The following is a 57,370-nucleotide window of genomic DNA, read 5'->3' on the forward strand; positions in this document are numbered from 1 at the left end:
TTGTCGCACCGGGCATGTGAAAGAGATTCCAGGGCGGCGGGTGCCAGGCCAGTTCCCGTGCAGGTGCCACCCGGTTGCGGTGAATCGGACACCGGAACGGGCTGATCCGCTTGCACCGGACAGCGGCGGCCGGTAGCCAGGGGAGATGAACTTGATCATCGACGGCCACAACGACCTGCCGATGCGCCTGCGTGAGTGGCACGGGTCGGCGGTGACCGGTCTGGAGAAGGAGCGGCCTCCGCTGCACACGGATCTGCCCCGGCTGCGGGCCGGCGGCGTGGGCGGCCAGTTCTGGTCGGTGTACGTGCCCTCCGACCTGCCGGAGCCGGCGGCGGTACAGAGCACGCTGGAGCAGATCGACCTGGTGCACCGGATGGTGGCCGCCTACCCGGACGATCTGGCGCCCGCGTACACGTCGGCGGACGTGGAGTGGGCGATGGCGAGCGGCCGGATCGCCTCGCTGATCGGCGTGGAGGGCGGCCACTGCCTGGGTGGTTCGCTCGGGGTGCTGCGCTCACTGGCGCGGCTCGGGGTGCGCTATGTGACGCTCACCCACAACCACCACACGTCGTGGGCGGACTCCGCGACGCAGGATCCGGTGCACGGCGGCCTGACGGCCGAGGGGCGGGCGATCGTACGGGAGATGCAGCGCCTGGGAGTGCTGGTGGACCTGTCGCACGTGTCCGCCGCGACCATGCACGCCGCTCTGGACGAGGCCGTCGCCCCGGTGATCTTCAGCCACTCCGGCGCCCGCGCGGTCACCGACCACTCCCGCAACGTTCCCGACGACGTGCTGTCCCGGCTGCCCGGCAACGGTGGCGTCCTGCAGTTGACGTTCGTGTCGTTCTTCGTGTCGTCGGCGGTCCGCGACTGGATGCGGGCCGCCGACGCCGAGTGGGAGCGGCTGGGCCTGCCCGCGTACGGCGAGGACTGGCCCCGCGCGCCGCTCCCCGGCGAGGAGCCGTCCCGCGTGCCGGTCGGCGAGGTCCACGACTTCGCCGCCGAGCCCGCCTTCCGTGCCTGGTTCGACGCCAATCCGAAGCCGTTCGCGACGGTGACCCAGGTCGCCGACCATGTCGACCATGCCCGCGAGGTGGCCGGAGTCGATCATCTGGGCATCGGTGGCGACTTCGACGGCACGCCGGAGGTTCCGGACGGTCTCGCCGACGTCTCCGCCTATCCGCGCCTGTTCGCCGAACTGCGTGACCGCGGCTGGTCGGATTCCGACCTGGAGAAGCTGGCGAACCGCAACATTCTGCGCGCCCTCCGTGACGCCGAGGAGCAGGCCGAGGAGCCTCTCTGGCCGCGCTGATGCTTTATTGCAAGAAAGTTAACTGTGAACATTGACAACGACATTGAGCGGCATGAGTCTGTGAGAGCGCTCTCAGTGAGCCGGTCCTGAGGGCGCTCGAGCAGAGGAGTCCGATGAAGGGCCTATGCACACTACGAAGGCGACTGCGCTCGGCAGTCCGCGCCCTGGCGGTCACCGTGGTGGCCGTCCCCGCCGCCCTGACGGTCACCCCGAACGCCGCCCAGGCCATCGGGCCTGACCTGCTGCCGGTGACCATCACCAACAACACGGGCCGCGGTGAGGCCGTCCACCTCTACATCCTCGGCCAGGACATCCGCCCCGGAGGACGGCTCGGCTACGTCAACGCGGCCGGGAAGTTCACGAACTGGCCGGCCGGTGGGCTGCCGCCGACCCCGGCTCCCGATGTCTCGATCGCCGGCCCAGCCAACGGCGGCAGCGTCACCGTCCGGTTCCCGCGGTTCCTCTCCGCACGCATCTACTTCTCGCTCGGCCGCAAGCTCGACTTCCGGCTGACCCCGGACGGACTGGTGCAGCCCGCTCCGTGGGCCGGTGGCGACCCCAACCGCGACATCCTGTTCGACTGGTCCGAGTTCACCTACAACGACGCGGGGCTGTGGCTCAACAGCTCCCAGGTCGACATGTTCGCTCTCCCGCACGCCGTGAGCGTCTCCGGCGCCGACGGCCGGACCAGCCGCACCGGTGACCCCGTCACGAACGGCCGGCAGAACGTCATCGACCAGATCCGCGGCATCGGAGACTTCAATCGGTCGATCATGACCCGGTCGGACGGCACCGTCCTGCGGGTGCTGGCGCCCGGCAAGGCGATGGACGCGGGCCTGATGAACCCCACCTACCTGGACGGCTACATCAACTCGGCCTGGAACGCCTACACCGGCCGCACCCTGACCGTCGTGCCGCGGGTCAACGAACCCAACCGGCGCTTCTTCGGGCGCACCTCCGGCAACACCATGGTCTTCACCGACTCGGCCGGCGCCCAGGTGGCCACCGTCGCCAAGCCGACCACCGGCAACGTCTGGGGCTGTGACGGGGTGTTCAACGCCCCGAACACCCCACCGTTCATCGAGCCGGAGATCAAGCGGACCCTGTGCGCCGGCCTGAACCGGGGCACTCTGGGCACCTCGTCGCAGGAGCCGGTCCTCGACGCCGGGCAGTTCTACCGCAACGGTTCGCCGAACCATTACTCGAGGCTGATCCACGCCAACATGGCGGACGGGCGGGCGTACGGCTTCGCGTACGACGATGTCGGTGGTTTCGAATCGCTCGTGCACAGCGGTGACCCGCGCTCGGCGGCGATCGTGCTGTCGCCGTTCACCGGCGGGAGCCCGCCGCCGACCGACCCGCCGCCCGCGACGGGCAACGCGATCGTCAGCAACTGGCACGGCAAGTGCGTCGACGTGCCCAACGGGAACTTCAACGACGGTCAGCGCCTCATCGTCTGGACCTGCACCGGAGGCGCCAACCAGCGCTGGGAGTTCGTCAACGGCACCCTGCGCACCCAGAACAACAAGTGCATGGACGTCGCCTGGGGCTCGACGGCCGACGGCGCGGCCGTGCAGATCGCGAACTGCAGCGGCAACCCCGCCCAGCAGTTCGTGCTCAACAGCGCGGGCGACCTGGTCAACCCGCAGGCCGGCAAGTGCGTGGACATCGCCGGCTGGAACCCCGACAACGACGCGGTCCTGCACCTGTGGACCTGCACCGGCGGCGCCAACCAGAAGTGGCGCCGGGCCTGACACCGCCGCCTGGTCCGCCGCAGTCCCGGCGGACCAGGCCATCCGCCCCAGTCCCACCAGGGTCAGGTGTGCGTCCGGGACGGACGAACTGGCTGTCAGCAGCGGCTCACCTACTGACCCCTCCGCATCCGTCCCGGCCGCTGTCATCAGTCAACCGTGCCGCGGCATCGACCCCCAGGTCGCCGATGCCGCACCAGTGACGCATCGACGTTGCATAGCACCCCGTCATCCGGATGATGGGGCATGACGGCCAAACGGCGCCGACTCGCTGAGCGGCGCAAGAATATGGGATTCACTCAGGAAGGTCTCGCCGAGGCCGTCGGCGTGGACCGCTCGACGGTCGTACGGTGGGAGCGTTCCGAATCCCACCCACAGCCCTGCCACCGGCCTCGTCTGGTTGCTTCGCTCGGTGTCTCCGCCGAGGAATTGGCAGTAATGCTGACTCCGGCCGACCGGTCGTCCGTCGTAGGATCTCTCGGAGTCACTGACGACCTCGAGACCGTACGAACCTTGCGCCGCAGTGATCGCGAGATCGGCGGGGCAAGCCTCTACGAGCCCGTCTCCAGCTATCTCCACCGCACGGTTGCGCCGCGGGTCTTCGGCTTCGCACCAGGACCCGAGGGCCGTACGACGTTGGCAGCCGCTGCCACCCTCACCGATATGGCCGGGTGGATGGCACACGAGAGCGGCCAGGACTCACTCGCCGTGCGGCACTTCACCATGGCCTCGGCGATGGCCCGGGGTTCGGATCGGGCGCTGGCGGCACACATCTTCGGCAGCCTTGCCCATCTCGCGCTCCGGCTGGGAACGCGGACCTGGCCGCCCGGCACCTCCAACGCGGCACGATGGCGGCAGCCCAGACGAACGCCCGCCTGCTGACGCTTCGGGCCTGTTGTTTCGCGACGAGGCCGGGCGGCTGTTGCTCGTCGATCCGGCGTACAAACCTGACTAGGATCTGCCCGGCGGAATGGCGGAGGCGAACGAGGCGCCCGCCGAGGCCGCCCGCCGGGAGGTGGCCGAGGAACTCGGCATCGGCTTCGGCGGCGGCCGGCTGCTCGTCGTGGATTGGGTCTCGCCGCACGGCCCGTGGGACGACCTGGTGGCCTTCGTTTTCGACGGTGGTGTGCCGGCCGGGGAGACGCGGGCCGGGATCCGGCTGCGGGACGGCGAGTTGCGGCAGCACCGTTTCGTCACGCCGGAGGTCGCGGCCAGCCTGCTGCGGGACTACGTGTGGCGGCGGGTCAGCGCCGCCCTGGAGTGCGCCGCCAACGGCACGACCGCCTACCTGCACAACGGCTCGCGGGTGTGATGCGCGGACCCGCCGGCGGCCCGGCGTCCTGGTGTGGAATCGGGACGTCCGGCGGATCAGCCGGCCGGGGCCGCGGGGCCTTATGGGCTGCGGCAGGGTACGGCCGGTCGCTGAGCGGTGATCACCGCCAACGTGAAGATCGTACGGTTTACCGGATCGGCCGCCCCCCAGGGGTCGTCGGAGGAGACGAGGAACCCCCGGCACGCGTGGGGCGCGCCGGGGGTTCCGCACGGATCGGCCGAGCAGTCCCGGGACGGTCGGGGTGCGCCGATCCCTCCGCGACCCCGGGGAGCTACCACGCGCCGCACCGTTTCGGCGCAGCTCCCCGGGATCGCGGCGAGAAGGATGGAAGGAGGCGAGAACGGTGGGTCAGCCGGCGATGTGCACGGCGGACGTGTGCCGGCGGCCAGCGTCCTGGCGGCTGAGGATCGCGTGGATCTCGCGAGTCTCCTCGGCGCTGTGGCGGCCCAGCATCAGATCGAGTTCGGAGCGCTCGGCAGCGGTGCGGAACGCGGCGAGCTCGTCGGCCAGACGGCGGTGGGCGCGGTGTTCGGCGATGCGGTGGGCGATGGCGGTACGGGCGTTGCGAATGAACTGCATGACGAACTCCTTGACGGATAGTGACGGAGAAAGCCTCGTCGCTTCCGGGTACAACCATCCTCCAGACATGCGACATCCCCAAATCCACCAGGTAAAACTCACGCGACGAAAGTGACCGCCGCCACCGGATTACCGTTATCCGGGTCACTCTGCGTTGTGTATGGGCTGGTCACGAAGGGTTGGTGATCTCCCCCACCGGCAGGGCCGAGAGCAGCTGGGTCCGGGAACGGACACCGAGCTTGCGGTAGACGCGGGTCAGCGTCGCCTCCACCGTCTTCACACTCAGATAGAGCCGGGTCGCGATCTCGCGGTTGCTGGCGCCGTCGCGGACCATGCCGGCGATCCGCAGTTCGGTCGAGGTCAGGCCCTGGTCGGGCGTGCCTTCGGTGCGGGCGAGCGCCCGCTTCGCCTCCAGTGCCCACGGGTGGGCCTCGGCCGTACGAAACAGCGACAGCGCCTCGGCGATCGCCTGCCGCGCGGCGGCGTAGCGGCGCCGGCGGCGTTCCGCGCCGGCTGCCACCAGCAGGGCGTGCGCCTGCTCGACCGGCTGCCCCAGCCGCTCGAAGTGCCGGGCCGCGGCGTTCGCCAGGTCGGCGGCGGCGTCGGCCTGGCCGGACTCGGAGTTGACGATGGCGGCGGCCCGGTCCAGATAGCCGCTGAGCGCCGGCGTGCTGCCCAGCTTCTCCGCCGCCGACCGGGCCAGCGCCAGCGTGTCGGCGGCCTCGCCGTGCTCGCCGAGAGCGGCCAGGGCGGCGGCCAGATCGGCCCGCCAGCGGACGATCATCGGGTCGGCGCTGCCGGCCTCGGCCTCCAGGTCGCGCAACTGGCGCAGCGTGGCGACGCCGGCGCGGGTGTCACCGGCGCGAACCTCGGCCTGGCCCAGGGCGTGCAGCAGGCGGCGCAGGTAGAGGCCGTCGCCCTCCTGGCGGGAGGAGCGGATGCCCCGGCGGGCGAATCCGGCCGCCGCTTCACAGGTGCCGCCGGCCAGTTCGGCCACCGCGGCGGTGTACCAGGTCGGGCCGGGACTGAGACCCGCCTGCTGCGCTGCCCGGACGGCGCGGTGGGCGTACCGCAGGGCCTCCTGGCACCGGCCCGCCCTCGTCGCCACCTCGGAGAGGGTGCGGAGCACCTCGACCCGGGCCTCGCCGATCCGGTCGTGCTCGGCGACCGCGAGCAGGGTGAGCAGTTCGGCGCGGGCCTCGTCGAGCCGGTCGTCGAAGAGCGCCATGCGCGCCGCCATGTAGTGCGGGCCGTAGTGCAGCCAGTCCGGGGCGGGCGCGGCGGGCAGCGCACGGGCCCGGTCCAGAGTCGCGCGCCAGCGTGCCTCGCCCCGGACCCGTTCGATCTGGGCGAGCATGGTCAGCGCCATCGCCTCGGTGGTCGGGTCACCGGCCCGCCGGGCCGCCTCCTCCGCGCGCCGGGCTTCGGCCGCGCCGGTGCCGAGGTCGCCGGTGAGGAACGCCGCCCAGGTCAGCCGCAACCGGACGGGGGCGGCGAGCGCCGGATCGTCGCCGGCCTCGGCGAGCGCGGCCGCGAACATCTCGCCCATCTCGGCCAGCGCCTGCCCGGCCAGGTCGATCAGGACCACCCGGGCGCGGACCCGGTGCCCGGCCGGCGCGTCGGCGGCGAGGACCGCCTCGGCGGCCCGGCCGGCCAGCGCCGGCGCTCCCCCGGTGAGGGCGGTACGGGCGGCGGTCACCAGCCAGTCGAGGCGGTCGGCGGAGCGCTCCGGCGGGCAGCGGTCGGCGGCCAGCAGGTACAGCTCGGCGGCGGTGCGGTCGGCGCCGAGCATCGCGCAGCGGCCGGCCTCGGCGGCCAGGGCTCCGGCGACGGCGTCGTCCGGGCGTGCGGTCCGCAGCGCCTGCTGGCGCAGGGCTTCGACCGGGTCGTACGCGGCCGCCGCGAGTTCCGCGTGCACCCGGCCACGGGTCGCGGCCGGCGCCTCGTCGCTGATCACCTGGGCGAGCAGCGGCGGCGTGAACCGGATCCGCTCACCGGACAGCTCGATCACCCCGGCCGCGGCGGCGACGCGCAGTTCGCGGGCCGCGTCGTCGCGCCCGGCCCGCAGCATCAGGGTGAGCGTGGGCTCGGTGGCGAGCGCCGCCACCAGCAGGGTGTCGCGTGCCTCGGCGGGCAGGGCGGCCAGCCGTTCGCGGGCCATCTCGCGGACCGGCTCGGGCAGCGGTGCGGGCCGCCAGGCGGGCCCGCGCGTGACGGCGCCGCCGAGGGCGAGGGCCAGGAACGGATTGCCTTCGCTGGCCTGGTGCAGCTGGCTGGCCGTGCGACAGGGCAGGCCACGGGCTTCGAGGAGAGCGGTGAGATCGTCCGGGGAGAGCGGCGGCACGGCCATCTCGACCGCCGGGGCGGGGCACAGCCGGACCGCGCGGGACCGGCCGGGGCGGCGCTCGGCGGCGAGCATCCGCACGCGCGGGCCGGGGCGCCGCCGCATCGCGAAGCCGATCAGTTCGGCCGACTCCGGGTCGAGCCACTGGGCGTCGTCGAGGACCAGCAACACCGGGGCGGCGCGGGCGCAGTGGGCGAGCAACTCGTGCAGGGCCAGGCGCCGGGCGAGGGCCGGCACGCCGGTGCGCGACGGCCCGCCCCGGCGCAGCGTGGCCAGCGAATGCCGTGGCGCGGGAGCCAGCGCGGCGACCGCCTGCGCCGGGACCTGACGGAGGAGGTCGGCGACCCCGGCGTAGGCGAGGACCTGCTCGCCGCGGGCCGGGCGTAGCCGGAGGACCAGTTCGCCCCGTGCCGTGGCCTGGTCGGCGACGGTGTCGAGCAGCGCGGTCCGGCCGATGCCGGGCGGACCGGACAGGGCCACCCCGCCGCCCGCCGCCAGCCGTGCGTCGATGGCCGTGAGCAGGGCCTCCCGGCCGTGCAGAGTAAGCACCTGGGCTCACCCCCTAGATCTGAGGGAGTCAGCCTAGAAACTCGGACACACCGTCATCAATAAGTTCGCGGGTATGTCACACCCCGGCCACTTCGTGGTGGTCACCCCGGTGCCTTGTTCCGCCGGCGCTTCGGCGCCGCGGGCCTTGGAGACCTGCGCCGTCCTCAAGCCCCCACTGCCCCGTAACCGCAACGCCGAGCCCCGGTCCCCGGGGCCACTGGGGCGCTAGTGATCTACTGAGCCGATGAGGGACCTACGAGATCTCATCGTTCGCTGGCAGCGCGGCTGGGGCGTGGCCCGCGCGTTGCCCGCCGCCGAAGACGTCGACGGCGGGTTGCGGTTACGGTGCATGCAGCCCGGTCGCGACGTCGAGTACATCGCGACCGATGCCGGTGCGGACCGGGCGTCGCTCACCAAGTTGGCCGAACTCGTCGCCGGCGAGGACAGCGTCACCTGGCTGACCGTGCCCACCACCGACCCGGCGGGGACGGCCTCGGCCCTGACGGCCGCCGGGCTGGTGCTGCTCAAACGCTCGGAACTGCTGATGACCGCCGATCTCGACGGCCACCCGCAGAGTACGCCGGCCGCGCCGTACCGGCTTCTGACCCAGATCGACGCGCATCGCGGCGGCCGCGTGGTCACGGCCACCGTCCGGCACGAGGACGGCGAGGTCAGCGCGCACGGGTCGATGGGACTGGCCGGCCCGGATGCGGTCGCCGACCGGATCGAAACCGTGTCAGCCCACCGCCGCAACGGTCTGGCCAGCGCTGTCATGTCGGCGCTGACCCGTTCCGCGAGGGACGAGGGCGCCGAACACGGCATCCTCATCGCCAGCGAGGAGGGGCAGCGCCTGTACACGACGCTCGGCTGGCAGCCGGTGGCCGACGTGCTGATCGCGACGACGCCGGGCAACAGATACCCGTCCTGAACGGCACGGCTCGCCGGGCGGGCAGTGTCTCAGGCCGGCGCCCGCACGGTGCCGATACCCAGGGTGCTGCTCCTCGGCAGCATCCCGGACGTGAACACCTCACCCAGCAGCGGCCGGGTGAGGTCGGCCAGCCGTTCGGCGTTCGCTTCGCCGAGGGCCCGCCACGGCCCGGCCGCGAGTTCGTCGGTGTGCCGCTCGACCCGCTCGCGCAGGGCGTGCCCGGCTTCGGTGGCGGTCCCGTCGGCGTAGACCAGGCCGCGGTCGGCGAGCCGCTGCTGCGCGGCCGCCCACTGCTCGCCGGTCCATCCGCGCCCGGCGAAGTTGGCGGCGGGCGCGGCGCCGATGGCGGCGAAGGAGACTAGAGCCTCGCAGGGGTCTAGCCCGGCGGCGTGCAGGGCGGTCAGGTGCCCGTCGCCGCGGTGTTCGCGCAGCACCGTGAACGCCTGCCACAGCGCCAGGTGCGGTTCGTCCGGCCACGGCAGGTCGAGGTTGGCCGCGGCGAGAGGCCGATGCGCCAGGTCGATGCTCTGCGCGGCCCGGATCGCGAGATCGGCCGCCTCCTCGAGCTGCGTCACGGACGGCAGCAGGGTGCGCAGCGTGCGGTCGACCGCCCGCAGGCGGGCGTCGAGCACCCGCGGCGGGGCGGTGACGGCCCAGATGCCGGGCACGTGCTCGGCGATCATCGCCGGGCTGAAGCTGTAGTAGGTGGCGGCCACCAGCGCCGGGCCGGCGGCGCCCAGCGGGGCCGTCCGCCAGGCGAAGTAGCTCGGCCAGCGTGACGTGATGTCGTAGCCGAGCGCCGCCGCCTCCTCCGAGGCCTCCGCGCTGAAGTACAGCGCCGCGTGGACCGGCTCGATCTGGTGCCACATGTGCCGTGCGAGTGACCCGGACATACCTCATCCTCCTCACTGTCTATGTAAGCTACGACAGTGACGATAGAACCCTGGCGCATCACTGGTCAATCTGAAGTAGACAGTTATGTCGGTCGAGGAGTCGAGCGAGCGGTCCTCCTGATCAACAGCTTGGCCGTCACAACCGCGCACGGCCGCCTCGTCTCCCCGCCCGACGCGGCCGAGCAACGGCTCGCCGCCGTCACCGCCCAGCTCGCCGCCCCGACGCGTCTCACCGCCACCGACGCCGACGCCCTGGCAACGGTCGCGGTCGAGATGCGTCCCGTGTTCGGCGCGGGTGATCACATCGCCGACGCCGCCGCCCGGCTCAACCACCTGCTGATCCGCCACCAGGCGGTGCCCAACCTGCACGGCCACCCCGGCCGCGCTCCGGTGCTGGCCTTTCACCGCCCCGACGCCAGCCTCGTCGACGCGTGGGCCGCGGACATGGGCACCGCCCTCGCCATGGTGATCGGCGTGGGCCAGGCGGCGCGGCTCGGCGCATGCCAGGCCGACCGGTGCTCCCTGGTGTTCTTCGACACGACACGCAACGCTTCCCGTCGCTTCTGTGACCTGTCGTGCCAGAACCGCGCCAAAGCCTCCGCCTACCGCGCCCGGCGCAGCGCCTCCTGAGCCGGGCGCAGCGGCATGGGATCGACCCGCCCGCGGGTCACGGACGCGGCAAGGCCGCCAAGGAGAACCTCCATGTCGTACGCCGTGGGCCGCCCCGCCGAACCACACCTCCCGCGGCCACCACGCGGCGAGGGCTCCCGCACCGCCCCAGCGCGCCTCTCGGGCGAAATCCGCCCTCACCGGCCGGCCCGCCGGAGTCCACACCCCAGCCCTCGGTGAGGGCCGCGCGAGTCCGGCCGATCGCCCAAGTCCCGGCCGATCGCACAAGTCCCGGCCGATCGCCCAAGTCGCGGGGCGATCGCGCGAGTCCCGGCCCCTCGCACGAGTCCCGGCCGATCGCACAGTCCCGGCCGGTCGTCCGTGCCGCCCGTGGCGCGTGGGCGGGACGGGCGGTCACCGTGGCGGCAGGGCTCCGGCGGCGGCCGGCCCGGTCGTGCCCCGCACCACCAGCCGTGGCGGGATGATCACGGCGCGGGGGCCGGTGGCCGTACCCTCGATGCGCTCGACCGCCCGCTCGACGGCGCGGGCCGCGAGAGCGTCGATGTCCTGCCCGACGGTGGTGAGATCGATGTGCGCGAGCCGGCTGAGGGTGGTGTCGTCGTAGCCGACGACGCTGAGGTCGCCGGGCACGCTCAGCCCGTTACGGCGCAGCACGTCGAGCAGCCCGGTCGCGCTCAGGTCGTTGAAGACCGTCACCGCGGTCGGCGGGTCGGCCAGCAGTCTCTCCGCCGCGGCGGCGCCATGCTCCTCCCCCGGGCCGCCGGCCACCACCCGGATGTGCCCGTCCAGGCCGTGCCGTCGCATCGCCTCGTGATAGCCGGCCCGGCGCTCGGCCGATCCGTGCAGGGCGCCGCCGTCGACGTGCGCGATCCGCTGGTGCCCGAGCGCGACCAGGTGGTCGACGGCCTGGTGCGACCCGAGCGCGTCATCGTTGTGGACCACGTCGATGTCGCGCCGCCGGGCGCTGCGCATCATCGCGATCACCGGCAGGCGGGCCGCGATCGATGCCAGTTCGGAGCCGCGCATCTGGCCCCCGAACAGCACGATCGCCTCGCACCGGTCCTGCAGGAGGTCGCCGACGGCCGTACGCTCGCCGCGCCGTGGTGTCACCGCGCTGAGGGTGAGCTGATAGCCGGCCTTGCCCGCCGCGTCGTAGAGCCCGGTGAGCAGGTCGTGGTGGAACGGGTGCCGCACGTCGAAGACGACGCCGATCAGGCGGCTGCGCCCGCTGCGCAGCAGCCGGGCCCGGCTGTCCGGCTGATAGCCGAGCCGTCGCGCCACCTCGAGGACCCGCTCGCGCGTCGCCGCCCCGGCGCCGGGCGCGCCGCGCATGACGATCGACACCAGCGCGACCGACACCCCGGCCTCGGACGCGACATCGGCGAGAGTGATCCGCCGCTCCCCTGACCGCATCCCGCGATGGTACGGGGTGTGACAACTAGAACGTTCTATCGGCGCGCGCTACTAGAACGTTCTAGAGTTTCGCCGGTGGACACCCTGACCGCAGGCCGCCGCTGGGCCGCCCTGCTCGCCCTCTCACTCGGCGGCTTCGGCCTCGGCCTGACCGAGTTCTCCGCCATGGGCCTGCTGCCCGAGATGGCCCGCGACCTGCTCCCCGCCGACTACGCCGGCTCCGCGCCCGACGCCGTGGCCAAGGCCGGCTGGATGATCACCAGCTACGCCCTGGGTGTCGTCGTCGGCGCGCCCACCATCGCCGCGCTAACCGCCCGGCTGCCCCGCAAGAACCTCGTCCTCGGCCTGCTCGGACTGTTCCTGATCGGCACACTGGCCTCGGTCGCCGCGCCCACCTTCGAACTGGTGCTGGCCGGCCGTTTCATCGGGGCGCTGGCACACGGCGCCTACTTCGGCGCCGCCGCCATCCTGGCCGGCCGCATCCTCGGCCCCGGCAATCTGGGCAAGGGTTTCGCGATCGTGCTCGGCGGGCTGACCGCGTCCAACCTTCTCGGCGTCCCGCTGATCACCGGGCTCGGCCAGTCCCACGGCTGGCGTGTGGCGTACCTCATCGTCGCCGCCGTCTTCGCCCTCAGCCTCCTCGCCGTGCTCGCCACCGTCCCCGCCGTGGCCGCCGCTCCCGGCGGCTCGCCCCGCGCCGAACTCCGCGCCTTCCGCTCGCCCCGGGTGTGGCTGGCCGCCGCGATCGTGGCCGTCGGCACCGCCGGGTTCTTCGCCGTCAACAGCTATATCGCCCCGCTGACCACGAACGTCGCCGGCCTCCCCGACAGTTCCGTCCCGTGGGTGATGGCCCTGATGGGGCTGGGGATGACACTGGGCATCGCGGCCGGAGGCGCCGCCGCCGACCGTGACATCCGGCGCACCGTCCTCTACGGCTTCACCGCGGTCGTCGCCGCCGTCGTGCTGTTCGGCCTGGCCGCCGGGCATCCGGTCGCCCTGTTCCCGGCCGCCTTCGGCGTCGGCGCGGCCAGTGCCTTCATCGGCCCGGCGCTGCAGGCCCACCTGATCGAAGCCGCTCCCGGCACCCAGCTGATGGGCGCCGCCGTCAACCAGTCCGCAGCCAACGTGGCCAACAGCCTGGGCGCGGCTCTCGGCGGCGCGGCCATCGCCGCCGGCTGGGGCTACCTGTCGTCCGTCTGGATCGGCGCCGCCCTCGCCGCCGCCGGGCTCGGCCTCGCCGTGCTCAGCTTCCGCACCGGCAGAACCTCACAGCCGGAGCGCGCCGCGCGCGAAGCCGTCGCCGCGTGACCACCCCGCTCCCGACGCCCGCATCCCGTCCGCCGGCACACCCGCTCCTCCACCCCCAGGCCGTCCCGACCCAGCCGTCCAGACCCAGCCGCCGCACAACACGCCCGCGCTACGGCCCCGCCGACGCCGCCGGCCCAGCCGTCGCCCACGCGCGTCACGGCCGCCCCCACAACACGCCCGGGCTACGGCCGGGTGGCGGTTCGGGCGCTGGGCTTCGGCGGTTCAGGCACTGCGGTTCGGGCGCTGCGGTTTCGGGGGCGCGGGTGTCGGTGGAATGGGGGCCCTCCGGCGTGGGCGGCGGGCTGTGATTGCTAGAACGTTCTATTTGTTGACGGACTAGAACGTTCTAAAGTCCGGAGCTGTGGACACGCTTAACGCCGGCCGCCGCTGGGCGGCCCTGCTCGCCCTCTCACTCGGCGGCTTCGGGCTGGGCCTGACCGAGTTCGTGGCCATGGGACTGCTCCCCGAGATCGCCCGGGACCTGGTCCCCGAGGCCCACGCGGCTTCCGTCCCCGACGCCCTCGCCAAGACCGGCTGGATGATCACGATCTACGCGCTGGGCGTGGTCACGGGCGCGCCCACCATCGCGGCGCTGACCGCCCGGACGCCGCGCCGCCGCCTGGTTCTCGGCCTGCTCACCGTCTTCGTGGTGGGCACCGCCGCCTCCGCGCTCGCGCCCACCTTCGAGCTGGTCCTGGCGGCCCGGTTCATCGCGGCGCTGGCACACGGCGCCTACTTCGGAGCGGCCGGCCAGCTCGCCGCGCACATCCTGGGCCCGGGCAACCAGGGCCGGGGCGTGTCGATCGTGATCGGCGGCCTGACCGCGGCGAACCTGCTCGGCGTTCCGCTGATCACGGTGCTCGGGCAGTCGCACGGCTGGCGGGCCGCTTACCTGGCCGTCGCCGCCGTCTTCGCGTTCAGCCTGTTGGCGGTGCTCACGACCGTACCCGAGATGTCGGCCGCGCCCGGCGGGTCACCGCGCGCCGAACTGCGGGCGTTCCGTTCGCCGCAGGTCTGGCTGGTCGCCCTCGCCGTCGGTGTCGGCACCAGCGGCTTCTTCGCCGTGAACAGCTATGTCGCGCCGATCACCACGCATGTGGCCGGCCTGTCCGAGAACACGGTCCCGTGGGTACTGGCCTCGATGGGCCTCGGCATGACCGGCGGCATCGCCCTGGGCGGCATCGCCGCGGACCGCGATCTGCGCCGCAGCGTGCTGTTCGGCTTCGCCGGGCTGATCACCACCGTGGCGTTCTTCGCGGTGGCGGCCGACGGGCCGGCGGGCCTCATCGTCGGCGCGTTCCTGGTCGGCGCGGCCAGTCTCTTCATCATTCCGGCCCTGCAGTCCCGCTTGATCGCGGTGGCTCCGGGCGCCCAGCTCATGGGGGCGGCGGTGAACCAGTCCTCCCTGAACGTCGCCAACAGCATCGGGGCCGCTCTCGGCGGCGCGGTCATCGCCGCGGGCTGGGGATACCTGGCCTCCGCGTGGCTCGGCGTGGCTCTCTCGATCGCCGGCCTGCTGCTGGCGTTGCTCAGTTTCCGCATCGACGCCCGCGCCGCGACCCTGGTCGACGCTTCACGGTTCGAGGCGCCCGCACCCGCTTGAACCGGCTCACAAAACGACGTCCCGCGGTACGAGGCGCCCGCACCCGCCTCAACCGGCTCACAAAACGACGCCCCACGGCATGAGGTGGCCGCACCCGCTCAATCGGCTCGCAAGACGACGGCGTCGGCGCTACACCGGTTCACCGGCCAGGATCCGGTCCATCAAGGGGCGCGGCAGTCCCGGGTTGGCGGCGGCGGATCCGGTGGTCGCCGGGTCGGCGAGCAACTCCAGGACGCGGGCCGTGGTGAGACGTGGGTCGTCGGCCATGCCGGCGCGTACCGACGGATGCTCGTCCCGGCTGAGCCGGTCGATCAGGCCGGCCGGCGCGGTGGGGTCGAACCGGACCAGGACCCGGGCCCGCCAGTCCGGGTCGGATGCGTGGCGCGCGAGGTCCGTACGCGGAAAGGCCGGATGCCGCGGCAGGTCGCCGGCGGTGACCGGCCCGGCCTCCCGATAGGTCCGGACCAGCAGGTCCACCGGGACGGCGGCCTGGTTCTCGCAGAGCAGCAGCCGGACCGCGGGGTCGGGGTCGGCGGCGAGCACGGCGATCAGGCGAGCGGGCAGGCCGGGGTGGCGGGCGGCGCTGCGGCGCAGGCCGGCGTGAGCGGACCGGGCGCAGGCCTCCAGTTCGGCCGGCCCGGCGGCGAGCACCCAGTCCAGCACGGGAACCTCGTCTTCGGGACCGATGTGGTAGTCGATGGCGGTCCGCTGACGTTCGGTGAGTTCGGGCCGCATCGAGACGGCCAGCCGCACCTGCGGTGACGGGTCGCGGGCGAGCGCCGCCACCTGTTCGGCGGGGAGTTCCGGATCGGCGGCGGCCTGGGCCCGGTTCCACGGGGAGAGAGCGGACGCGAAGTGGACGGCCTCGTCGCGCCCCATCGACGTGGGCTCGAACGGTTTGCGGTCGAGGAGGGCCTGGGCGGCCGAGGCGATGCCGCGGTGCGGGTCGCGGGCGAGGAGCGCCACCACCTCGCGGGGTACGCCGGGGACGAAGGTGAGCATGTCGCGGACGACGGGTTCCGGGTGTTCGGCGAGGCGGCGGTACGCCCACTCCGGCAGCGGATCGGCCCAGCGCGACGGCGGTCCCTCGACGACGGCGTGCAGCACCCGGATGCTCAGGTCACCGACGAGGCGGGCGCGTTGTCGGCCGGTGGCGCCGGCGCTCTGGGCCAGGGCCTCGCGGATCTCCGGGCCGGGGTGGGCGGCCAGCGCGTCGAACGTCTCGTCGGTCCACTCCGCACGCGCGGTGAGGTCCCATCGGTCGATCCGTTCGTCGCCGGCGAGCCGCAGCAGCGACTCGGCCGGAAGGGCGGGATTGCGGGCCAGACCGCGCAGCCGTGCCCGGGTGATGTCGGCGGACAGCGTTCCTCCTCGAAGGCCGACGTGACGGGCCGGCACGAGGTTGTGCCGGCGCGAGGATCGACCTTACGGAGCCGCACACCGCCGAGCCAAAAGACGACGCCCGGCCGGTGGGCGAGCAGCACACCGCCGAACCAAACGGCGACGCCCGGCCGGTGGGCGAGCAGCACACCGCCCAGCCGAACGACGACGCCGGGCCGGTGGGTGAGCACCGGCCCGGCCTCGGCCGGCGGCTGCTAGCCGATCGGGCAGGAGCTGCGGTAGTCCGAGATCGCGGTGCCGCTCGGGCCGGGGCAGATGAACGGGGTGTAGCGGGTGTCGTCGTCGACGAACCGCTTCAGCCAGGCCACCGCCTGCACCGCGGTCGGCGTGTTCGTCGACTGCGGGAAGAAGTGACTGGCGTTGTTGAGCTCCAGGTACGCCTTCTCCGCCGACGCCGGGATGCTGTTGTAGAACGGGATCGAGTGCGACGAGACGGACGCGATGCTGTCGCTCTCCCCACCGATGATCAGGGTCGGCACCCGCAGCTCGCTCCAGGTCTTGTCGGTGTTCCACGGGGCCAGCGGCACCGCGGCCTGCAGCGACGGCCGGGAGCTGGCCGCTTCCAGGCTGCCGCCGCCGCCCATCGAGTGCCCGGCGACCGCGAGGCGGCTGGGGTCGATGCGCGACCGCACGGAACTGCGCTGGGTCAGGTGATCGAGCGCGGCGAGGAGCTGGGCGCCACGGGAACCGGGCTGGTCGGAGGTGGTGTTGGTCTCGATGCCGATGACCACGAATCCGTGTGAGGCCAGCCGCGGTCCGAGCCAGGAGATGCTGGACCAGTAGGCGGTGAAGCCCGGCGAGATCGCGATCGCTCCGAAGGTGCCGTCGGCGGTCGTGGTCGGGTAGTAGATCTCGCCGCCGCCGAAGCCGGTGGCCGACAGCCGGGAGACGGAGGTCTGGCTGACGGCGTAGGGCCCGCGGGCGGCCTGCAGTGCGGAGAGCGTCGGGGCCGGGCCCCGCTCGTAGGGGTTGGCGGCCTGCGCGGCGACCGCGCCCGGTCCTGCGACGAGGGCCACCGCGGCGGCGGTGATCAGCAGGCGGCGGGCCCGGGACGGGACGGATGTCCGGTGCACGTCGATTCTCCTAACCTTGGGGGAATCGGATCGACGAGCGCCAGTTTCGACAGGGTCGTGAGGTGCGCGCATCGGTGAAATCACCTGCGTCATTTCATCTGCTCGCAACATCTTGGAAATTTCATTTACCGAAATGGTCTTCCGCCCGAGTCCGGGGCGGGGAACACTCGCCGCATGATTGATGCACCGGCAGTGCAGAAACTTGGGCTCGCCGGGCGTGACGCCGCCCTGGCCGAGATCGACCGCCTGACCTCGGCGGCCGCATCCGGTCGTGGCGGCGCCCTGGTCCTCTCGGCCGGTCCCGGCGAGGGCCGCACCGCCCTGCTGCGTGCCCTCACCGGACGAACCGGCTGGACGGTCCTGACCGCCTCCGGCTACGCCGACGAGCGCGATCTTCCGTACGCGGGCCTGCAAGCCCTGCTCGCACCTCTCGGCGACCGGCTCGCCGAGCTCGCGCCCGCGACACGCGAGGCGCTCTCACGGGCCGGCGACGGCGACCCCGGAGATCCGCTCGCGGCCGGTCTCGCCGCCCTGTCCCTTCTGCGTACGGCCACCCGCACCCGCCCGGTGCTGTGCCTGCTCGACGACGCCCACCTGCTCGACCCGGTCTCGTGGCGGGCGATCGTGTTCGCCGTCCGGCGCCTCGGCGGTGAACGGTTCGCGATCGTCGCCGCGTTCCCGGCCGGCGCCGAACCGCCCGGCCTGCCCGTCCACCGGCTCGCCCCGCTCGACCCGGCGGCCGCCCGGCTACTCCTCGCCGCCCACGCCCCGGACCTGGCCGAGGACGTCGCCGGCACGCTCGCCGAGATCGCCGCCGGGAACCCCGCCGCCCTGATCGACCTGGCCGCGGCGCTCACGCCGGAACAGCGCCGCGGTTACGCGCCCCCGCCGGAGTCGCTGCCGCCGGCCAGCCCTCTGCGCCGCCGCCTCGCCGCCGACCTGGAGGCTCTGCCCGCGCGAACCCGCGAAGTGCTGCTGCTCGCGGCCGCGGCCCCGGACACCGCCCCGGGCACACTGCTGGCCGCCGCCGAACACGGCGTGCCGGAACCATGGACGCCCGAAGCCTCCCGCGACACCGACGCCGGGGCCGGATCGTGGGGGCTCGATGACTTCGCGGCGGCCGAACGGACGGGACTGGTCACCGTCACACCGGCGGGCGTCCGGTTCCGGGGGCCGCTGATGCGCGCGGTCGCGTACACCGCCATGCCGGTCGCCCGCCGCCGGTCGGCGCACGCCGCGCTCGCCGCCGTCCTGGAGGCGCGCGGCGCACGCCTGCCCGCGCTGCTGCATCGCGCCGCCGCGACCGCCGGCCCGGACGCGGCGCTCGCCCGGGACCTGGCGCGGGCCGCGCGGACCGCCGATCCGGCGGTGGCGACACAGGCGCGACGGTACGCGGCCGGCCTCTGCCCCACCCCCGCCGAGCAGGCCGGACTGTTCCTGGACGCGGCCCGGTCGGCGTGGCTGGCCGGACGCCCGCACCAGGCCGGCATGCTGATCCGGAGGATCCCGGCGGCCGGGGGCACGGCCCGGGTCCGCGCCCGAGGCCTGACCGCCGAGATGAGCCTGTCCGAGGGCCGTCCCGGCGCCCGCGACATGCTGCTGGACGTGGCCGCCGAACTCGCCGAGAGCGACCCCGGCACCGCCCTGGAAGCCCTGGCTCTGGCCGGGGAGGCCGCCTGCCGGCCCGATGAGCAGGACCGGTACGCGGCCCTGGCCCGCCGGGTGGCCGCCGAACAGCGCGGGGACGAGCCGCCGGCCGTGGCGCTCACCTTCCACCACGTCGCCGGACTGGCCCGCATCGCCGCCCACGACGAGCCGGGCTCGTTCGCCCCGTTGCGGCAGGCCGTCGCGCTGGCCGACCGGGTCGCCGAACCGGGACCCCTGCTGCGGGCGGCGACCGCCGGCATCCTGACCGGCGACGCCCGCCGCGCCGCCGCCCTGGCCGGCCGCGCCGCGGTGCTGGCCCGCGAGTCCGGCGCGTCCGTGCTCGTGCCGCAAGCCCTGGAACTCGCCGCCCTGGCCGCGATGGCGTCCGGCGACTACACCGCGGCCGGGGAGGCCGCCCTGGACGGCGCGGCCGTCGCCCGCGGCACCGGCCAGCCCGTGCTGGCCGGTGCCCACCTGGCGGTCCTCGCCGTGCTGGCCGCCCTGGTCGGCGACCGGGACACCGCGCTGCACCGGATCGCGTCCGCCGGCGACGGCCCGTCCCGGCCGCTGTGCGAATGGGCTCTGGCGCTGCTCGACCTGGTCGACGGCCGCCGCCCGGCCGCCGCCGAACGTCTGCTGGCCGTGGTCGCCGGGCCGCCGGGCCCCGGTACGGCGCTGCTGCGGGTCGCGGTGGTGCCGCACCTGCTGGAAGCCGCCGCGCAGACCGGGGCACGGGCGGCGGTGGAGCCGGTGGCGATCGCGTTCGACCGGTGGGCCGGCCACACCGGGCAGCCCGGTTGGCTCGCGCTGCGGGACCGCTGCCGGGCGCTGCGCGCCGACGACGGCGAGGCGGCGGCCGGGCATTTCGACGCGGCGCTCGGCCACGACGGGGAAGCCGGGTTCCCACGGGCGCACACCGAGTTGCTTTACGGGCGGCTGCTGCGGCGTCGGCGGCGCAACGTGGAGGCGCGCACCCACCTGCGGCGGGCCGCCGAGACGTTCCAGTCACTGGACGCCGGCCCGTGGGCGGCCCAGAGCGTCCGGGAGCTGCGGGCCGCCGGCGAGCGCGTCGAGGCGCCGGCGCCGGCCGGGCCGGCGCTCACCGCCCAGCAGGAACGCATCGCCTCGCTGGTGGCCGGCGGCGCCACCAATCGGGAGGTGGCTCAGGAGATGCACCTGAGCCCGCGCACCGTGGACCATCACCTGCGCAACGTCTTCGCCCGCCTGGGCGTGCGCTCCCGCACCGAGATGGCGCGTCTGCTCACCGCCCGCTGACGAACCCCGTGAGCGTCCGGCCGCCTGATCATTCCCGGGGAAGGTCGAGGTCCGCCCAGCGCTCGGCGAGTTGACGGCGGCGGCAGGCGACCAGGTGGCCGGCGAGGATGCCCGGGTGGCCACCGCGCACGCACACGTCGGCGCCCGCCGTGAGGACGCCCGAGACCAGTTCGGCCGCGGCCCAGTCGTCGATCAGAGCGATGATCCGGGTGACCGCGGGCAGCACCGACCGGGCCAGCCGCACGTCGGGCACGGTCGCGCCGCTGAGCACCACCAGCTCGCCCGGCCGGACGGCGTCGAGGCCGGGCACCAGCCGCGTCTCCCAGCCGGACGGCAGGTGCTGCGGCAGGCCGGCGACCCGGCTCCGCGCGCCCAGAACGGCCACCACGGGGTGGGCGGCGGGCGCGTTCCGGTGGTCCGTGTCCGGTTCGATCTGCACAAGCATGGTGGTGTCCCTTCACTGATCCCTCGTGTGACCTCCACGATTCGCCCCGGGGCTGTGCGTCACCATGTGCGTATCCTGTGCGTTCGTTGGCAGCGGCGGCCCTCAGGCGGGCGCGTTCCAGGTGGTCAGCACCGGGTCGTCGCCGTGCTCGAAGCCCAGCGCCGAATAGGTCGCGGTGTCGAGCTTGAGCAGGCCACCAGCGGCCGGGGGCAACCCGATCCAGCGGGCGCCGGCCACCCGCAGGCAGTGCCCGTGCCCGACCAGGGCCACGTCGCCGTCGGCGAGGAACCCACGGGCCCGGTCGAGCACCCGGTCCAGGCGTTCACCCGTCTGCTCGGGCGACTCGCCGCCGGGGCAGCCGTCGGTCCACAGCGACCAGCCGGGCCGCCCGGAACGGATCTCGGGCGTGGTGATGCCCTCGTAGTCGCCGTAGTTCCACTCGGCCAGATCCTCGGTCACCTCGGTGACCGCGAGCCCGGCCAGCTCCGCGGTGTGCAGGGCCCGCCTGCGGGGGCTGGCGAGAACGGCCGCGAACACGCGACCGGCGATCCGCTCACCGGCGGCACGCGCCTGCCGCTCACCCTCCACGGTCAACGGCAGATCGGTGTACGACGTGTGCCTGCCATTGGCACTCCACTCCGTCTGCCCGTGCCGGATCAGCACGATCTCCGCCATGTGGCCTCCTCGTCGCCCCGATGTCTACCCCGTAGCGGCATTCTCCACCGGGGGACGCGGGATCAAGGACGGGCGTCCCAGGGGACGTCGAGAGGGTGCCGTTGCTCGTCGCGGGCGGCGATCTGCTCCAGAGCCCGCAGGTACTGCGACCGGGAGATCTCACCGCCGACCAACTGGCCGGCGAGGACACCCTCGAGACTGGTGGGCAACGACGGCGGGGCGTGGCCGCCGGTCCCCGGAAGGCCGCTCTCCCCGGTTCCGCCGCGATCCTCCCGGGCGGGCCAGAAGGCCAGCGCCGCGGCGACGATCAGGCCCAGGGTCGCCACCAGCAGAACCACCATCGGCAACACCTCCTCCTCAGCACTCCCGTGTGACATCTTCGTCACCCACAGCAATGATCGACAGGCGAAGTCCAAAAGATCCTTTTCGACACACCGGCGGGCAGCCCTTCGCCGATGACTGCCGGCCTGGGTCGCCGCTGTCGACCGCCGGTGGCCCGAGGTGCGGGACGGACCTCCGCCCGGGAAGACGCTCCAGGCTCCGCGGTGGCGTCCACCTCGCGCGGCGGCCACGGATCGCCGGTCGGGCAGCCGTACGCGATCGAAGGTCTTAGGTCCCGATCCGGGCGGGTCCTCCGCGAGCGAAGGAGGGGGTTTTCGGCACGGTCGCTCACGGCGGCGCAGGCGGAGAGTCAGCGGTGAGGGAAACGCCTGAGAGAGGATCTGATGGCCACCGTCGGCCGCACGAACATCGCCCCGTCGGAGCACGTCGAGGCGCCCGGCTCGCCGCTCGGCCGCACTGCCGCCCGGGTGCTGGCGGTGCTGCGGATCAGCACCGGTCTCATCTTTCTCTGGGCCTTTCTGGACGAGGCTTTCGGCCTCGGCTACTCGACTCCGGGCGAGCGGGCCTGGATCAACGGAGGATCGCCGACCAGGGGGTTCCTCTCGGGGGTCGAGGTCGGGCCGTTCCAGGACGCCTTCCGCGCCATCGCCGGCGCCGCCTGGGCGGACCGGCTGTTCATGCTGGGCCCGCTCGGGGTCGGCGTCGCGCTGATCCTCGGCATCGGTCTGCGGGCCGCCGCGGTCGCCGCCGGCCTGATGATGGCGTTCATGTGGATCGCCGAGTGGCCGCCCGCGCGGCAGACCAGCGGCGGCGAGGCGACGCGGTCCAGCAACCCGCTCGTCGACTACCACGTGATCTACGGTCTCGCGGCGGCGGTGCTGGCGGTGACCTACGCCGGCCACACCTGGGGCCTGGGCCGCCGGTGGGCGAGGCTGCCGATCGTCCGCGCGAACCGCTGGCTCATCTGACACCCCACCCCCTCAGCCCGGCCGGGAGCCCCTCGGCCGGGCTTCGCACGTCCGGTGGTCAGATCAAGGACTCATCGGGATCTTTGAGGGTGACGGACAGTAGCGTCCGGGGTCGCAGCCGGATGATCGGAGACCGCGATGACCGCCGAGGCCAGCCTGCCGCCGTACGTCTACGTGCCGTGCTCGCCGGTCCAGCCGGGCGACACCGACCTGACCGTGGACCTGCGCCGCACCCAGGCCGGGCAGGTGGCGCTGCTGGTCTACTCGGCCCTGGATCGTCTCGTCGACTGCTGCGGCGAGGGCCAGCCGTGGACCGCTCAGCCCTCCACCGAACTGGAGAGAATCCAGGAAGCGACCGGCTTCGAACTGATCTTGCTCGATGTGCGTATACCCGAGCATCTGCGGCGGAACGCGGAGGGAGAGCCGTCATGAGCGATCGTCTGGACGTCGACCCGGCCATGCTCGACGCCATCGCCGATCAGCTGACACGAGCGGGAGCCAACGTCGACGCGACCGGCAAATCCGCTCCCCCGCCACCGGACGCGGGACTCGCCACCGGGCTCATCACCGGCGTGCTCGCCCGACTGTGCGGCAACGCCGCGCAACTCGCCGGCGACCTTCGCACGGCCGGATCCCGGGTCACCGAGGCCAACCAGATGTACGCCCGCGAGGACGCCGCATCGGGACAGAGCATTCGCGGGGCGTCCTGATGCCGATCGACACCCGACTCGACGGCCGGCCGGAGCAGGTGCACGCCACCGCCCGCTGGCTGCGCGACCAGCTGGCGTTCGAGGTCGGCGCCGGGGTCGCCGCCATGAACTCCGCCCGCTCCAGCGCCGCCGGCGGCTGGCTGGGCGCCGCCGGCACCGCCTTTCAGGACCGGATGGCCACGAACGCGACCGCTGCCGGCGAATTGCGCGCCGGCATCGAACGGACCGCGAACAACCTCACCGAGTACGCGAACCAGCTCGCCGTCGCGCAGCAGCACATGGCCAACGCCAGGGAGATCGCGGCGAACGGCGGCCTGGCTGTCGACGGCTTCATGATCGGCGAGCCGGGCACCGTGCCGACCGCTCCGGACGCTGCGGCGACCCCGGCGATACTCACCGCGCACACCGATGCGGTCGCCGCCCACCAGCGGCAGGTGGACGCCTACATCCTGGCCGAAGGCGAGGCCCGCAAAGGAAACGCCGGGGTCCGGTTCCTCGCCGACGTCGGCAAGAACATCTACGACGATGTGACACAGAAATGGTTCTTCGCCAGCGGCGACATGACCAACGGGGTCTACGGCGGCTTCCTCAAGCAGCACATCGACATCCTCAACAAGAACGCCGCGGCGACCCTGGAGCAGGTCAAGAAGCTAGAGGGGCACTACCTGAAATCACAGGGTGGGTCTCCCCACTCCAAGTCACTCGTCAAGCTGCTCTCCGAGCAGACCCTTGAAGCTAAGGCCGCCGAGGCCAGAGCCACCTCGCTCAGCATGCGCTTCGCCAAGAAGGTGCCCCTCATCGGATACGCGATCACGGCAGCCGGCGTCGGGTACGACATCCAGCACGGCAAGCCGGCGGTGAAAGCGATCGCGTCCGGCGTGGCCAGCATTGGCGGATCGATCCTCGGCGGCATGGCCGCCGGTGGCCTCGCCGGGACGATGGGTGCCGGCCCGGTCGGCACCGTGGTCGGCGTGGCGGTCGGAGGTGTCGTCGGCGGCCTGGTCGGGAGCGGTATCACGGACGCCGTGTACGACCGGCTGCCGGAAGGAGTGAAAGACGCCTTCAACGACGGGCAGGCCGTTGTCGGCCGGGCCGTCGGTGAGGTCGGGGACGACGCTCAGAAACTCTGGAACAAGATCTTTTAGGGGGATCACGATGTCCGAGGAATCCCCCTGGAAAGGGGCGGGCCCGGGAGGCGGGCTCAAGTTCGCGGTCGTGTCGATGACGCTTCTGACTGCGGCGGCCACGATCTACGCGGTTCTCGCCGCGGTGGACGGCGACCTCATCGGCGCGCTCGGGCTCGGGGCCGGGGCCGTCTTCCTCGGCCATCTCATTGGTCTGTGTGTGCGCATGTGGTGGCGACCGCGTCGGCGGAACGCCTCGCCCGAACCGGCCGCTGGTGGCGTGCTGTTCCGCTATTCCGGATGGACCTACTACTGGGCGGCGAGCTTCCTGGTGCTGATGGTGCTGGCACTGCTGCTCGGCGGCCTGAGCTTCTGGTCCGCCGGCGATGGGCCGGTGAGCATCGTCGTGGCGGTCCTCGCGTCGGCCGCCGCCTTACTGTTCAGCTGGGCACTGGTACGGCTGTTCTACGGCGGGCTCGGCTGGCTCCGGCTCACCCCGGACGGGCTCGAGCACCACGGCCCGGGATTCACCCACCGCCTTCCCTGGAGCTCGGTCACCGACGTCGCGGCCGCGAAGGCCGGAGAATCACCGCTCATCCTCGTCCTGCCGACGGCGTCGGACACGGTGGACGTGACCTTCGCCCTGCCCACTCGGGTCAAGGCTCGCAAGGATCTGCTTCTGCCGTCGATGGCGATCAGAGGGATGTGGCTCGCCGACGACCCGGCGGTCGTCTACCACACGCTGTGCCACTATCACGTCAACCCGGAGCACCGAGTGGAGTTGTCGACCGGGGCCGCTATCGATCGCGTCCGCCAGCGCCGCTTCCTTCTCCGCTGACGCGATGCCGGTAACGGCACTACCTGGTCAATTCCGCCACCGGACCGAGCGCGGTGCGTGAGCCGCCTTAGACCGCACCCGGCAGCTGCACGTGCCTGGACGGAGCGTGACGGTGGGTTGTGAAGAATTCTCGGTGTGTGGTTGAACCGGTGCGAGCGGTGGCGGGTACATCCGGGAGTCCGTCTCGGAAAGGCTAGAACCATGACTGATCGACTGCCCGTCGACCCGGCGTCGCTCGAAGGGATCGCCGGTGCCGGCGCGCCCGCGGCGTCCGGCGCCGACACCCCCATCTTCAACGAGCTTCTCGCCCGTCACACGCTCGACGCCACCGGCCTCGCCGCTGGGCTCGGCGCGGCGGCGGCGCGGGTGGTGCAGGGCGGTCAGACCTATGCCGATGAGGATCTCAGCAGAGTCCGCGACGTCAGCGGAGGCCGGTGATGTCCCACGTCGGCCGGCGGGTCAGAGGCCGGGTTGTCGGCGATCCCGCCGCGGGTCCGGTCGTGCTACAACCCGATCGCAACCGTCGCCGCAACCGTGGGCGGGCAGAGTGCGGCCCATGCGCAGAATCGTAGCGATCATCGCCGTGGTCGCCGCCTTCGTGACTCTGGCCGGCGGTATCGCCGGTCCCCTGTACGCCGCGTTCGGGTCGAGCTGACACACTTGACCGATCATGACGCTGACCGATCGCATCCCGGGCTCCCCCGAACCTGACGCTGTCTTCGACGCCTTTCAATCGTGGGTGACGGAGCAGGGCCTGACCCTGTACCCGCATCAGGAGGAGGCGCTGATCGAGGTCGCGACCGGCGCCAACGTCATCCTGAACACGCCGACCGGCTCCGGTAAGAGCCTGGTCGCGACCGGCGCGCACTTCGCCGCGCTGGCGAGCAACCGGACCACCTTCTACACGGCGCCGATCAAGGCGCTGGTGAGTGAGAAGTTCTTCGCCCTGTGCGCGACCTTCGGCGCGCAGAACGTGGGCATGCTGACCGGTGACGCGAGCGTGAACGCCGACGCCCCGATCATCTGCTGCACCGCGGAGATCCTGGCGAACCTGGCGTTGCGTGAGGGCGCGGACGCCGACGTCGGCCAGGTCGTGATGGACGAGTTCCACTTCTATGCCGAGCCGGACCGGGGCTGGGCGTGGCAGGTGCCGCTGATCGAGCTGCCGCAGGCGCAGTTCATCCTGATGTCGGCGACACTGGGTGACACGACCCGGTTCGTGGACGATCTGTCGAAGCGGACCGGGCGGGACACCGCGGTGGTCAGCAGCGTGGACCGGCCCGTTCCGCTGATCTTCGAGTACGCGATGACGCCGCTGCACGAGACGATCGAGGAACTGCTGAACACCAAGCAGGCGCCGGTCTACATCGTGCACTTCACGCAGATGGCGGCGCTGGAGCGGGCCCAGGCGCTGATGAGCATCAACATGAGCACGCGGGCGGAGAAGGACGCGATCGCCGCGGCGATCGGCAACTTCCGGTTCACGGCGGGCTTCGGGCGGACGCTGTCGCGGCTGGTCCGGCACGGCATCGGGGTGCACCACGCGGGCATGCTGCCGAAGTACCGCCGCCTGGTGGAGACGCTGGCGCAGGCCGGCCTGCTGAAGGTCATCTGCGGCACGGACACTCTGGGCGTCGGTATCAACGTGCCGATCCGCACGGTCCTGTTCACCGGCCTGTCGAAGTATGACGGTGTGAAGACGCGCCTGCTGAAGGCCCGTGAGTTCCACCAGATCGCGGGCCGCGCGGGCCGGGCCGGTTACGACACCATCGGCACCGTGATCGTGCAGGCGCCGGAGCATGTGATCGACAACGAGCGGATGCTGACGAAGGCCGGCGACGACCCGAAGAAGCGCCGCAAGGTGGTCCGGAAGAAGCCGCCGGAGGGGCAGATCGGCTGGGGCCGGCCCACGTTCGACCGCCTGGTCGAGGCCGAGCCGGAGCCGCTGACGTCGTCGTTCCAGGTCAGTCACGCGATGCTGCTGAACGTGATGAACCGGCCCGGTGACCCGTACCCGGCGATGAAGCATCTGCTCACCGAGAACCACGAGGAGCGCCCGGCGCAGCGCAAGCACATCCGCCGGGCGGTCGGTATCGCCCGCGCCCTGATCGCCGGCGGCGTCATCGAGCGAAGCGACACCGGCACGTACCGGCTCGTCGAGGATCTTCAGCTGGACTTCGCGCTGAACCAGGCGCTGTCGCCGTTCGCCCTGGCCAGCCTGGAGCTGCTGGACCGGGAGGCGCCGGAGTACCCGCTCGATGTGGTGTCGGTGATCGAGTCGACGCTGGAGGACCCCCGGCAGATCGTGTCGGAGCAGCGGAAGAAGGCGCGCGGCGAGGCGATCAACGCGATGAAGGCCGAGGGCATCGAGTATGAGGAGCGCATGCAGCTCCTGGAGGATGTGACCTGGCCGCAGCCGTTGAAGGAGCTGCTGGACGCGGCGTACGAGACGTACCGGCGCGGCCACCCGTGGGTCGCCGACTACGAGCTGAAGCCGAAGTCGGTGGTCCGCGACATGTACGAGCGGGCCATGACGTTCACCGAGTACGTCTCGTTCTACGGCCTGTCCCGGTCCGAGGGCCTCGTGCTGCGCTATCTGGCCGACGCCTACCGGGCGTTGCGGCAGACGGTCCCGGAGGACGCCCGCACCGAGGAGCTGACCGACCTGATCGAGTGGCTCGGCGAGCTGGTGCGGCAGGTCGACTCCAGCCTGCTCGACGAGTGGGCGCGGCTGCAGAACCCGGGCGCCGAGATCACCGAGGCGCGGCTGGACGACAAGCCGCCGGCGGTCACCCGTAACGCCCGCGCGTTCCGGGTGCTGGTGCGCAACGCCATGTTCCGGCGGGTGGAGCTGGCCGCGTTGCGCCGCTGGGACCTGCTGGGCGAGATGGACGCCGAGCACGGGTGGACCTCGGAGCGCTGGCAGAAGGCGATCGGAGAGTACTACGAGGAGTACGACGAACTGGGCACCGGCTCGTCGGCGCGCGGCCCGTCGTTCCTGCACATCGACCAGGGCGCGGAGGTGTGGACGGTGCGGCAGGTCTTCGAGGACCCGGCCGGCGACCACGACTGGGGCATCGAGGCGACCGTCGACCTGGCCGAGTCGGACGAGATCGGCAGCGCGGCGATCACGGTGACGGCGGTGGGCCCGCACTGAGCAGCGCGATGACTTCCGGAGTGGGCGGCGCGATGCTGCCGCCGGCCGTGCTCGCGGTCCTCGCCGAGCTGGCGCCGGCCGGCGGGGACCGGGTCCTGGACGTCACCCAGGGTTCGCAGCCGCTGGTCTGGCTCGCCGACGCCGACCGGGCGCCGCGGAAGGACGCCGACCGGCTGGCCGCGCTGGACGCGCTGCACCGGGAGGAACGGATCCTGCACCGGGGCTGGGGTTTCCTGGCCGGCCGTGCCGAGATCGACGGCCGGCCGCGCAAGGTCCGGGTGCCGCTGCTGAGCCAGCCGGTGCACCTGGACCGCACGCTGACCGGTTACCGGGTGGTCCCGGCCGGGGATGTCGAGGTGACCCCGCTGATCGCCGACCGCGACCTGGCGGCGGCGCTGGAGAACGCACCCGGGCTTGCCACGCCGGGCTGGTTGCGGGCGACCGGCAGCCGGGCGTGGCTGGCGTCGGCGGCCGAGGCCACCGGCCTGACCTTCGACGCGATGACCGAGCCGGGCGGCCGGTTTCCCGCCGACCGTCTGGTGCTGGTGGCGGGTGCGGCGCTGTTCGTCACCCGCGACGTCTTCGGCGGTGGCCTCGGCGACAGTCTGCGGAGCTGGGCGAGCCGGGACCTGTCGGCGACGGCGCTGGCCGCGATCTACGGCCCCGCGGCGGAGCCGGCCGAACAGCGGAGCGAACCGGTCATCTCGCCGCTGCCGTTGAGCGAGGCGCAGGCGGCCGTGGTGGCGCAGGCCCGGACCGCGCCGGTCACCGTGGTCTCCGGCCCGCCGGGCAACGGCAAGAGCCACACCGTCGTCGCGGCGGCGCTCGAGGTGGTGCACCGGGACGGTTCGGTGCTGATCGCGACCCAGTCGCCGCACGCCGCCGAGGTGCTGGCCGGGCTGCTGGCCCGCTATCCGGGGCCGGAGCCGGTCCTGTTCGGCAACGCGGACAGCCGCGCCGGCCTGGCGGCGGACCTCGCGGCGGGCGCGGCGCGAGGTGTCGGCTCACGGCAGCTGCGCGCCGACCGGCAGGCTGTCGATCACCTTCATCAGCTGGTACGGGCCACGCGTGCCGAACTGGCGGGCGTCCTGCGGGCCGAACAACTGGCGGCGGGGCTGCCCGCCTGGGAGCCGCTGCTGGCCGGCCTGGCCGCGGACGTGCCGGGCGCTTTCGGCGACGGGGTGGACTTGGAGCGGGCCGCCCGCCTCCTCGGTGACCCGTCGCCCTCGACCCGGCCCGGTGATCCGGCGGCCGGGACGGGTTCGCCGCTGGACGGGCTCGGCGACCCGGCCGCACAGCAGGGCTGGTGGTCCCGGTGGCGTGCGGCGTCAGCGCGCAGGCGCCTCTTGCGTGAGCTGGGGGCGCGGCCGGGCGTACCGAGGGAAAGGGTTGTCGAAGCGATCGCGGCGGCGACCGCGCGGCGTGCCGCGGCCCGGCTGGCGGTGACCGGCGGCGGTGACCTGACGCCGCGCTGGACGGCTCTGCACGATGCCGAGGCCGCGTTGGGTGAGGCCGCCGGGACCGCGATGCGCCATGCCGCCCGGAGCGCGCAGCGATGGGACGCCGACGCCCGCCGGGCCGCGTCCGCGCTGGCCACAGCGTTGCGTGCGGGCCGTAACCGGCGCCGGGAGTTGCTGGCCAGGCTGGACGCGCCGCCGCTGGTGCGGGCGTTGCCGCTGTGGATCGGCACGGTTGCGGAGGTGGAGGATCTGCTGCCGGCCGCGCCGGGCCTGTTCGATCTGGTGGTGATCGACGAGGCGTCGCATGTGGACCAGATCCGGGCGGCGCCGGTGCTGGCCCGGGCGCGGCGGGCGCTGATGGTCGGTGATCCGCGGCAGCTGCGGTTCGTGTCGTTCGTCAGTGACGCCGGGGTGGGTGAGGTGCTGGCCCGGCACGGCGCCGACGACCGGCTGGACGTGCGCCGGGTGAGCGCGTTCGACCTGGCCGCCTCGGCGGCGCCGGTGACCTGGCTGACCGAGCACCACCGCAGCGTGCCGCATCTGATCGGGTTCTCGGCTCGCCGGTTCTACGACGGCCGGATCGCGGTGGTGACCCGTACCCCGGCCGCCGACGCGGTGGACGCGATCGATGTGGTGCGGGTTTCCGGCGCCTCGCTCGCCGACGGGGTGAACGCGGCCGAGGTCGCCGCCGCGGTGGCCGCGGTGGAGGACCTCGCGGCGGCCGGCCTCCGCGGCATCGGGGTGATCACGCCGTTCCGGGCGCAGGCCGACGCCCTCGAGTCGGCGCTGGTGGCGGCGTTCCCGCCGGAGCGGATCGAGGAGCTGGGCCTGCGGGTCGGCACGGTGCACGCTTTCCAGGGCAGCGAGGCCGACGCGGTGGTGGTGTCGCTCGGTCTGGTGGACGGCGACGCGGCCGGGCGGCGCCGTTTCGTCGCCGACGCGCAGTTGTTCAACGTGATGATCACGCGGGCGCGGCGGCGGATGGTGGTGCTCAGTTCCCTCAGCGCCCCGGACGGGCTGCTCGGCGACTACCTGGCCTACGCGGCGGCGCCGGGAAAGCCGCGGGAACAACGCCCGGAGCCCTCCGGGTGGGCGGCTCGCCTACACGCCGAGCTGGGCCGGCTCGGCGTCGAGTCGCGGCCGGACTACGCCGTCGGCTCGTGGCGGCTGGATCTGTGCGCGGGGCCGCCGGAGTCGGCGGTCGGCGTGCTGTGCGGGGTGCACCCGGACGGCCCCCAGGCGCATCTCGCCCGGCAGTCGGCGCTGCACCGGGCCGGCTGGCGGCTGGTCGACGCGTTCCCGCGCCGGTGGGGTGGCGACCCACGCCGCGCCGCCCTGGAGATAGCCGCCCGGGCCGGCGGGCCGGCGGCGGTCTAGACCCGGCCGGCCGGGTCGCGCGGTTCAGCGGTTCAGGATGCTGCGGATGTCGGTGACCGCGGGCAGCCGGACGGTGAACGTGGTGCCGAGGCCCGGCTCGCTGGTGGCGGAGACGTCACCGCCCAGGTCGGCGACGATCCGCCGGACGATGGTCAGCCCCAGCCCGGAGCCGCCGGTGGCGCGCTGCCGGGCCGGGTCGGCGCGCCAGAACCGGTCGAAGACCCGGGCCACCTCCTCGGAGTTCATGCCGACGCCGGTGTCGTGGACGGTGAGGATCGCGTCGGGTCCCTCGCGGCCGACCTTGAGCTCGACCCGTCCGCCGGCGTCGGTGTAGCGGATGGCGTTGCTCATCAGGTTGCCCAGCACCTGCCGCATCCGGTCCGGGTCGGCGCACACCTCGACCGGGGCGGGGGCGTCCACGACCACGTCGATCCCGGCGTTGGTGGCGACCACCCGGTGCGCGGTGGCGGCCGCCTCGGTCAGTTCGGACAGGTCGAGCGCTATCGGGTCGTAGCCGAGTTCACCGGCCTCGGCGAGCGCCAGAACCTGCAGGTCGTCGAGGATGCGCCGCTGCAGCAGGGTCTCCTCGTGCAGGGACGCGAACAGCTCGGGGGACGGTTCGACCACCCCGTCGGCCAGGCCCTCCAGATATCCGCGCAGGTTCGACAGCGGCGTCCGCAGCTCGTGGGCGACGTCGGCGACCAGCCGCCGCTGGCGTTCCTCGCTGCGTTGCAGGGCCTCGGCCATGGCGTTGAACGCCCCGGACAGCCGGGCCAGCTCGTCCTGGCCGTGGGTCGGCACCCGCACGTCCAGGCGGCCGGCCGCCAGTTGCAGGGAGGCGCCGGTGAGCAGCCGCACCGGCCGGCTCACCCGCCGGGCGATGAGCGCGGTCCCGACGGCGGCGGCCAGCAGCAGGGCGGCGGCGCCGAGCATCGCGGGCCGCTGGAGGTTGGCCAGGTCGCCGCCCTCCCGAGCGCCGAAGAAGATCTGCACGGGTACGGCCGACGTGCTCGCCGCCGCCTGTGAGAACCCGATCGTGAGGCACTGGCTGTAGGCCTCGGCGGCGGCGTCGCACTCGGCGAGCTGGGTCCACGCCATGTCCAGCCAGAAGGTGTCTTTCAGGACCTCGGCGACGCCGCCTCGCACGCACTCCGGCTGCGCCTCGCGCCGCTCCCGGTCGATGTAGGGCGGGAAGGCCGTGGCCAGCTCCGGCGGCCCGGCGCCGTGGGCGGCCATGCAGCGGACCGCGGACAGCGCGGCCCGGTACTGCGCGACCTGGAACAGCCCCCGCAGATCCAGGTCGTAGGGGGACGGCACGACCCCGAACAGGTCCTCCGGCAGGTCCGGCCGGGGCCGGACCGGAGGGCGCTCCGACAGCTCGTTGAAGAGGATGCTGGGCGCCTTCGACTGCCCCAGGGTGCTCAGTTTCCGGGCGGCCTCGATGATGCCCGGCTCCAACTGCGGCATCGGGTCGACCTCGGCTGGCAGCATCTGCACCGGCCCGGCCGCCCGCTTGTCGATGTGGTCGGAGTCGGTCAGCACCACGCCGTCGCGGGTCTCCACCCGGATGTGCAGGCCGGTGCTGGCGGCCAGGTCGCCGACCACCCCGTCGACGCCGTTCCACTGGCCGTTGAGCACACCGAACTTGCGGACGGCCGTGACGATCTCGGCCTGGTGCCGATCGCGGGCATGGTCGACACGGGTCACCTCGCGGGAGGTGAGGCTCATGGTCAGCCAGGCGGTCGCGCCGATCGCGGTGCCGGCGACGATCAGGACGAGCAGGAAGAGCCGCAGGCGGAAACTCACTGTTCGGCCATCCGGTAGCCACGGCCGTAGACGGTCTGCACGTACCGGGGCTCGGCCGGGTTCACCTCGATCTTGCGGCGCAGGTTGACGACGTGGGCGTCGATGGTGCGCTCGGAGACCTCGTTCTCGAACCCGAACGTCTTGTCCAGGATCTGGCCGCGGGTGAAGACCCGGCCGGGCTCCCGGGCGAGCAGTTCCAGGATGCCGAACTCCTTGGCGGTGAGGCGGACGGGGCTGCCGTTCACCCGTACCTCGAAGCGGGGTGCGTCGACCTCGATCTCGCCGACCCGCAGCACGTCGGAGGCCTCGTTGCCGCGGGTGCGGCGCAGCAGCGCGCGGATGCGCGCGGTGAGTTCGCGCGGGCTGACCGGTTTGCTCAGATAGTCGTCGGCGCCGATGTCCAGGCCGAGGAGCATGTCGTTCTCCGCGGCGCGGGCGGTGACCAGCAGGATCCCCACGTTCGCCAGGGACTCGTCGGGGTCGGCGCGCAGGATGCGGCACACGTCGAGGCCGTCGACCTCGGGCATCATCCAGTCCAGGACGACCAGGTGAGGGCGACGGGCCCGGGTGTGTTCGAGAGCCGCGCGGCCATCACCCACAGTGAGCACCTGATGGCCTTCGCGCTCCAGGTACAAGCGGATCAGCTGGGCGTGCTTGGGGTCGTCGTCGGCTACGAGAATGCGGGCGGTCACGGTTCGCATTCTGGCTCAGCCTGTCCAGGGACCCAAGAAATGTGAGATTCCGATGAAGATCGGATCCCGGATTCGTGCCGCGCACGATCGCAGCATCTTCCGCACAGGTTCTTCACAGGTCGCGGCCTACGGTCGGCTCCTTGCAATTCCAGGGAGGAACCTTCGATGTGTGGCCTGAGCGCTTTCGTCAGCAGCCGGCCTGACGCCGGACCGTTGGACGCCGACTTCTCGGCGGCTTTCGCCGCCGCGCTGGCGAGCATGCACCACCGCGGACCCGACGACACGCAGATCGAGCAGGGCGACGGGTACGCGTTCGGCTTCAACCGTCTCGCGATCATCGACCGGGAGCACTCGGTGCAGCCGCTGCGCTACGGCGGCCGGTGGACGGTGGTGTTCAACGGCGAGATCTACAACTACAAGGAGCTGCGGGCCGAGCTGATGCGCGAGCACCATGCGACGTTCGCCACCGAGGGCGACAGCGAGGTGCTGGCGGCGGCGTTCCACTACTGGGGCGAGGCCGCGCTGCCGCGGCTGCGGGGCATGTTCGCGTTCGTGGCGTACGACCACTCGACCGGCACCCTGCACGCGGCCCGCGACGCCTTCGGGATCAAGCCGATGTACGTGCTGGAGACCGCCGACGGGCTGTTCCTGGCCAGTGAGCGCAAGGCCCTGGACCCGTTCGCGGCGCCGGCCGGCGCGGCGCTGGACACCGAGGCGCTGGCCCACTACCTGACGTTCCAGTTCGTCCCCGACCCGATGTCGCTGCACCGGCACATCCGGCGGCTGCCGCCGGGCCACCGTCTGGTCTGGACGCCGGGTGGCGGAGTGCGGATGCACCGCTGGTTCCGGCCGTCGCTGCGGCCGCTGCGGATGCAGCCGGAGGCCGCGTACCAGGCGATCCAGGACGCGCTGACCGGCAGCGTCCGCAAGCATCTGCACGCCGACGTGCCGGTCGGGACGTTCCTGTCCAGCGGCGTCGACTCGTCCGCCATCGCCGCACTGGCCGCCCGGGAGAAGCCGGACCTGCACGCCTTCACCGCCGGGTTCGCGGCCCAGGGCTACTCGGAGATCGAGATCGCCCAGGACACCGCCGACCAGCTCGGCATCCGGCTGACTCCGACGGTCGTCACCGACGAGGACGTGCTCACCCACCTGCCGCGGATCATCCAGCTGCTCGACGACCCGGTGGCCGACCCGTCGCTGATCCCGCTGTACTTCCTGGCCCGCACCGCGTCGCAGTTCGTGACCGTGGTGCTGTCCGGTGAGGGTTCCGACGAGCTGTTCGGCGGCTACACCATCTATCGTGAGCCGCTGTCGCTGGCCGGGGTCGACAAGCTGCCGCCCGGCGTCAAGCGAGGCCTGCGGCACCTGGCCGACGTGCTGCCCGAAGGGGTGCGGGGCCGCTCGTTCCTGGAGCGCGGCACCACTCCGATCGAGCAGCGCTATTACGGCAACGCCCGGATCTTCTCCCCCGAGGAGAAGGGCAACCTGATGCGTTTCACCGCGCAGCCGCACACGGCGATCACCGCGCACCTGTACGCGGAGACCGCCGACGTCGACGACGTCGCCTCGATGCAGTACGTCGACCTGCACACCTGGCTGCCCGGCGACATCCTGGCCAAGGCCGACCGGATGTCGATGGCGCACAGCCTGGAGCTGCGGGTGCCGTTCCTCGACCAGCAGGTGTACGCGGCCGCGGCCGGCCTGCCCACCGACCTGAAACTGCCGCCCGGCACCACGACCACCAAGCACGCGCTGCGCCAGGCCATGAAGGGCATCGTCCCCGAGTCGGTGCGGGAGGCCCGCAAGCTGGGCTTCCCGACCCCGACCCGGTTGTGGCTGCGTGGCCCGATCGGCGACTGGGTGGACAACCTGTTCGCCACCTCCGGCGCCCGGGAGTACCTCGACATGGAGTACGCGCGGGGCCTGCTCGCCGAGCACCGGGCCGGCGGCGCCGACCGCTCCCGCAAGGTGTGGACGGTCGCGATGTTCTGCCTGTGGCACGCCATCAACGTGGAGCGCTCGATCGTCGTCGAGAACCCGTTCCCCGCGCCGCTCCCGGCGCCGCGGCAGGCTCCCGCCGACTACTCCGCCCTCACCATGCGGTGACCGGGCGTCAGCCCAGGTAGGGCGGGGCGACGCCCCAGCCCCAGTGGGGCACCGGGGCCCGGCCGGGCGGAAGAGCGCCGGGCTGGGAATTGCCCAGGGCCAGCCGGGTGCCCCACTCGATGTAGCCCATGAACGCGGCCCGGAACTCCGGATCGTCGGGCAGCCCGGCCTCGTCGGCGGCGTCGGCCAGCAGGCTCACCCAGCGGCGGCGCTGCACCTCGGTGATCGACTTGCCGAGATGGTGGCCGAGCATGTGCGCATAGCCGCCGCGCTGCTCGGTGTAGCGGGCCGGGCCGCCGAACACCTCGGCCAGCCACATCGCGACGTAGTGCGGGTGGGCCGGGTCCATGTGGGCGAAGAGCGGGCCGACCACGTCGTCGGCCGTGACCTTCTGGTAGAACAGGCCGGTCAGCCGCTCGAACGCCTCGGCGCCACCGGCCCACTCGAACAGGGTCGGGGTGGCGTGGCCGGAGCCCCGCACGGCGGTGGGCTCGTAATGGCGCATCTCCTCGATCGAGGAGACCCAGGGGCGGATCTCGGCGAGGAATCCGGGGAACAGGTCGCCGCCGCGGAACCCCTTGAGGTGGTCGTCCGCCGACGTCCAGGTGATCCGCAGGATGTAGGCGGCCGGCTCGTCGGTGCAGCGGCTCAGTTCGAAGTCGGCGCACTGCGGCGCCTGCGCCAGGAACCGGGCGGCCCGGGCGTACGCCTGCTCGAAGGCCTCCGTGTCATCGGTGATGCGATACCGGATGTATTCGACCGTCATGTGTCCAACCTAGACCGACGCCGCACGGGCCACGGGCAGGCGCCCGTGTACGGAATCCGACGGAATAGGAAAGATCACGCCGATGAGTTCGGCGGCCCGGCACGGTCTTACCCCCCATGACGAGGTCTGAGGTCCGGTTCGCGGTGGGGGCGGTGACGCGGGCGGACATTCCCGCCCTCTGCGCCGACCTGGCCGAACTGCTGCACGGGACCCCCGGCGGCATCGTGGTGTGCGAGGTGACCGGGACACCGGCCGCGGACGTGGCGCTGGTGGAGGCCCTGGCCCGGCTGCGGCTGACCGCCCGGCGGCACGGCCGGCGCCTGCACGTGGCGGGCGCCGGCCCCGAACTGCTGACGCTGACCGGCCTGCTCGGGCTGACCGATGTGCTATTCGAGCCCGTTCTGCCCCAGGTGGGGCGGGAGACCGAAGAGCGGGAACAGGCGGGCGGTGTCGAGGAAGTTGTTGACGCCCGCGATCCGTCCGTCTGAGATCTCCAGGACGATCAGGGCCCACGGGTCGTGCCCGGACCCGGTCGCGCTGGCCCGGTACTGACCGAACGCGGGCAGGCCGTTGGCGACCGTGGGGACCAGGCGGGAGCCCAGGCAGCCGTTGCCGGTGCCGGCCATCCACGCGGTGATGTCGTCGTGGCCACGCAGCCACAGCGGCACCGGCGGCATCGACAGGGTGGCGTCGGAGTGCAGCAGGGTGGTGAGGGCGCGCAGGTCGTACGCCTCGAAGGCCTTGACGTAGCGGGCGAGGAGCTCGCGTTGCCCGGGGTCGAGAGGCCGGTAGGTGTCGCCCGCCGAAGGCGTGGCGGCCGACAGGGTGGCCCGGGCGCGCTGGAGGGCGCTGTTGACGCTGGGCACCGAGGTGTCGAGCAGATCGGCGGTCTCCTGCGCCGACCAGGCCAGCACCTCCCGCAGGATCAGCACGGCCCGCTGCCGGGCCGGCAGGTGCTGCAGCGCGGCCACGAACGCGAGGCGGATCGATTCGCGTTCGGCGATCAGGTGGGCCGGGTCGGAGCCTTCCGGCAGGACCCGCTCGTCCGGGATCGGGCCGAGCCAGATCTGCTCGGGGCGTGGCTCGCCCGGGTTGGTGGCGTGCCCCGAGCCGGCCGGCCCGAGGTCCATCGGCCGGACCCGCCGCTGGGCGCTGTCGGCCATGTTGAGGCACACGTTGGTGGCGATCCGGTAGAGCCAGGACCGCAGCGACGAGCGGCCCTCGAACGAGTCGTGGCCGCGCCACGCCCGGATCATGGTCTCCTGGACGGCGTCCTCGGCCTCGAAGGCCGAGCCCATCATCCGGTAGCAGTAGCCGATCAGCTCGGGGCGGAAGCGCTCCAGCTCGGCCTCGATCGGTGGATTGGTGACGACTTCACTCACGCGCCGAAACCTATCGCGGAAATTTCTCCGACGGCAGCGATGAGTTCCGGGCGCGGGTCTGGTCTACCCCGTAGAGACCGACACAGAGGAGCGATCATGAGCTACGCGGACGTCAACGGCATCAACCTCTACTACGAGCTCCAGGGCGAGGGCGAACCGCTGATCCTGCTGCACGGCGGCCTCGGCTCGGGCGAGATGTTCGGCCCGGTCCTGCCCGCCTTCACCGCCCACCGCCAGGTCGTCCTGGTCGACCTGCAGGGACACGGGCGCACCGCCGATGTGGACCGCCCGTTCGACTTCCGGGTGATGGCGCAGGACGTGGCCGCGCTCATCGACCACCTGGGCCTCGACAAGCCGGACGTGGTCGGTTTCTCGATGGGCGGCGGGGTCGCCCTGCACCTGGCGATCATCGCCCCGGAGAAGCTCGGCAGGGTGGTGTCGGCGTCGGCCGGCATCCGGCGCGACGCCACCTATCCGGAGATCCTCGAACAGCAGGGGCAGGTGACCGGCGCGGCGGTCGAATTCATGAAGGAGACCCCGATGTACCAGTCCTACCAGAAGATCGCGCCCCGCCCGGAGGACTTCCCCCGCCTGCTCGACAAGATCGGCGCGGCGATGCAGAAGGATTACGACCTGACCGACGAGGTCCGCGGCCTGCGGGTGCCCACCCTGGTCATGGGCGCCGACGCCGACATGGTGCCGCCGAGCCACTTCGTGGAGATCTTCAACCTGCTCGACGGCGGCCTGCGCGACGGCGGATGGACGGGCGACGGCCGGCCGAAGGGTGGTCACGCGCTGGCGATCCTGCCCGGCACCACCCACTACAACCTGGTCGACTCGCCGCTGTTCCCCATCGTCGCCCTGGCGTTCCTCGACCAGGGGGCCTGACCGCCGCCACGGCCCGGCCCCACCGGTCAGGCGACGTATTCGCGCAGGTGCTGGGCGGTCACGGTGTCGGCCTCGGTGATGAGCTCGGACGGCGTGCCGGTGAAGACGACCTGACCGCCGTCGTGGCCGGCGCCCGGGCCGAGGTCGATGATCCAGTCGGCGTGGGCCATCACCGCCAGGTGATGTTCGATGACGACGACGGTGTTGCCGGCGTCGACGAGCCGGTCCAGCAGGGCCAGCAACTGGTCGACGTCGGCCAGGTGCAGGCCGCTGGTGGGTTCGTCGAGCAGATAGGTGGCGGTGCCGGCGCCCATGTGGACGGCCAGTTTGAGGCGCTGGCGCTCACCGCCGGACAACGTGTTGAGCGGCTGGCCGAGGGTGATGTATCCGAGACCGACGGCGGCCAGGCGTTCCAGGATCGCCTTGGCCGCCTTCTCGGTGAAGAAGCCGGCGGCCTCGCTCACCGGCATGGCCAGGACCTCGCTGATGTCGCGGCCGCGCAATTTGTATTCGAGGACCTCGGCGGTGAAGCGCTTGCCCTCGCACTCCTCGCAGACGCCCGCGACGCCGGCCATCATCGCCAGGTCGACGTAGACCAGGCCGATGCCCTTGCAGTTCGGGCAGGCGCCCTCGGAGTTGGCGCTGAACAGCGCGGCCTTGACGCCGTTGGCTTTGGCGAAGGCGGCCCGGACGGCGTCGAGCAGGCCGGTGTAGGTGGCCGGGTTGCTGCGCCGGGAACCACGGATCGCGGACTGGTCGACGACGATGACCCCGTCGCGCTGCGGCAGGGAGCCGTAGATCAGCGAGCTCTTCCCGGAGCCGGCCACTCCCGTCACGACGGTCAGTACCCCGGTGGGGACGTCCACGGAAACGTTCCGCAGATTATGCGTAGAAGCATCCCGAATGGGGATATTTCCGGCATGCTGCCTGACGATGGGCTTCAGTGCGACGCGATGACCGAGATAGCGCCCGGTCAGCGTGTCCGAGGCGCGCAGCCCGGCCACCGTGCCCTCGAACTGGATGCGCCCACCGGCCGGCCCCGCCCCCGGCCCGATGTCCACCACATGATCGGCGATCGCGATCGTCTCCGGCTTGTGCTCGACCACCAGGACCGTGTTCCCCTTGTCCCGCAGGCGCAGCAGCAGCCCGTTCATCCGCTGGATGTCGTGCGGGTGCAGGCCCACGGTCGGCTCGTCGAACACGTAGGTGATGTCGGTCAGGCTGGACCCCAGGTGCCGCACCATCTTGACCCGCTGCGCCTCCCCGCCGGACAGCGTCGCCGACTCCCGGTCCAGAGACAGATAGCCGAGTCCGATCTCCACCAGCGAGTCCAGGGTCTGCCGCAGGTTCGCCACGACCGGCCCGACCGACGGCGCGGTGACCCCGGCCAGGAACGCGGCCAGGTCACTGACCTGCATGGCCGAGCACTCGGCGATGTTCCGCCCGTCGATGCGCGACTCCAGCACGGCCGGCTTCAGCCGGGCGCCGCCACAGTCCGGGCAGGCGGCGAACGTGGCGGCCCGGTCGATGAACGCCCGGATGTGCGGCTGCGCCGACTCGCGGTCCTTCGTCAGATACATCCGCTGCACCTTGACGACCAAGCCCTCGTACGTCGTGTTGATGCCGTTGACCTTGACCTTGGTCGCCGGTTTGTGGAGGAAGTCGTCCAGCTCCCGCTCGGTGAACTCCTTGATCGGCTTGTCCGGGTCGAACAGCCCCGACTCGGCGAAACCGCGCACGTACCAGCCGTCGACGCTGAAGTTCGGGACCGTGATCGCACCCTCGTTGATCGACTTCGACCGGTCGACGAGCTGGTCCAGGTCGAGAGTGGAGACCTTGCCGAGGCCTTCGCAGCCCGGGCACATGCCCTCGGCGTTGAACGAGTAGGCCAGCGCGCTGCCCGCGCTCGGCGAACCCAGCCGGCTGAAGATGATCCGCAACATCGTGTACGCGTCGGTGGCCGTCCCGAGCGTCGACCGCGCGTTGGCGCCCATCCGCTCCTGATCCACCACGATCGCGGCGCTCAGATTGTGCAGGGCGTCCACGTCCGGCCGGGCCGGACTGCCCATGAACGACTGGAGGAACGCCGAGTACGTCTCATTGATCATCCGCTGGGACTCGGCCGCGATGGTGCCGAAGACCAGCGAGGACTTACCCGAACCGGAGACACCGGTGAAAACCGTCAAACGGCGTTTCGGTACGTCGAGCGACACGTCGCGGAGGTTGTTCTCGCGGGCGCCGCGAACCTGGATGACATCGTGGCTGTCTGCCTTGTGCTGGGTCACCTGACGAAGGTAGCCCCCATTGCGGTCGGTTTCCGGCCGTTATCCCGCGCGACGGCGGGCCCGGCGGGCCGCCAGCTCGTCACCCTCACTGGTCGCTGCCGGAACGTCGACACCGACCGGCTGCGGACCACCGGCAGGCTCGGACGGCAGATGCGACAACGAACCCTGGATCTCCTTGAACGCCCCGCCGATCGCGATGCCGAACACGCCCTGTCCACCCTGGAGCAGATCGACGACCTCCTCCGGCGACCGGCACTCGTACACCGTCGTGCCGTCCGAGATCAGCGTGATCTCGGCCAGATCGTCGACCCCGCGCGACCGCAGCGTGTCGATCGCCCGGCGGATGTTCTGCAACGACACGCCCGCGTCCAGCAGACGCTTGACGACCTTGAGAACCACCAGGTCACGGAAGGAGTAGAGCCGAGACGTGCCAGAGCCGGAAGCGTCCCGGACGCTCGGGACCACCAGGGTGGTCCGTGCCCAGTAATCGAGCTGGCGATAGCTGATCCCGACCGCCTGACAGGCGGTGACGCCGCGGTATCCGACCTCGCCGTCCTCGCCGACGAAAGGGCCTTCAAGAGGTTGCTCGTGCACGCGACTACCTCCCCGCGCCCATGATCGAAATCTAGGCGGTGTGCCGGTTCACCTGGACTTCACGAGCGTATATCTCAATGACGGCCGAAACATGGAGGTAACCGCTCGACACGCCGCCAACGGACGAACGGCGCACGTCGATGGGGCCGCGCTCAGGCCGCGCTCCAGCGACGCGCGGCCCGAGCCTCAAGCCTGTCCTGCCGTCAGCCGGCGAAGTCTTCGGGACGCACCTGGTCGAGGAACTCGCGGAACTTCTCGACCTCGTCCTCCTGCTCGTCGGGGATGACGATACCCGCCTCGGTGAGCACCTGGTCGGCACAACGAATCGGCGCGCCCACCCGCAGAGCCAGAGCGATCGAGTCGCTCGGCCGGGCCGACACCCGCAGATTGTCACCGATCAGCAGATCGGCGTAGAAGACGTTGTCCTTCAGTTCGGTGATCTCGACCGCCTTCAACGGCGCCTTCAGCGCCGCCAGGATGTCGCGCAACAGGTCGTGGGTCAACGGCCGGGCCGGCTTGACCCCCTGCTGCTCATAGGCGATCGCGGTCGCCTCCACCGCACCGATCCAGATCGGAAGGTACCGGTCGCCGTCGACCTCCCGCAGCAACACGATCGGCTGGTTGCTGGGCAGCTCCACCCGGACCCCGACCACGCTCAGCTCGCGCACCGCCGCCTCCGTGTCGTTGATGTCTCGGCTGCTCCGCAGCCGCCCCTAACCTGCACGGTACACGCACACCACAGTCGCCCGATCCGTGCGGCACACCCCGAAACAGGGTAGGCGCAACGGGGTCAGCGGCCCAGTTCGCCGCGCAGGCCGGAACGGACCAGTGCGGCGTGCAACCGCTGCGAAAGCGCCTGCAGCTCACGCGCGGTCTCGACGGCACGGGCCCGCGCCGCCGGGTCGTGCTGCCGGGCCATCGGGGCCAGCAACTGTGTGAACAAGCCCACCTCACGATCCGCGGAGTTCTTGAAAGCCCGCAGGTGACGGGCCTCCAACCCGTAACGGGCAAGACCCACCACGGCCTCCACGATGATCACCTGGTCGGCGTCGTACCAGCCCGGCGGACGCGCGGTGACCAGACCGATCTGCTCCAGATCGGCCAGCACCGCCTCGTCCACCCCGGTCCGCTCCAGCAGGTCCGCTTTCGGAATGCGGGCGTCGGCCGGATCCTTGGCCTGAGAAGCGCCCACCGCCACCAGCGTGGGCCGCTGCGGGACCACCGGCTCCTTCTCCATCCGGTCCAGCTGCTCGCGGATCACCCGCAAGGGGAGGTACTGATCCCGCTGGGCGGTCAGCACGAACCGCAGCCGGGCCACGTCGTTCCACGAGTACTTGCGGTACCCGGAGGCGGTGCGTTGCGGGTCGACCAGACCCTCCGCCTCCAGGAACCGCAATTTCGAGATCGTGGTGTCGGGGAACTCGGTGCGCAGATGGGCCAGCACCTCCCCGATGCTCATCAGCGCACCCTCACGCCCGTCCTGGGGACGCGAAGCCCCCGGGTCACGCGCGGCCGCCCCCGGCGAAGTCACGCCCGGCCCTCGCCCTCCGGCCGCGGACCGGCGATGAACACCAGACGGAACTTGCCGATCTGGACCTCGTCGCCATTGCTGAGCGTCGCGGCTTCAACCCTTTCCCGGTTCACGTACGTACCGTTGAGGGAGCCGACGTCGCGGACGGTGAAGACGCCACCGTCACGGTGGAACTCGGCGTGGCGGCGCGACACCGTCACGTCGTCGAGGAAGATGTCACTGTCCGGGTGCCGGCCGCTGGTCGTCACGTCGTGATCGAGGAGGAAGCGGGCGCCGGCGTTCGGGCCACGCCGGACCACCAGCAGAGCCATCCCCGGCGGGAGCGAACCGGCCATCCGGCTCGGAACCACGTCCGTCTCAGGTCCCTCCAGCACCTCGTCAAGGGCGCCAAGGTTCAGCGTGGACGTGACGTCGAGCGGGGGGAACTCGTCGTCTGGGCGCGTCATGGACCACCTCACGGATCAGTTGGTCGTCGCCTCCCGGCCAGGGCATGCAGCGTTGCTGCCCCGCCGAGGCCTATTGGCCCGGACGCTCGACTATCGGTTTCAAAGGAATAACAGTTCTGCGCGTGCTCCGCGAGCCTAGTCAGCGCCAATATCGCTGGGCAACCGGACTCGCGGAAAACGAATGGCTTCCATTCGCCTCCGGGTATGAAACCCGGCACGCCGACGACTGGGGAAAGCTCAGCTCTCGGTCAGAGCCCTGTACGCCGCGGCGTCCAGCAGCGCGGAAACCGACGCCGGGTCGTCCGGCGCGATCTCGACCAGCCAGCCCGCCGCGTACGGCTCGCCGTTGATGATTTCCGGCTCGTCGGCCAGAGTGGCGTTCTTCGCCACGACCGTGCCGGAAATCGGGGCGTAGATCTCCGAGACGCTCTTGGTCGACTCGATCTCGCCGAGTGAGTCACCCGCCTGCACCACCGTGCCCTCCTCGGGCAACTGCACGTAGACGATGTCGCCCAGGGCGTCCTGTGCGAAATGGGTGATGCCCACCCGCACGGGCCCGCTGCCGTCACCGGCGATCCACTCGTGCTCCGCGGTGTACCGCAGATCCTCAGGAATCAACGCTTCCTCCGTAATTCACGAAACCGGACGTGCGTATCGCAAGGCTGCCGCCTTACGCACCGCGGTCACTTCGACCAGGGAACGCGAGTCCATGGTCACGCTACCGCCGGCGCTCTTCGCCTGCGCCACCACCCCGCCCGGGATCTGCAGCGCCGTGCTCATCGTGCCCGGCGGGCCGACCACCAGCAGATGGAACGGACCGGCGAGCTGCTCACCGTCGGCGATGATGCCACCACCCGCCGCGTCCACGAAAAAGCTCGACGCGACCACCCGCACCGACACCCCGTTGGCACCGTTGAGCTGCATCACCTCACCGCCAGCACCGCGCAGCTCCTGCACCGAGTTCAGCACGTGAGAGGCGCCGACGTCGCGCAGCGTGATGTCCAGGCCCGGGCCACGGCCCGGCACCGTGCCCGCCAGCAGACCCAGCTCCTGACTGCGCCGCTCGGCCTCCTCACGGGCCGCCTCCTTACCGGCGACACCCGAGGTGAGCTGCTGCTTGCTCTGCTCCAGCCCCTGGATCTCGGCGAGCAGGCGACTGTCCTGCGCCTCTAGATCGCTCAGGATCCGGACCAGGTCCTCCTGTCGCGCGCCCGCCAGACCGTCGTCGGAGTCGTTGCTGCGCAACTGCACCACCAGCGTGAACCCGAGCAGCGCCAGCAACACCCAGATCAGCGTGCCGGCCGGCGCGGGCCGCCGCAGCCGAGGGCCCTGGCCCTGGCCTTGGTCCACGCTTGCGGTCGTGCTCGTGCTCCCGGTCGGGCTCGGGCTCGGGCGATCAAGATCACTTTCTCGGGCGGGCGTTCCGGAAATCGACGGATCGGGTGACGTGGCGGACGTCTCCCCCGCAGCGGGGGCCCCCTCACCCGTCCGGGGAGCCGCGACGCCGGCGGTGGTCCCAGTCTCCCCCGCGGCCTCCGATCCGTGCCGCCGGCGATCAAGATCACGATCATGCGGTACGGCCTGAGCACCGTCCCGTCCAGCGCCTCCCACGGGGGCGTCCTCCACCGCGGGTGACCCGGCGGCCGGCGGCCTGAGGTCGAGGTTCCGCCCCGCCAGAGACACCGTCGGCTCCTCGTCCTCCTGCCTCGCGACGGAGTCCTGCCACGCGGGGCCTTCCCGGCCCGCGGCGGAGTCCGGCACGAGGTCAGTGCCACTTCCGAAGAACGCCGCCGTCGGCTCATCTCGCGCCGTCTGCGGCACGGGGTCAGTGCCACCTCCGAAGAACGCCGCCGTCGGCTCATCTCGCGCCGTCTGCGGCACGGGGTCAGCGCCACCTCCGAAGAACGCCGCCGTCGGCTCGCCTTCCGGGAGCGGCGCGGCGTGGGAGGCGGGCCTTCCGAAGAACGCGCTCGTCGGCTCCTCCTCGGTGGGCTGCCGCGCGGAGGGCGCCTTCTCCCTGAAGAACGCGGTCGTCGGCTCCTCTTCCGTGTCGGCCGGGGCGCCGGAAGGCGAACCCCCGGAAGTCGGTCCGCTCGTGGGCGACGGAGGCGTCTCGGCCGGTCTGCGGCCGGCCATGGGCAGGCCCGGACCGGGCACCGCCTCGTTCGCGGGCCGGACGGAGTCGTCAGGATCGGTCATCGGATTCCTATGCCCTGAACAGGTGCCGTCGGATTGCCGCGACATTACCGAAGATCCGGACGCCGAGCACGACCACGACACCCGTCGACAACTGGCCGCCGACGCCGAGTTGGTCGCCCACATAGACGATCAGCGCCGACACCAGCACGTTCGAGATGAACGACACGACGAACTGCTTGTCGTCGAAGATGCCGTCCAGCTTGGCGCGCACCCCGCCGAACACCGCGTCCAACGCCGCCACCACCGCGATCGGCAGGTACGGCACCAGTTCCGGAGGCACCGACGGTTCGAACAGAATGCCCAGCAGGACACCGGCCAACAGGGCGAGTACGGCGATCATCGGCCGCCTTCCGTCACTGACGAATCGGGGGCGGGCGACCCCGCACCCGACGACACTTTCGACGAGCCGGAGGGTGAGGGCGCGACGCTGGGCTCAGCCGACCGCAGCTTGAAGTCGGCCGCCGCCTCCAAGGTCACGTCCTCGGCCTCGGCGGTCTCGAAGGAGATACCGAACCGGTCCGACAACGTCTCGAAGAACTCGCCGGCATAGCCGTCACGGAAGTCGTCGGCCAGATCGTCGGGCCCGATCGCCACGACCTCGTAGGGCGACCCGACCGGTCGGATGTCCACCAGGATCGCCTCGCCGGCCTGCCGGATCCGGGATGTCGCGGTCAGCCGCTGCCCATTGATCATGATGGCCTCGGCGCCGGCCTCCCACAGCGCGTTCGCCGCAAGCTGCAGATCGGTGTCCTTCACCTGCGCCTCGGTCCGCCGCTCACCGGTCACCGCGTTCACCGAGGTCGGCCCGTCCACCAGGGTGATCCGGGCGCCGGAGCCCCGCACCTTCGCCACACCGGTGACCGCCTCCAGGTCGCGCAGCCGGGCCACCGCCGCGCCGCCCAACTCGTTGTCACGCAGCGTCGCGACCTCATCGGCGAGCCTGTCCGCCTGCTGCCGCAACCTCTCGGTCCCGTCCCGCCGCGTCTGCACCTGGGCGATCAGCGCGTCCCGTGCCTGCGTGCGGGCCGGCTCCTCGTCCACCGTCTGCCGGTAGGCGAACACCAGCAAAAACCCGATCACCACCAGGGTGAGCGCCGCCGAACCGGTCGCCAGGCCCCGCCTCGCCCCGGTCCGCGGTCCCTCCTTCGCACGCCGGGCCGCGGCGTCCGCGTAACCCGGGTCGAGGGGATTCTGGAACAACTCCGTCAGGAAGTCGGGCGCGTAGGTCCGCTTGCCCGCCGCACCGCCGTCCGGATCCGGTGGCTTGACCACACCGTCCCCGTCATCGGCGGTCCCACTGGCCGCCGGCCGGATCACCGCCGGGCTTGCACCGCCCTCGGCACTCGCACCATGCGCCGGGCTTCTACTGCCCTCGGGGCCTGCACCATCCGCCGGGCTTGCACCGCCCGCCGGGCTCTCAGCCTGTCCGGAACTGGGCCGGCCGGCCGCATGCTGCCCGACGCCCTCCGTGTCAGCGCCTACCGGGGCAGGGGTCGCCGGGTCGACCGCGTCGTTCGCGGCCGGGTCGGCCGCATCATCGTTCGTTGCCGGGTCAACCGCGTCGTTTCTGGCCGGCGTGACGGGAGTGTCGTCGGGCCGACCGGACGGCGGCTGATTCACGAGGACTCCTCGCGGTCGGCGCGCAACAGCCGCACCGCCTGGACCAGGTAGAGCACCGCCGCACACCAGTACAGACCCAGCGCCCACCAGGCCAGACCCCAGCCCACCGGGCCCGCCCACCAGTCGACCGACGGCACCGCCTCGGCGAGCAGGATGATCGGGAACGAGCCGAGCAGCAGGAACGTCCCCGTCTTGCCGACGTAATGAACGGGCGGAGGACCGTAACCGTGGCGGCGCAGGATGATCAGCGCCACCCCGAGCACCGCTTCACGCAGCAACAACGCGCACGTGAACCACAGCGGTAGCACCTCACGGATGGTGAACCCGACCAGCGTCGCCACGATGTAGAGCCGGTCCGCGAACGGATCCAGCAACTCCCCGAGGCGGCTCACCGAGTTCATCCGGCGGGCGACATAGCCGTCGACCCAGTCGGTGGACCCGCCCACCGCCAGCACGATCACCGCGGCGATGTCGTTCTCCACCCCGAGCAGCAGGTAGAGGAAGAGCGGCACCCCGAGCAGCCGCACGAAACTGATGACGTTAGGCAGGGTCCAGATCCGGTTGGAGGACTCGATGGACGGCGCAGGCTGCTGCGACATCGCGACTTCCTCTCCCCCTCGGCCGAGGCCCCCGCCCGGCGCGTACGCAAGCCCGGGTCCCGTCGCCGCCCGCTTCCGGGCGGCTGTGCACGTATGTCCCGATCGCTCGCCGAGCAACTATAACCAGCCGCGTCCTCCCGCCTGACGCGCAGTCACACCGGCCACACCCGCCAGGTCATCCTAGGAGGCTAGCCTCCCCCTCCGTTCGCCCCGACCCGCACACTCCACCAGGGCACCGAACGACCCGCCAGCCGTGGCCGAGCCAAGACCACCAGCCGTCGCCCACAGCACCGCCTGGAGGATGGGTTTGAGCGGCCCAGCTGCGGCTGGACCTGAGGGTTGGGACGTCGGCGGAGCGCACCGCGGGCCGATCGCACCGCCGAACGCACCGCCGGCCGAACGCACCGCGGGCGGGGCCGGGCGCAGGCGGGGACGGGCTTGAAAGGTGGCGGATGAGCGCGGCTCAGCGGGGGTGGCGACCGCGGCGGGCGCGGACGTAGTCGTCGATCACGTAGCGGCCCAGGTCGGCCGCGTCCGGGCTGAAGACGCGGCCGCCGTTGCGGTTGGCGACGGCGCCGACGAAGCGGCGCAAGCCCGGGTCCTCGCCGAGCATGAAGACGTTGAGGGTGGCGCCGTAACGGGTCAGCAGGTCCACCTCGCGGACGGTCGCCTGAATGGTCTCGGGCAGCGGCGGCCACCAGAAGAGGGCCTCGCCGTCGTCTTCCAGGTGGGAGGTGGGTTCGCCGTCGGTGACGACGAGGACCACCGGCTCCGATCCGGGGTGGCGGCGCAGGTGGCGGCCGGCGAGTTTGAGGGCGTGCTGCAGATTGGTGCCTTTCTCGATGGTGGGCTCGATGGCGGCGAGCTCACCCTGCGAGAGGGTCTGCGCGTAGCGGCCGAACCCGATGATCTGCAGCGCGTCCTGCTGGAACTTGGTGGCGACCAGGTGGGACAGGGCGAGGGCGGTCTGTTTCATCGGGCCCCAGCGGCCGTCGGCGTACATCGAGTAGGACAGGTCGACGCAGAGGGCGACGGCCGCGGAGGACCGTCGTTCGGTTTCCGCGACCTCGAAGTCGTCGGCGGTCAGCCGCACCGGGAGAGAACGGTCGGAGGCGGCGCGGCGCCGGACCGCGTTGCCGATGGTGCGGACCACGTCGAGGGGCTGGTCGTCGCCGAATTCCCAGCGGCGGGAGGAGCCGATCAGGTCGCCGGCGGCACCGGCGTCGCGCATGTCGTGGTCGCCGCGTTTGCCGGCGATGTCGCGGAAGATGGCGGACAGGGCGGACTGGCCGAGCCGGCGCAGCGCTTTCGGGGAGAGGGTGAGCCCGTCGGCGTCGCGCTGCACCCAGCCTTGGCGGCGGAGTTCGCGTTCGAGTTCACGCAGGCGGCGCACGTCGTCGGCGGCGCTCCGGCCGAGTTGGCGTTCGACGGCCTCGACGTCGACGTCGTCGAGGGTGGCACCGGGGTGTTCCTGGCCGAGTTGGTCGATCAGTTCGTCGAGGTCGGCGATCTCTCCGAGGGCGGAGGCGGCGTCGCCGTAACCGAGTTCGGCGGGACCGCGCATCCGTTCGCCGCGCCCCCAGTTGAGGCCGGGCCGCAGCGCGCGGAGGTTGTCGGTCAGCTCGGCGAGCCGGCCCCGGAGCGGGCCGTCGCCGAGGGCCTGCGCCATCAGCTGTTCGAGTTCCTCACGCTGCTGCGGGCTCAGGGAGCGGAGCAGCCGCTCGGCGGCGGCGGCCTGCCGGGCCAGCGAGTCGATCAGCTCGTCGACGTTACGGGGGTTGTCGGGGAAGAACTGCCCGTGCTTGGCCATGAAGTCACGGAAAGCGTCGTCGGTCTCCTCGCCGCGGGCGTGTTTGCCGAGCAGGTCGTTGAGGTCGCCCAGCATCGCGGAGACGTCGGCGAAGTCGCCCTGTCGCAGCGCCTGCCTCATGCCGGCGAAGCGCTGCGCGACGACCTCTTCCCGGAGCCCGGCGAGGATCTGCTGGTAGATGTCGCGTGCCTCGGTGGACGCCCAGTCGTAGTCGGACAGATCCGACACCGCCTGGGACACCGACCGTGGCAGGTTGTCGAGGACGGCCTCGTTGAAGCGGGCGGCGTCGTCGTCGCGGGCGGCGAGGGCGTCACGCTCGGTGGCGAGGGCCTGGTCGAGCATCTGCCGGGCCCGGGTGACGGCCCCGTCCAGGTTGCCCCGCCGCAGCGCCTCCCGCCGCAGCCGCCGGGCCCGTTCCCGCAGTGCCTCGAGGCCGCCCTGCCCGTCCCGGGGGCCCTGCCGGATCAGGTCGCGCAGCGCGTCGCGCAGGCTGTCGCCGGCGAGGACCCGCTCCCCCATCTCGTCGACGGCGGCGCGCACGTCGTAGGGCGGGGCGAGCGGGTCGGGGCCGTCACGCCAGGCGCCGTAACGGAAGACGTTCCCGCTCACCGGGCGGCCCCAGCGTCCGAAAGCAGAACCGGCGGAGGCAGAGCCGACGGAAGCAGAACCGACGGAAGCGGGGCCGACGGAAGCGGAGCCGACGGAAGCGGAGCCGACGGAAGCGGAGCCGGCGCAACCCGAGCCGATGCGACCAGAACCGGCGGAAGCGGGCCCGGCGGGCGGGCCGAGAGGTCAGTCATCGCGATCAGCTCCCGTAGAGGGCTCGGCCGTCGTCGGTCAGTTCCTTGGCGAGCCGCCGGGTCAGATGCAGACCCTCCAGCACGAACTCGATTCCGGAGGCGGCCTGACCGGGGCTCGGCGCGTCGCCCAGCCCGAGCCGGTCGAGCACTTTGGCCAGGCCCGGCACCGTCCCGATCTGGCCGAGCAGCTCCTCGGCGCTGACCAGGTCGCCGGTCTCGATGATGGCGCCCTCGGCGACCAGGTCGGTGAAGCCGGACAGGTCGAGGCCGGCCAGCCGGGCCCGGAAGGTCTCGGCCGTCGCGACTCGCAGCAGGTGGCCGAGGACCTCGGTCTCCCGGCCCTCCTCGCCGCTCTCGAACTCGACCTTGCCGCGCAGCGTGGAGGTGACCGACACGGCGTCGCAGACCCGTGCCACCGCCTCGCGCTCGCCGCGCAGCCCGGCCCGCCGCAGCGCCGACGCGGCGACGGTCTCGGCGGCCGCGATCGCGAACCGGGCCGACACACCGGACCGGGAATCCACCGACGGCGACTCACGGACGCCACGGGTGTATCGGGCCAGGACCTCGACCAGGTGTTCCGGGAGCGACGCGACGAGCGACGCCTCCTGACGGATCAGGGCCGTCTCCAGGTCGAGGTCGATCGGGTAGTGGGTGCGGATCTCGGCGCCGAACCGGTCCTTGAGCGGGCTGATGATGCGGCCGCGGTTGGTGTAGTCCTCCGGGTTGGCCGACGCCACCAGCAGCAGGTCGAGCGGGAGCCGCAGCTGATATCCCCGGACCTGGATGTCGCGCTCCTCCAGCACGTTGAGCAGCGACACCTGGATGCGCTCGGCCAGGTCGGGCAGCTCGTTGACGGCGAAGACGCCGCGGTTGGTGCGGGGCACCAGGCCGAAGTGGATGGTCTCCGGGTCGCCCAGGGCCCGGCCCTCGGCCACCTTAATCGGGTCGACGTCGCCGATCAGGTCGCCGACACTGGTGTCGGGGGTGGCGAGTTTCTCGCCGTAGCGCTCGGAGCGGTGCAGCCAGGCGATCGGCAGCAGGTCGCCGGCGTCGGCGGCGAGGCGGCGGGCCGCCGGGGTGAGCGGATGGTACGGGTGTTCCCGCAGCTCGGACCCGGCGATGAACGGGGTCCACTCGTCGAGCAGGCCGACGAGAGCCCGGAGGAGCCGGGTCTTGCCCTGGCCCCGCTCGCCGAGCAGCACCATGTCATGGCCGGCGAGCAGCGCCCGCTCGACCTCGGGCAGGACGGTGTCGTCATAACCCACGATGCCGGGGAACCGCGGCTCGCCGGAGCGGAGCTTGACGAGCAGGTTGTCGCGCAGCTCCTCTTTCACCGTGCGGAACTCGTGCCCGGAGGCACGCAGCTCGCCCACGGTGCGGGGCAGGTCGGCGGGTGGGGTGGGCGTGATCGCGCTGGTCGCCTCTGTCACCGCAAGAACGCTACTCCGGCCGTGTGACAAACCACGACCGGACTTTGCCCCGCGCCGCGTCCGCAACCGCCGGTCACCTGCCGCGAACCCGCACGACCGGGCCCGATGCCGGGTGGAGGAGCATGTGTTGTGCCGCCGGACACATCCAACCTCGTGGGATTGGCTCTGGTCGCCGTGCGTGCCTCGCGGCACGCTCGGCTGCATGACGCAGATTCAGCGGTACGCGGCCTTCACGCTCGATCCGGCGGGCGGCAACCCGGCCGGTGTGGTCCTGGACGCGAGCACCCTCGACGACGCCACGATGCAGAAGATCGCCGCCGAGGTGGGGTACTCGGAGACGGCCTTCGTCACCGGCCGGACCGGCGCGAACGGGTACCGGGTCCGCTATTTCAGCCCGCTCGCCGAGGTGCCGTTCTGCGGTCACGCCACAGTGGCGACGGCGGTCGCGCTGGGCGCGGGCGAGCACGTCTTCACGACCAACGCGGGCGTGGTCCCGGTGCGGGTGGACGAGTCCGCGACGGCGACCCTGACCAGTGTGGACCCGCACGTCGGCGACCTCTCACCGGCCGACCTGGAGGCCCTGCTGGCGGCGCTGCGCTGGCAGGTGGGCGACCTCGATCCGCTTCTTCCGCCGAAGGTCGCGTTCGCCGGGGCGTACCACCCGATCATCGCCGTGGGCAGCCGTGACCGCCTCGCGGACCTGGACTACGACGTGCCCGCGCTGAAGGCGCTGATGACGGAGCGTGGCTGGACCACGGTGCAGCTGGTGTTCCGGGAGGGGCCGGCCGCGTTCGACGTGCGCGACCCGTTCCCGGTCGGTGGCGTCTACGAGGACCCGGCCACCGGTGCGGCCGCGGCGGCCCTCGGTGGTTACCTGCGGGAGCTGGGCCTGGTCGCGGCGGATGCCACGATCGCGCTGCGGCAGGGCGATGACATGGGGCGGCCGAGCCGGATCACCGTCCGCCTGGACCCCGGCGTGACCGGGGTCCAGGTGAGCGGATCAGCGGTGGAGATCAGTTGAGGCGCAGCTCCACCGAGGAGGCGCCGGGCTCGATCCCGACGACGGTGCCCGCCGGGTAACGCAGGGTGTGATCACGGTCGGTCGAGATCAGCACCAGGCCGATCCGGTGGCCGGCCGCGAACACGTGGTCGGTGGTCTGCAGATCCCAGCGGAAGGTGTACGGCTTCCCGGCCGTGACCGGCGTGGTCACCGCCGGTGAGAACCGGTTCCGCACGTCGATCCAGCCGCGGGCGACGATCTCGTAGTCGGACGGGGCCGTCACGTGCTCCCGCTTGGCGAAGCATCCGGGGTCGCCGTCGATGCCGGGGCCGACGCAGTCCTGTTCGGGCAGCGCACGGAGCCGCACGAACCGGTCAGCGGTCCCGTAGTCGACGAGCAGCGCCGTCAGGAACGGAGACTCCCCGGCCACGTCGGCCCGGACCGTGACGGACGGCGTCCCGGAGAGCCGCGTGTCCCTGGTGAGCGGCGCGGTCAGGTGGGCGAACCGGTGGGGGTCGGCGGCGCCGGGCGCGGCGGCCAGCGACTCGGCGGTCCGGGAGGTGTCGTCGGTGAACGTCTGCCTCGGCCCGCTGCCCAGCCGGATCGTGGTGGAGTTCCCGGGCAGCGGCCAGGAGCGCGAGGTCACCCACCGGTTCGGGGCCACTTCGACGTCGGCCGCCGGTTCCCGCATGATCCCCGTGTCGATCTTGTATAGGTGGTGGTCGAACCACCGGTGCAAGGTGGTGAGCCACTCCGCGCGGCGGACGTTGAACGGGTCGGTGTGCCCGGCCTGGTGCAGCCAGATCTTGCGGGGCACGCCGTTCCTGCCGAGCGCGTCCCACCACTGCCCGGCCTGCCCGGTCCGCACGTTGAAGTCGTGCAGCCCGTGCACCAGCAGCACGCTGGCACGGACCTTGTGGGCGTCACGCACGTAGTCGCGCTCGGCCCAGAACGCGCTGTAGTCGCCGGTCTCGCGGTCCTGCGCCCGCTCCAGGTGTTCCGTCACACCGGCGCACACGTCCGGCGAGGACCGGGTCAGGACCGCCTTGGCCAGGATGTCGGTGTCCTCGCCCTGGAAGCCGCCCGGGGCGACCACGCCGCCGTTACTGCGGTAGTAGTCGTACCAGCTGCTGATCGCGGCGATCGGCACGATCGTCTCCAGGCCGCGCACGCCGGTGGCGGCGACCGCGTTCGGCAGGGTGCCGTTGTAGGAGACGCCGATCATGCCGGTCCGCCCGGTGGACCAGCCGGCTCGCACCGGCGCGCCGGCCGCGTCGAAGGCTCGTGCCCGGCCGTTGAGCCAGTCGATCACGGCTTTCATGCCCAGGGTCTCGTTGCGCCCGCCGGAGGTGGGGCAGCCGTCCGAGCCGCCGCTGCCGAGGCTGTCGGCGAAGACCACCGCGTAGCCGCGCGGCACGAAGTAGTTGTCGAGGTAGCCGGCGAAGGTGATGTTCTCCGCGCGGTTCACCGCCGGAGGCGCCGCCAGGGACGAGGAGCCACGGTCGACATCGTCGTGGTTGGGGATGTCGTTGAGGCCCGCGTAGTACGGGCTCGGCTGGAAGATCACCGGCACCTTGCGCGCGGTGGCGGGCCGGATGATCCGCACGGAGACCCGGTCGGGCCGCCCGTCGGCGTCGCTGTCGGCCGGGGTCTGCACCCAGACCTGTTCCCGGATCGCTGAGGCGTAGTCGTGGATCGGCTGGGTCGGGGTCGCGGCGTGGGCCGGATCGGCGGCCATCACCACCGGGCCGGTGAGGACGAGGAGCACGGCGAGGCTCCTGGCTAGCAGTCGCATCGGCACACCGTATCGCCAAACATCGATGTTAGGGGATGCCCCTAAAATGAGAGCCGATGAGCGCAACACTGATCGCCCGGCAACTCGCGGCGGGACACGGGGACCGCACCCTCTTCACCGCCCTCGACCTGGTCGTCGCACCGGGCGACGTGATCGGCCTGGTCGGGGTGAACGGGGCCGGCAAGACGACGCTTCTGCGTACCCTCGCGGGGTTGATCCCCACGGAGAGCGGAGGCGTCTCGCTGAGCCCGCCCGCGGCGAACGTGGGATATCTCCCGCAGGAGCGGGAGCGCCGGGCGGACGAGAGCGTGCGGGACTTCCTGGCGCGGCGCACCGGCGTCGCCGCCGCGCAGGCGGCGATGGACGCGGCGGCCGAGGATCTCGCGTCGGAGGAGCCCGGCGCCGACGACCGGTACTCGGCGGCTCTCGAGCGCTGGCTCGACCTGGGCGGCGCCGACCTCGACGAGCGGATCGCCGAGACCGACCTCGGGTTCGACCTGGACCTGCCGATGGCCGCCCTCTCCGGCGGCCAGGCGGCCCGCGCCGGCATGGCGTCGCTGCTGCTCAGCCGCTACGACCTGTACCTGTTGGACGAGCCCACCAACGACCTCGACCTGGACGGCCTGGCCCGCCTGGAGGCGTTCGTGGCCGGGTTGCGCGCCGGGGTCGTGGTGGTCAGCCACGACCGCGAGTTCCTCACCCGCACCGTCACCAAGGTGCTCGAGCTCGACCTGGCGCAGAGTCAGGTCAACCTCTACGGCGGCGGCTACGGGTCCTATCTGGAGGAGCGCGACCGGGCCCGGCGGCACGCCCGCGAGGAGTTCGAGGAGTACTCCGACAAGAAGGAAGACCTGCTCGAGCGCGGCCGCATGCAGCGCGCCTGGATGGACAAGGGGGTCCGCAACGCCCGCCGCAAAGCCACCGACGGTGACAAGCACGTCAAGAACAACCGCGGCGAGACCAGCGAGAAACAGGCCGCGAAAGCTCGCCAGACCGAACGGCTCATCGAGCGCATGGAGGTCGTCGAGGAGCCCCGCAAGGAGTGGGAACTGCGGATGGAGATCGCCGCCGCGCCACGGTCCGGCGCCGTCGTGGCCACCCTCCGCGACGCCGTCGTGCACCGGGGGTCATTCGTTCTCGGCCCGGTCACCCTGCAGATCGACTGGGCCGACCGGGTGGCCATCACCGGCGCCAACGGCTCCGGCAAGTCCACCCTGCTGGCGGCCATGCTGGGCCGGCTCCCCCTCGACTCCGGCGACCGCCATCTGGGCCCCGGCGTGGTGATCGGCGAGGTCGACCAGGCCCGCGGCCTGTTCCTCGGCGACGAGCCGCTGGTCCGCGCGTTCGGCACGGCCGTTCCCGACTGGCCCGACGCCGACGTGCGCACCCTGCTCGCCAAGTTCGGCCTCAAGTCGGCCCACGTCGTGCGCCCCGCCGCCACCCTGTCGCCCGGCGAGCGCACCCGCGCGGCGCTCGCCCTGCTCCAGGCCCGCGGCGTGAACCTGCTGGTCCTCGACGAGCCCACCAACCACCTCGACCTGCCGGCGATCGAGCAGCTGGAGTCCGCGCTGACGTCCTACACGGGCACGTTGCTGCTGGTCACCCACGACCGCCGGATGCTGGAGGCGGTCGCCACCAACCGGCACATCGAGGTCGGGGACGGCAAGGTCAAGGGCTGATCTCCGGTACGGCCACCGAAGGCGCCGTGGCTCCCACCGCGGCGTCGTCCCCGAGCCCGGGCCGCGGCGCGGCCACCGGGCTGCTGCGTGGTCGCCGCCCGGCGCCTTACCGCAGGTCCTTCAGTTTCGCGACGGCGGCGCGGGTGGCGGCTTCCAGGTCGGCGGTCTTCGGGGCGTCCTCGGTCATCAGCAGGACGGTGACGTGCAGGCCGTGGGTGGCGGCGGTCAGCAGGCGGCCGTTCACGGTCAGGTTCATGTCGGGGACGGTCATCACGAAGGCGAGACCGGCCGAGACGTCACCGATCCCGGGGTCGGGGTGGGCCGAGATCGCGAACCGCATCTCGGCCGGCAGCTCGCCCGGCGCCCGGGTGAAGGACTTGCAGGCCGGCAGGGTTCCGGCGAGGGCGGCGACCGCCGCGCGGGCGGCCTCGTCCCCCGGCGCGGCCAGGGTCTCGATCAGCAGTTCCTCGTCGTTGGTGCCGCGGAGGTACTCGCGGTAGACGGCGCCCGGGGCGACGCCGGTGGCTTTCCCGCAGGCGGCGATCTCGGCGGGGATCCGGGCGAACAGGTCGTCGACGGCGTCCGGCTGCGGGGCGAAGCCGGCCGGCAGCTCGGGTGCGGCCAGCAGCGCCGCGGTGAGCCGTTGCGCGTCGGGGCCGCCGGCCGGGGGCACGGGAACGCCGTCCGGCCCGGCCCGCAGCGCCGTCGCGACGCCACCGGACGGCGCGGCCGGCCCGGACGGCGGCAGCGCGGCGCCACCGGACGGCGCGGCCAGCCCCGCGGAGGGCAGCGCGAACACGGCGG

At 72.2% G+C, this 57,370-nt stretch carries 49 protein-coding genes and 1 pseudogene (1 of these 50 cut by a window edge); 23 read left to right on the forward strand and 27 right to left on the reverse strand.

Annotation, left to right across the window (positions count from 1 at the left end; translation table 11 throughout):
• The first annotated feature begins 145 nt into the window (after positions 1–145).
• From QLQ12_RS15120 to QLQ12_RS15135, 5 genes and pseudogenes are all read left to right on the forward strand, one after another.
• Entirely contained in the window at positions 146–1,312 is a 1,167-nt protein-coding gene (locus QLQ12_RS15120; RefSeq protein WP_282760421.1) for a dipeptidase, read from the forward strand.
• Positions 1,313–1,425: 113 nt separating this feature from the next.
• Positions 1,426–3,066: a beta-1,3-glucanase family protein gene (locus QLQ12_RS15125; RefSeq protein WP_282760423.1), complete on the forward strand. Its 1,641-nt coding sequence runs from the start codon at positions 1,426–1,428 to the stop codon at positions 3,064–3,066.
• Positions 3,067–3,309: 243 nt separating this feature from the next.
• A pseudogene (locus QLQ12_RS46885) lies at positions 3,310–3,486 on the forward strand (helix-turn-helix transcriptional regulator); the annotation flags it as partial.
• Positions 3,487–3,576: 90 nt separating this feature from the next.
• The gene (locus tag QLQ12_RS15130; protein WP_282760425.1) at positions 3,577–3,945 is read left to right on the forward strand and encodes a hypothetical protein; all 369 of its coding nucleotides are present in this window, start codon (positions 3,577–3,579) and stop codon (positions 3,943–3,945) included.
• A gap of 88 nt (positions 3,946–4,033) precedes the next feature.
• On the forward strand, positions 4,034–4,375 hold the full coding sequence (locus tag QLQ12_RS15135; protein ID WP_282760426.1) for an NUDIX domain-containing protein: 342 nt from the start codon (positions 4,034–4,036) through the stop codon (positions 4,373–4,375).
• Between the two features lie 369 nt (positions 4,376–4,744).
• Here the strand turns inward: QLQ12_RS15135 and QLQ12_RS15140 are convergent, their stop codons facing one another.
• Positions 4,745–4,975 (reverse strand): hypothetical protein, encoded by a 231-nt coding sequence (locus QLQ12_RS15140; RefSeq protein WP_282760428.1) that lies wholly within the window; start codon positions 4,973–4,975, stop codon positions 4,745–4,747.
• A 169-nt stretch (positions 4,976–5,144) separates the two neighbouring features.
• On the reverse strand, positions 5,145–7,868 hold the full coding sequence (locus QLQ12_RS15145) for a helix-turn-helix transcriptional regulator (protein WP_282760430.1): 2,724 nt from the start codon (positions 7,866–7,868) through the stop codon (positions 5,145–5,147).
• Positions 7,869–8,112: 244 nt separating this feature from the next.
• On the opposite strand from QLQ12_RS15145, the gene QLQ12_RS15150 reads away from it, so the two are divergent.
• Entirely contained in the window at positions 8,113–8,796 is a 684-nt protein-coding gene (locus tag QLQ12_RS15150) for a GNAT family N-acetyltransferase (RefSeq protein WP_282760432.1), read from the forward strand.
• 29 nt (positions 8,797–8,825) lie between these two features.
• Here QLQ12_RS15150 and QLQ12_RS15155 read toward each other — a convergent pair whose 3' ends face one another.
• Entirely contained in the window at positions 8,826–9,689 is an 864-nt protein-coding gene (locus QLQ12_RS15155; RefSeq protein WP_282760434.1) for an SCO6745 family protein, read from the reverse strand.
• A 129-nt stretch (positions 9,690–9,818) separates the two neighbouring features.
• Here QLQ12_RS15155 and QLQ12_RS15160 point away from each other — a divergent pair, with 129 nt between their 5' ends.
• On the forward strand, positions 9,819–10,319 hold the full coding sequence (locus tag QLQ12_RS15160; protein ID WP_282760436.1) for a CGNR zinc finger domain-containing protein: 501 nt from the start codon (positions 9,819–9,821) through the stop codon (positions 10,317–10,319).
• 393 nt (positions 10,320–10,712) lie between these two features.
• Here the strand turns inward: QLQ12_RS15160 and QLQ12_RS15165 are convergent, their stop codons facing one another.
• Positions 10,713–11,732, reverse strand: coding sequence for a LacI family DNA-binding transcriptional regulator (locus tag QLQ12_RS15165; RefSeq protein WP_282760437.1), 1,020 nt, complete (start codon positions 11,730–11,732; stop codon positions 10,713–10,715).
• Positions 11,733–11,807: 75 nt separating this feature from the next.
• On the opposite strand from QLQ12_RS15165, the gene QLQ12_RS15170 reads away from it, so the two are divergent.
• Positions 11,808–13,040, forward strand: coding sequence for an MFS transporter (locus QLQ12_RS15170; protein ID WP_282760439.1), 1,233 nt, complete (start codon positions 11,808–11,810; stop codon positions 13,038–13,040).
• A gap of 361 nt (positions 13,041–13,401) precedes the next feature.
• A complete protein-coding gene (locus tag QLQ12_RS15175) occupies positions 13,402–14,643 on the forward strand; it encodes an MFS transporter (RefSeq protein ID WP_282760441.1) in 1,242 nt (413 codons plus the stop codon).
• Positions 14,644–14,772: 129 nt separating this feature from the next.
• On the opposite strand, the gene QLQ12_RS15180 is transcribed toward QLQ12_RS15175, so the two are convergent.
• Entirely contained in the window at positions 14,773–16,041 is a 1,269-nt protein-coding gene (locus QLQ12_RS15180; protein ID WP_282760443.1) for a serine/threonine-protein kinase, read from the reverse strand.
• 197 nt (positions 16,042–16,238) lie between these two features.
• Positions 16,239–17,117 carry an alpha/beta hydrolase family protein gene (locus tag QLQ12_RS15185; protein ID WP_282760444.1) on the reverse strand — a complete coding sequence of 293 codons (879 nt, stop codon included), beginning with the start codon at positions 17,115–17,117 and terminating at the stop codon, positions 16,239–16,241.
• Between the two features lie 174 nt (positions 17,118–17,291).
• Between QLQ12_RS15185 and QLQ12_RS15190 the strand changes: the two genes are divergently transcribed.
• Entirely contained in the window at positions 17,292–20,039 is a 2,748-nt protein-coding gene (locus QLQ12_RS15190) for a helix-turn-helix transcriptional regulator (protein WP_282760445.1), read from the forward strand.
• Positions 20,040–20,067: 28 nt separating this feature from the next.
• Here the strand turns inward: QLQ12_RS15190 and QLQ12_RS15195 are convergent, their stop codons facing one another.
• The 3 genes from QLQ12_RS15195 to QLQ12_RS15205 all read right to left on the reverse strand — a co-directional run bounded on the left by QLQ12_RS15195 (position 20,068) and on the right by QLQ12_RS15205 (position 21,500).
• A complete protein-coding gene (locus QLQ12_RS15195; protein ID WP_282760447.1) occupies positions 20,068–20,484 on the reverse strand; it encodes a hypothetical protein in 417 nt (138 codons plus the stop codon).
• 102 nt (positions 20,485–20,586) lie between these two features.
• Positions 20,587–21,159 (reverse strand): histidine phosphatase family protein, encoded by a 573-nt coding sequence (locus QLQ12_RS15200; protein WP_282760449.1) that lies wholly within the window; start codon positions 21,157–21,159, stop codon positions 20,587–20,589.
• 62 nt (positions 21,160–21,221) lie between these two features.
• Complete coding sequence (locus QLQ12_RS15205; RefSeq protein WP_282760451.1) at positions 21,222–21,500, reverse strand: hypothetical protein; 279 nt, start codon at positions 21,498–21,500, stop codon at positions 21,222–21,224.
• A gap of 384 nt (positions 21,501–21,884) precedes the next feature.
• On the opposite strand from QLQ12_RS15205, the gene QLQ12_RS15210 reads away from it, so the two are divergent.
• The 8 genes from QLQ12_RS15210 to QLQ12_RS15245 all read left to right on the forward strand — a co-directional run bounded on the left by QLQ12_RS15210 (position 21,885) and on the right by QLQ12_RS15245 (position 31,135).
• Positions 21,885–22,469, forward strand: coding sequence for a hypothetical protein (locus tag QLQ12_RS15210; RefSeq protein ID WP_282760452.1), 585 nt, complete (start codon positions 21,885–21,887; stop codon positions 22,467–22,469).
• Between the two features lie 138 nt (positions 22,470–22,607).
• Positions 22,608–22,901, forward strand: coding sequence for an SAV_915 family protein (locus QLQ12_RS15215; RefSeq protein ID WP_282760453.1), 294 nt, complete (start codon positions 22,608–22,610; stop codon positions 22,899–22,901).
• A complete protein-coding gene (locus tag QLQ12_RS15220) occupies positions 22,898–23,179 on the forward strand; it encodes a hypothetical protein (RefSeq protein ID WP_282760454.1) in 282 nt (93 codons plus the stop codon). The genes QLQ12_RS15215 and QLQ12_RS15220 overlap by 4 nt, the downstream gene beginning before the upstream one ends.
• Entirely contained in the window at positions 23,179–24,324 is a 1,146-nt protein-coding gene (locus tag QLQ12_RS15225; RefSeq protein WP_282760455.1) for a hypothetical protein, read from the forward strand. The genes QLQ12_RS15220 and QLQ12_RS15225 overlap by 1 nt, the downstream gene beginning before the upstream one ends.
• A gap of 76 nt (positions 24,325–24,400) precedes the next feature.
• Positions 24,401–25,141 carry a hypothetical protein gene (locus QLQ12_RS15230; protein WP_282760456.1) on the forward strand — a complete coding sequence of 247 codons (741 nt, stop codon included), beginning with the start codon at positions 24,401–24,403 and terminating at the stop codon, positions 25,139–25,141.
• Positions 25,142–25,342: 201 nt separating this feature from the next.
• Complete coding sequence (locus tag QLQ12_RS15235) at positions 25,343–25,579, forward strand: hypothetical protein (protein WP_282760458.1); 237 nt, start codon at positions 25,343–25,345, stop codon at positions 25,577–25,579.
• A gap of 232 nt (positions 25,580–25,811) precedes the next feature.
• Entirely contained in the window at positions 25,812–28,298 is a 2,487-nt protein-coding gene (locus QLQ12_RS15240) for a DEAD/DEAH box helicase (protein WP_282760460.1), read from the forward strand.
• 8 nt (positions 28,299–28,306) lie between these two features.
• Entirely contained in the window at positions 28,307–31,135 is a 2,829-nt protein-coding gene (locus QLQ12_RS15245) for an AAA domain-containing protein (RefSeq protein WP_282760462.1), read from the forward strand.
• Positions 31,136–31,159: 24 nt separating this feature from the next.
• On the opposite strand, the gene QLQ12_RS15250 is transcribed toward QLQ12_RS15245, so the two are convergent.
• Both QLQ12_RS15250 and QLQ12_RS15255 read right to left on the reverse strand, forming a co-directional pair.
• On the reverse strand, positions 31,160–32,941 hold the full coding sequence (locus QLQ12_RS15250; RefSeq protein WP_282760464.1) for a sensor histidine kinase: 1,782 nt from the start codon (positions 32,939–32,941) through the stop codon (positions 31,160–31,162).
• Entirely contained in the window at positions 32,938–33,642 is a 705-nt protein-coding gene (locus QLQ12_RS15255) for a response regulator transcription factor (protein WP_282760466.1), read from the reverse strand. Before QLQ12_RS15255 ends, QLQ12_RS15250 begins: the two co-directional genes overlap by 4 nt.
• Before the next feature lie 156 nt (positions 33,643–33,798).
• Here QLQ12_RS15255 and asnB point away from each other — a divergent pair, with 156 nt between their 5' ends.
• Entirely contained in the window at positions 33,799–35,742 is a 1,944-nt protein-coding gene (gene asnB, locus QLQ12_RS15260; protein ID WP_282760467.1) for an asparagine synthase (glutamine-hydrolyzing), read from the forward strand.
• 7 nt (positions 35,743–35,749) lie between these two features.
• On the opposite strand, the gene QLQ12_RS15265 is transcribed toward asnB, so the two are convergent.
• On the reverse strand, positions 35,750–36,508 hold the full coding sequence (locus tag QLQ12_RS15265; protein ID WP_282760469.1) for a globin domain-containing protein: 759 nt from the start codon (positions 36,506–36,508) through the stop codon (positions 35,750–35,752).
• A gap of 116 nt (positions 36,509–36,624) precedes the next feature.
• Here QLQ12_RS15265 and QLQ12_RS15270 point away from each other — a divergent pair, with 116 nt between their 5' ends.
• Positions 36,625–36,996 carry an STAS domain-containing protein gene (locus QLQ12_RS15270; protein ID WP_282760471.1) on the forward strand — a complete coding sequence of 124 codons (372 nt, stop codon included), beginning with the start codon at positions 36,625–36,627 and terminating at the stop codon, positions 36,994–36,996.
• On the opposite strand, the gene QLQ12_RS15275 is transcribed toward QLQ12_RS15270, so the two are convergent.
• Positions 36,895–37,890, reverse strand: a complete 996-nt coding sequence (locus tag QLQ12_RS15275; protein ID WP_282760473.1) for a sigma-70 family RNA polymerase sigma factor — start codon at positions 37,888–37,890, stop codon at positions 36,895–36,897. The two genes, QLQ12_RS15270 and QLQ12_RS15275, sit on opposite strands and share 102 nt — an antisense overlap.
• Positions 37,891–37,986: 96 nt before the next feature.
• Between QLQ12_RS15275 and QLQ12_RS15280 the strand changes: the two genes are divergently transcribed.
• A complete protein-coding gene (locus tag QLQ12_RS15280) occupies positions 37,987–38,778 on the forward strand; it encodes an alpha/beta fold hydrolase (RefSeq protein ID WP_282760474.1) in 792 nt (263 codons plus the stop codon).
• 26 nt (positions 38,779–38,804) lie between these two features.
• Here QLQ12_RS15280 and QLQ12_RS15285 read toward each other — a convergent pair whose 3' ends face one another.
• From QLQ12_RS15285 to QLQ12_RS15340, 12 genes are all read right to left on the reverse strand, one after another.
• A complete protein-coding gene (locus QLQ12_RS15285; RefSeq protein WP_282760477.1) occupies positions 38,805–41,063 on the reverse strand; it encodes an excinuclease ABC subunit UvrA in 2,259 nt (752 codons plus the stop codon).
• A gap of 39 nt (positions 41,064–41,102) precedes the next feature.
• The gene (locus QLQ12_RS15290; protein WP_282760478.1) at positions 41,103–41,657 is read right to left on the reverse strand and encodes a MerR family transcriptional regulator; all 555 of its coding nucleotides are present in this window, start codon (positions 41,655–41,657) and stop codon (positions 41,103–41,105) included.
• 203 nt (positions 41,658–41,860) lie between these two features.
• Positions 41,861–42,325: a bifunctional nuclease family protein gene (locus tag QLQ12_RS15295; protein ID WP_092540989.1), complete on the reverse strand. Its 465-nt coding sequence runs from the start codon at positions 42,323–42,325 to the stop codon at positions 41,861–41,863.
• A 122-nt stretch (positions 42,326–42,447) separates the two neighbouring features.
• Positions 42,448–43,116 (reverse strand): transcriptional regulator FtsR, encoded by a 669-nt coding sequence (gene ftsR, locus QLQ12_RS15300; RefSeq protein ID WP_282760483.1) that lies wholly within the window; start codon positions 43,114–43,116, stop codon positions 42,448–42,450.
• 68 nt (positions 43,117–43,184) lie between these two features.
• On the reverse strand, positions 43,185–43,634 hold the full coding sequence (odhI, locus tag QLQ12_RS15305) for an oxoglutarate dehydrogenase inhibitor Odhl (RefSeq protein ID WP_282760485.1): 450 nt from the start codon (positions 43,632–43,634) through the stop codon (positions 43,185–43,187).
• 237 nt (positions 43,635–43,871) lie between these two features.
• Positions 43,872–44,252, reverse strand: coding sequence for a glycine cleavage system protein GcvH (gcvH, locus tag QLQ12_RS15310; protein ID WP_282760487.1), 381 nt, complete (start codon positions 44,250–44,252; stop codon positions 43,872–43,874).
• 15 nt (positions 44,253–44,267) lie between these two features.
• Positions 44,268–44,984 carry a DUF881 domain-containing protein gene (locus QLQ12_RS15315; protein ID WP_282760489.1) on the reverse strand — a complete coding sequence of 239 codons (717 nt, stop codon included), beginning with the start codon at positions 44,982–44,984 and terminating at the stop codon, positions 44,268–44,270.
• An 856-nt stretch (positions 44,985–45,840) separates the two neighbouring features.
• A complete protein-coding gene (locus tag QLQ12_RS15320; RefSeq protein ID WP_106320077.1) occupies positions 45,841–46,173 on the reverse strand; it encodes a small basic family protein in 333 nt (110 codons plus the stop codon).
• Positions 46,170–47,105 (reverse strand): DUF881 domain-containing protein, encoded by a 936-nt coding sequence (locus QLQ12_RS15325; protein WP_282760492.1) that lies wholly within the window; start codon positions 47,103–47,105, stop codon positions 46,170–46,172. Before QLQ12_RS15325 ends, QLQ12_RS15320 begins: the two co-directional genes overlap by 4 nt.
• A 344-nt stretch (positions 47,106–47,449) precedes the next feature.
• A complete protein-coding gene (locus QLQ12_RS15330; protein ID WP_282760494.1) occupies positions 47,450–48,052 on the reverse strand; it encodes a CDP-alcohol phosphatidyltransferase family protein in 603 nt (200 codons plus the stop codon).
• Positions 48,053–48,515: 463 nt separating this feature from the next.
• Positions 48,516–50,471: a vWA domain-containing protein gene (locus QLQ12_RS15335; protein ID WP_282760496.1), complete on the reverse strand. Its 1,956-nt coding sequence runs from the start codon at positions 50,469–50,471 to the stop codon at positions 48,516–48,518.
• Positions 50,472–50,667: 196 nt separating this feature from the next.
• The gene (locus QLQ12_RS15340) at positions 50,668–52,092 is read right to left on the reverse strand and encodes a sigma 54-interacting transcriptional regulator (protein WP_282760498.1); all 1,425 of its coding nucleotides are present in this window, start codon (positions 52,090–52,092) and stop codon (positions 50,668–50,670) included.
• Between the two features lie 202 nt (positions 52,093–52,294).
• Between QLQ12_RS15340 and QLQ12_RS15345 the strand changes: the two genes are divergently transcribed.
• Entirely contained in the window at positions 52,295–53,113 is an 819-nt protein-coding gene (locus QLQ12_RS15345) for a PhzF family phenazine biosynthesis protein (protein WP_282760500.1), read from the forward strand.
• Here QLQ12_RS15345 and QLQ12_RS15350 read toward each other — a convergent pair.
• Positions 53,106–54,887, reverse strand: a complete 1,782-nt coding sequence (locus QLQ12_RS15350) for a Xaa-Pro dipeptidyl-peptidase (protein WP_282760502.1) — start codon at positions 54,885–54,887, stop codon at positions 53,106–53,108. The two genes, QLQ12_RS15345 and QLQ12_RS15350, sit on opposite strands and share 8 nt — an antisense overlap.
• Before the next feature lie 56 nt (positions 54,888–54,943).
• Between QLQ12_RS15350 and QLQ12_RS15355 the strand changes: the two genes are divergently transcribed.
• Positions 54,944–56,566, forward strand: a complete 1,623-nt coding sequence (locus QLQ12_RS15355) for an ABC-F family ATP-binding cassette domain-containing protein (protein ID WP_282760504.1) — start codon at positions 54,944–54,946, stop codon at positions 56,564–56,566.
• Positions 56,567–56,672: 106 nt separating this feature from the next.
• Here QLQ12_RS15355 and QLQ12_RS15360 read toward each other — a convergent pair whose 3' ends face one another.
• A protein-coding gene (locus QLQ12_RS15360) for a hypothetical protein (RefSeq protein WP_282760506.1) crosses the window boundary here: on the reverse strand, positions 56,673–57,370 show its 3' portion. The gene runs 40 nt beyond the window's last position; 698 of the gene's 738 nt are visible here — the last part of the coding sequence; its start codon lies beyond the right edge, outside the window; it ends in the stop codon at positions 56,673–56,675.

The sequence above is a fragment of the Actinoplanes sandaracinus genome (assembly GCF_030009775.1).
GTDB lineage: Bacteria > Actinomycetota > Actinomycetes > Mycobacteriales > Micromonosporaceae > Actinoplanes > Actinoplanes sandaracinus.

Excerpts from the sequence above, each read along its gene's own strand:
- QLQ12_RS15265 (WP_282760469.1), bottom strand. The coding sequence starts at position 36,508 with ATGACGGTCGAATACATCCGGTATCGCATCACCGATGACACGGAGGCC.
- odhI (WP_282760485.1), bottom strand. The coding sequence starts at position 43,634 with ATGACGCGCCCAGACGACGAGTTCCCCCCGCTCGACGTCACGTCCACG.
- QLQ12_RS15270 (WP_282760471.1), top strand. The coding sequence starts at position 36,625 with ATGACGAGGTCTGAGGTCCGGTTCGCGGTGGGGGCGGTGACGCGGGCG.
- QLQ12_RS15240 (WP_282760460.1), top strand. The coding sequence starts at position 25,812 with ATGACGCTGACCGATCGCATCCCGGGCTCCCCCGAACCTGACGCTGTC.
- ftsR (WP_282760483.1), bottom strand. The coding sequence starts at position 43,116 with ATGAGCATCGGGGAGGTGCTGGCCCATCTGCGCACCGAGTTCCCCGAC.
- QLQ12_RS15125 (WP_282760423.1), top strand. The coding sequence starts at position 1,426 with ATGAAGGGCCTATGCACACTACGAAGGCGACTGCGCTCGGCAGTCCGC.
- QLQ12_RS15200 (WP_282760449.1), bottom strand. The coding sequence starts at position 21,159 with ATGGCGGAGATCGTGCTGATCCGGCACGGGCAGACGGAGTGGAGTGCC.
- QLQ12_RS15330 (WP_282760494.1), bottom strand. The coding sequence starts at position 48,052 with ATGTCGCAGCAGCCTGCGCCGTCCATCGAGTCCTCCAACCGGATCTGG.
- QLQ12_RS15215 (WP_282760453.1), top strand. The coding sequence starts at position 22,608 with ATGACCGCCGAGGCCAGCCTGCCGCCGTACGTCTACGTGCCGTGCTCG.
- QLQ12_RS15135 (WP_282760426.1), top strand. The coding sequence starts at position 4,034 with ATGGCGGAGGCGAACGAGGCGCCCGCCGAGGCCGCCCGCCGGGAGGTG.
- QLQ12_RS15165 (WP_282760437.1), bottom strand. The coding sequence starts at position 11,732 with ATGCGGTCAGGGGAGCGGCGGATCACTCTCGCCGATGTCGCGTCCGAG.
- QLQ12_RS15205 (WP_282760451.1), bottom strand. The coding sequence starts at position 21,500 with ATGGTGGTTCTGCTGGTGGCGACCCTGGGCCTGATCGTCGCCGCGGCG.
- QLQ12_RS15355 (WP_282760504.1), top strand. The coding sequence starts at position 54,944 with ATGAGCGCAACACTGATCGCCCGGCAACTCGCGGCGGGACACGGGGAC.
- QLQ12_RS15150 (WP_282760432.1), top strand. The coding sequence starts at position 8,113 with ATGAGGGACCTACGAGATCTCATCGTTCGCTGGCAGCGCGGCTGGGGC.
- QLQ12_RS15230 (WP_282760456.1), top strand. The coding sequence starts at position 24,401 with ATGACGCTTCTGACTGCGGCGGCCACGATCTACGCGGTTCTCGCCGCG.
- QLQ12_RS15190 (WP_282760445.1), top strand. The coding sequence starts at position 17,292 with ATGATTGATGCACCGGCAGTGCAGAAACTTGGGCTCGCCGGGCGTGAC.
- QLQ12_RS15155 (WP_282760434.1), bottom strand. The coding sequence starts at position 9,689 with ATGTCCGGGTCACTCGCACGGCACATGTGGCACCAGATCGAGCCGGTC.
- QLQ12_RS15225 (WP_282760455.1), top strand. The coding sequence starts at position 23,179 with ATGCCGATCGACACCCGACTCGACGGCCGGCCGGAGCAGGTGCACGCC.
- QLQ12_RS15210 (WP_282760452.1), top strand. The coding sequence starts at position 21,885 with ATGGCCACCGTCGGCCGCACGAACATCGCCCCGTCGGAGCACGTCGAG.
- QLQ12_RS15280 (WP_282760474.1), top strand. The coding sequence starts at position 37,987 with ATGAGCTACGCGGACGTCAACGGCATCAACCTCTACTACGAGCTCCAG.
- QLQ12_RS15220 (WP_282760454.1), top strand. The coding sequence starts at position 22,898 with ATGAGCGATCGTCTGGACGTCGACCCGGCCATGCTCGACGCCATCGCC.
- QLQ12_RS15350 (WP_282760502.1), bottom strand. The coding sequence starts at position 54,887 with ATGCGACTGCTAGCCAGGAGCCTCGCCGTGCTCCTCGTCCTCACCGGC.
- QLQ12_RS15345 (WP_282760500.1), top strand. The coding sequence starts at position 52,295 with ATGACGCAGATTCAGCGGTACGCGGCCTTCACGCTCGATCCGGCGGGC.
- QLQ12_RS15255 (WP_282760466.1), bottom strand. The coding sequence starts at position 33,642 with ATGCGAACCGTGACCGCCCGCATTCTCGTAGCCGACGACGACCCCAAG.
- QLQ12_RS15195 (WP_282760447.1), bottom strand. The coding sequence starts at position 20,484 with ATGCTTGTGCAGATCGAACCGGACACGGACCACCGGAACGCGCCCGCC.
- asnB (WP_282760467.1), top strand. The coding sequence starts at position 33,799 with ATGTGTGGCCTGAGCGCTTTCGTCAGCAGCCGGCCTGACGCCGGACCG.
- QLQ12_RS15320 (WP_106320077.1), bottom strand. The coding sequence starts at position 46,173 with ATGATCGCCGTACTCGCCCTGTTGGCCGGTGTCCTGCTGGGCATTCTG.
- QLQ12_RS15120 (WP_282760421.1), top strand. The coding sequence starts at position 146 with ATGAACTTGATCATCGACGGCCACAACGACCTGCCGATGCGCCTGCGT.
- QLQ12_RS15140 (WP_282760428.1), bottom strand. The coding sequence starts at position 4,975 with ATGCAGTTCATTCGCAACGCCCGTACCGCCATCGCCCACCGCATCGCC.
- QLQ12_RS15235 (WP_282760458.1), top strand. The coding sequence starts at position 25,343 with ATGACTGATCGACTGCCCGTCGACCCGGCGTCGCTCGAAGGGATCGCC.
- QLQ12_RS15245 (WP_282760462.1), top strand. The coding sequence starts at position 28,307 with ATGACTTCCGGAGTGGGCGGCGCGATGCTGCCGCCGGCCGTGCTCGCG.